Annotated in this window: 56 protein-coding genes (2 of these 56 running past the window's edge); 29 read left to right on the top strand and 27 right to left on the bottom strand. The window is 65.4% G+C overall.

Translation table 11 applies throughout. The features are described from left to right. A protein-coding gene (locus tag VGM20_07020; GenBank protein HEY4100611.1) for a pitrilysin family protein crosses the window boundary here: on the top strand, positions 1-675 show its 3' end. The gene continues 774 nt to the left of window position 1, outside the view; only the last 675 of its 1,449 coding nucleotides appear in the window; its start codon lies beyond the left edge, outside the window; the stop codon is at positions 673-675. A 53-nt stretch (positions 676-728) separates the two neighbouring features. Here VGM20_07020 and VGM20_07025 read toward each other — a convergent pair whose 3' ends face one another. After that, on the bottom strand, positions 729-1,358 hold the full coding sequence (locus VGM20_07025) for a TetR/AcrR family transcriptional regulator (protein ID HEY4100612.1): 630 nt from the start codon (positions 1,356-1,358) through the stop codon (positions 729-731). 68 nt (positions 1,359-1,426) lie between these two features. On the opposite strand from VGM20_07025, the gene VGM20_07030 reads away from it, so the two are divergent. Further along, positions 1,427-2,566 (top strand): saccharopine dehydrogenase C-terminal domain-containing protein, encoded by a 1,140-nt coding sequence (locus VGM20_07030; protein ID HEY4100613.1) that lies wholly within the window; start codon positions 1,427-1,429, stop codon positions 2,564-2,566. Between the two features lie 45 nt (positions 2,567-2,611). Here VGM20_07030 and VGM20_07035 read toward each other — a convergent pair whose 3' ends face one another. After that, positions 2,612-3,871 carry a hypothetical protein gene (locus tag VGM20_07035; GenBank protein HEY4100614.1) on the bottom strand — a complete coding sequence of 420 codons (1,260 nt, stop codon included), beginning with the start codon at positions 3,869-3,871 and terminating at the stop codon, positions 2,612-2,614. Next, positions 3,868-4,902: a N(4)-(beta-N-acetylglucosaminyl)-L-asparaginase gene (locus VGM20_07040; GenBank protein HEY4100615.1), complete on the bottom strand. Its 1,035-nt coding sequence runs from the start codon at positions 4,900-4,902 to the stop codon at positions 3,868-3,870. Before VGM20_07040 ends, VGM20_07035 begins: the two co-directional genes overlap by 4 nt. An 89-nt stretch (positions 4,903-4,991) precedes the next feature. On the opposite strand from VGM20_07040, the gene VGM20_07045 reads away from it, so the two are divergent. From VGM20_07045 to VGM20_07070, 6 genes are all read left to right on the top strand, one after another. Then, positions 4,992-6,056: a hypothetical protein gene (locus VGM20_07045; GenBank protein HEY4100616.1), complete on the top strand. Its 1,065-nt coding sequence runs from the start codon at positions 4,992-4,994 to the stop codon at positions 6,054-6,056. Further along, a complete protein-coding gene (locus tag VGM20_07050) occupies positions 6,053-6,682 on the top strand; it encodes an isochorismatase family protein (protein HEY4100617.1) in 630 nt (209 codons plus the stop codon). Before VGM20_07045 ends, VGM20_07050 begins: the two co-directional genes overlap by 4 nt. After that, on the top strand, positions 6,679-7,749 hold the full coding sequence (locus VGM20_07055) for an aminotransferase class V-fold PLP-dependent enzyme (GenBank protein HEY4100618.1): 1,071 nt from the start codon (positions 6,679-6,681) through the stop codon (positions 7,747-7,749). The genes VGM20_07050 and VGM20_07055 overlap by 4 nt, the downstream gene beginning before the upstream one ends. Positions 7,750-7,934: 185 nt before the next feature. Beyond that, positions 7,935-8,753, top strand: coding sequence for a hypothetical protein (locus VGM20_07060; GenBank protein ID HEY4100619.1), 819 nt, complete (start codon positions 7,935-7,937; stop codon positions 8,751-8,753). 103 nt (positions 8,754-8,856) lie between these two features. Further along, positions 8,857-11,319, top strand: a complete 2,463-nt coding sequence (gene leuS, locus VGM20_07065; GenBank protein ID HEY4100620.1) for a leucine--tRNA ligase — start codon at positions 8,857-8,859, stop codon at positions 11,317-11,319. A 2-nt stretch (positions 11,320-11,321) separates the two neighbouring features. Beyond that, positions 11,322-11,663: a tRNA-binding protein gene (locus VGM20_07070; GenBank protein ID HEY4100621.1), complete on the top strand. Its 342-nt coding sequence runs from the start codon at positions 11,322-11,324 to the stop codon at positions 11,661-11,663. Here VGM20_07070 and VGM20_07075 read toward each other — a convergent pair whose 3' ends face one another. After that, a complete protein-coding gene (locus tag VGM20_07075; GenBank protein HEY4100622.1) occupies positions 11,664-12,260 on the bottom strand; it encodes an SRPBCC family protein in 597 nt (198 codons plus the stop codon). A 101-nt stretch (positions 12,261-12,361) separates the two neighbouring features. Between VGM20_07075 and VGM20_07080 the strand changes: the two genes are divergently transcribed. The 4 genes from VGM20_07080 (at position 12,362) to VGM20_07095 (ending at position 15,335) form a co-directional block, all read left to right on the top strand. Then, positions 12,362-12,916 (top strand): sigma-70 family RNA polymerase sigma factor, encoded by a 555-nt coding sequence (locus VGM20_07080; protein ID HEY4100623.1) that lies wholly within the window; start codon positions 12,362-12,364, stop codon positions 12,914-12,916. Next, positions 12,913-13,524 (top strand): hypothetical protein, encoded by a 612-nt coding sequence (locus VGM20_07085; GenBank protein HEY4100624.1) that lies wholly within the window; start codon positions 12,913-12,915, stop codon positions 13,522-13,524. Before VGM20_07080 ends, VGM20_07085 begins: the two co-directional genes overlap by 4 nt. 29 nt (positions 13,525-13,553) lie before the next feature. Then, positions 13,554-14,855, top strand: a complete 1,302-nt coding sequence (locus VGM20_07090; GenBank protein HEY4100625.1) for a PDZ domain-containing protein — start codon at positions 13,554-13,556, stop codon at positions 14,853-14,855. Between the two features lie 72 nt (positions 14,856-14,927). Beyond that, positions 14,928-15,335: a DUF983 domain-containing protein gene (locus VGM20_07095; protein ID HEY4100626.1), complete on the top strand. Its 408-nt coding sequence runs from the start codon at positions 14,928-14,930 to the stop codon at positions 15,333-15,335. Between the two features lie 94 nt (positions 15,336-15,429). Here the strand turns inward: VGM20_07095 and VGM20_07100 are convergent, their stop codons facing one another. Then, positions 15,430-15,993: a phosphatase PAP2 family protein gene (locus VGM20_07100; protein HEY4100627.1), complete on the bottom strand. Its 564-nt coding sequence runs from the start codon at positions 15,991-15,993 to the stop codon at positions 15,430-15,432. 19 nt (positions 15,994-16,012) lie between these two features. Between VGM20_07100 and VGM20_07105 the strand changes: the two genes are divergently transcribed. Continuing rightward, positions 16,013-17,005: a DUF3187 family protein gene (locus tag VGM20_07105; GenBank protein ID HEY4100628.1), complete on the top strand. Its 993-nt coding sequence runs from the start codon at positions 16,013-16,015 to the stop codon at positions 17,003-17,005. Here the strand turns inward: VGM20_07105 and VGM20_07110 are convergent, their stop codons facing one another. The 5 genes from VGM20_07110 to VGM20_07130 all read right to left on the bottom strand — a co-directional run bounded on the left by VGM20_07110 (position 17,006) and on the right by VGM20_07130 (position 21,770). Next, positions 17,006-17,539, bottom strand: a complete 534-nt coding sequence (locus VGM20_07110; GenBank protein HEY4100629.1) for a hypothetical protein — start codon at positions 17,537-17,539, stop codon at positions 17,006-17,008. It abuts the gene before it with no gap. A gap of 47 nt (positions 17,540-17,586) precedes the next feature. Continuing rightward, the gene (locus tag VGM20_07115) at positions 17,587-17,838 is read right to left on the bottom strand and encodes an oxidative damage protection protein (GenBank protein HEY4100630.1); all 252 of its coding nucleotides are present in this window, start codon (positions 17,836-17,838) and stop codon (positions 17,587-17,589) included. Between the two features lie 20 nt (positions 17,839-17,858). Next, positions 17,859-18,149 (bottom strand): hypothetical protein, encoded by a 291-nt coding sequence (locus tag VGM20_07120; GenBank protein ID HEY4100631.1) that lies wholly within the window; start codon positions 18,147-18,149, stop codon positions 17,859-17,861. 66 nt (positions 18,150-18,215) lie between these two features. Next, a complete protein-coding gene (locus tag VGM20_07125; protein ID HEY4100632.1) occupies positions 18,216-20,483 on the bottom strand; it encodes a DUF5916 domain-containing protein in 2,268 nt (755 codons plus the stop codon). Positions 20,484-20,498: 15 nt separating this feature from the next. Further along, positions 20,499-21,770, bottom strand: coding sequence for a metallophosphoesterase (locus tag VGM20_07130; GenBank protein HEY4100633.1), 1,272 nt, complete (start codon positions 21,768-21,770; stop codon positions 20,499-20,501). Positions 21,771-21,932: 162 nt separating this feature from the next. Between VGM20_07130 and VGM20_07135 the strand changes: the two genes are divergently transcribed. The 3 genes from VGM20_07135 (at position 21,933) to VGM20_07145 (ending at position 25,465) form a co-directional block, all read left to right on the top strand. Continuing rightward, entirely contained in the window at positions 21,933-22,472 is a 540-nt protein-coding gene (locus tag VGM20_07135; GenBank protein HEY4100634.1) for a sigma-70 family RNA polymerase sigma factor, read from the top strand. A 3-nt stretch (positions 22,473-22,475) separates the two neighbouring features. Continuing rightward, the gene (locus VGM20_07140; GenBank protein ID HEY4100635.1) at positions 22,476-23,258 is read left to right on the top strand and encodes an anti-sigma factor; all 783 of its coding nucleotides are present in this window, start codon (positions 22,476-22,478) and stop codon (positions 23,256-23,258) included. A gap of 197 nt (positions 23,259-23,455) precedes the next feature. Next, positions 23,456-25,465: a hypothetical protein gene (locus VGM20_07145; protein ID HEY4100636.1), complete on the top strand. Its 2,010-nt coding sequence runs from the start codon at positions 23,456-23,458 to the stop codon at positions 25,463-25,465. A gap of 37 nt (positions 25,466-25,502) precedes the next feature. Here VGM20_07145 and VGM20_07150 read toward each other — a convergent pair whose 3' ends face one another. Then, positions 25,503-26,120 carry a UdgX family uracil-DNA binding protein gene (locus tag VGM20_07150; protein ID HEY4100637.1) on the bottom strand — a complete coding sequence of 206 codons (618 nt, stop codon included), beginning with the start codon at positions 26,118-26,120 and terminating at the stop codon, positions 25,503-25,505. An 81-nt stretch (positions 26,121-26,201) separates the two neighbouring features. On the opposite strand from VGM20_07150, the gene VGM20_07155 reads away from it, so the two are divergent. The 3 genes from VGM20_07155 to VGM20_07165 are packed head-to-tail and all read left to right on the top strand — an operon-like array spanning position 26,202 to position 27,466. After that, a complete protein-coding gene (locus tag VGM20_07155; protein HEY4100638.1) occupies positions 26,202-26,708 on the top strand; it encodes a hypothetical protein in 507 nt (168 codons plus the stop codon). Position 26,709: 1 nt separating this feature from the next. Then, positions 26,710-26,976: a hypothetical protein gene (locus tag VGM20_07160; GenBank protein ID HEY4100639.1), complete on the top strand. Its 267-nt coding sequence runs from the start codon at positions 26,710-26,712 to the stop codon at positions 26,974-26,976. A gap of 25 nt (positions 26,977-27,001) precedes the next feature. Beyond that, complete coding sequence (locus VGM20_07165) at positions 27,002-27,466, top strand: hypothetical protein (GenBank protein ID HEY4100640.1); 465 nt, start codon at positions 27,002-27,004, stop codon at positions 27,464-27,466. Positions 27,467-27,492: 26 nt separating this feature from the next. Here VGM20_07165 and VGM20_07170 read toward each other — a convergent pair whose 3' ends face one another. The 4 genes from VGM20_07170 to hutI form a co-directional block, all read right to left on the bottom strand. Beyond that, positions 27,493-28,740 carry a DUF6596 domain-containing protein gene (locus VGM20_07170; GenBank protein ID HEY4100641.1) on the bottom strand — a complete coding sequence of 416 codons (1,248 nt, stop codon included), beginning with the start codon at positions 28,738-28,740 and terminating at the stop codon, positions 27,493-27,495. 4 nt (positions 28,741-28,744) lie between these two features. Then, positions 28,745-29,110 carry a YciI family protein gene (locus tag VGM20_07175; GenBank protein HEY4100642.1) on the bottom strand — a complete coding sequence of 122 codons (366 nt, stop codon included), beginning with the start codon at positions 29,108-29,110 and terminating at the stop codon, positions 28,745-28,747. Between the two features lie 484 nt (positions 29,111-29,594). Next, entirely contained in the window at positions 29,595-31,133 is a 1,539-nt protein-coding gene (gene hutH / locus VGM20_07180; GenBank protein ID HEY4100643.1) for a histidine ammonia-lyase, read from the bottom strand. Next, positions 31,130-32,353, bottom strand: coding sequence for an imidazolonepropionase (gene hutI, locus VGM20_07185; GenBank protein ID HEY4100644.1), 1,224 nt, complete (start codon positions 32,351-32,353; stop codon positions 31,130-31,132). Before hutI ends, hutH begins: the two co-directional genes overlap by 4 nt. A 67-nt stretch (positions 32,354-32,420) precedes the next feature. On the opposite strand from hutI, the gene VGM20_07190 reads away from it, so the two are divergent. From VGM20_07190 to VGM20_07205, 4 genes are all read left to right on the top strand, one after another. Continuing rightward, a complete protein-coding gene (locus VGM20_07190; GenBank protein ID HEY4100645.1) occupies positions 32,421-33,365 on the top strand; it encodes a DUF6624 domain-containing protein in 945 nt (314 codons plus the stop codon). Between the two features lie 140 nt (positions 33,366-33,505). Then, positions 33,506-33,697, top strand: coding sequence for a hypothetical protein (locus VGM20_07195; GenBank protein ID HEY4100646.1), 192 nt, complete (start codon positions 33,506-33,508; stop codon positions 33,695-33,697). A gap of 359 nt (positions 33,698-34,056) precedes the next feature. After that, positions 34,057-34,800 (top strand): hypothetical protein, encoded by a 744-nt coding sequence (locus tag VGM20_07200; protein HEY4100647.1) that lies wholly within the window; start codon positions 34,057-34,059, stop codon positions 34,798-34,800. 8 nt (positions 34,801-34,808) lie between these two features. Then, complete coding sequence (locus tag VGM20_07205; protein HEY4100648.1) at positions 34,809-35,339, top strand: hypothetical protein; 531 nt, start codon at positions 34,809-34,811, stop codon at positions 35,337-35,339. Between the two features lie 157 nt (positions 35,340-35,496). On the opposite strand, the gene VGM20_07210 is transcribed toward VGM20_07205, so the two are convergent. After that, on the bottom strand, positions 35,497-36,663 hold the full coding sequence (locus tag VGM20_07210; GenBank protein ID HEY4100649.1) for a Fic family protein: 1,167 nt from the start codon (positions 36,661-36,663) through the stop codon (positions 35,497-35,499). 985 nt (positions 36,664-37,648) lie between these two features. On the opposite strand from VGM20_07210, the gene VGM20_07215 reads away from it, so the two are divergent. Next, positions 37,649-38,335, top strand: coding sequence for a hypothetical protein (locus tag VGM20_07215; GenBank protein HEY4100650.1), 687 nt, complete (start codon positions 37,649-37,651; stop codon positions 38,333-38,335). Positions 38,336-38,454: 119 nt separating this feature from the next. Further along, positions 38,455-38,790, top strand: a complete 336-nt coding sequence (locus VGM20_07220; protein HEY4100651.1) for a DMT family protein — start codon at positions 38,455-38,457, stop codon at positions 38,788-38,790. Between the two features lie 10 nt (positions 38,791-38,800). Here VGM20_07220 and VGM20_07225 read toward each other — a convergent pair whose 3' ends face one another. The 5 genes from VGM20_07225 to VGM20_07245 form a co-directional block, all read right to left on the bottom strand. Next, complete coding sequence (locus VGM20_07225) at positions 38,801-40,237, bottom strand: serine hydrolase domain-containing protein (GenBank protein ID HEY4100652.1); 1,437 nt, start codon at positions 40,235-40,237, stop codon at positions 38,801-38,803. A 90-nt stretch (positions 40,238-40,327) separates the two neighbouring features. Then, positions 40,328-43,000 (bottom strand): ABC transporter permease, encoded by a 2,673-nt coding sequence (locus tag VGM20_07230; GenBank protein HEY4100653.1) that lies wholly within the window; start codon positions 42,998-43,000, stop codon positions 40,328-40,330. Next, positions 42,997-43,326, bottom strand: a complete 330-nt coding sequence (locus tag VGM20_07235; protein ID HEY4100654.1) for a PadR family transcriptional regulator — start codon at positions 43,324-43,326, stop codon at positions 42,997-42,999. The genes VGM20_07230 and VGM20_07235 overlap by 4 nt, the downstream gene beginning before the upstream one ends. A 66-nt stretch (positions 43,327-43,392) precedes the next feature. Beyond that, positions 43,393-45,036: a urocanate hydratase gene (gene hutU, locus VGM20_07240; GenBank protein ID HEY4100655.1), complete on the bottom strand. Its 1,644-nt coding sequence runs from the start codon at positions 45,034-45,036 to the stop codon at positions 43,393-43,395. Positions 45,037-45,103: 67 nt separating this feature from the next. Then, a complete protein-coding gene (locus VGM20_07245; protein ID HEY4100656.1) occupies positions 45,104-45,511 on the bottom strand; it encodes a response regulator in 408 nt (135 codons plus the stop codon). Positions 45,512-45,704: 193 nt separating this feature from the next. Here VGM20_07245 and bla point away from each other — a divergent pair, with 193 nt between their 5' ends. Next, a complete protein-coding gene (gene bla / locus VGM20_07250; GenBank protein HEY4100657.1) occupies positions 45,705-46,625 on the top strand; it encodes a class A beta-lactamase in 921 nt (306 codons plus the stop codon). A 36-nt stretch (positions 46,626-46,661) separates the two neighbouring features. Here bla and VGM20_07255 read toward each other — a convergent pair whose 3' ends face one another. Genes VGM20_07255 through VGM20_07265 form a run of 3 tightly spaced genes read right to left on the bottom strand, consistent with a single transcriptional unit; the run spans position 46,662 to position 49,664 of the window. Then, on the bottom strand, positions 46,662-47,552 hold the full coding sequence (locus VGM20_07255; protein HEY4100658.1) for a DUF1259 domain-containing protein: 891 nt from the start codon (positions 47,550-47,552) through the stop codon (positions 46,662-46,664). A gap of 33 nt (positions 47,553-47,585) precedes the next feature. Continuing rightward, a complete protein-coding gene (locus VGM20_07260; protein ID HEY4100659.1) occupies positions 47,586-49,124 on the bottom strand; it encodes an FAD-dependent monooxygenase in 1,539 nt (512 codons plus the stop codon). Between the two features lie 18 nt (positions 49,125-49,142). Continuing rightward, positions 49,143-49,664, bottom strand: coding sequence for a DUF2911 domain-containing protein (locus tag VGM20_07265; protein HEY4100660.1), 522 nt, complete (start codon positions 49,662-49,664; stop codon positions 49,143-49,145). On the opposite strand from VGM20_07265, the gene ilvA reads away from it, so the two are divergent. From ilvA to VGM20_07280, 3 genes are read left to right on the top strand one after another with little or no spacing between them, the layout of a single operon-like run. After that, a complete protein-coding gene (ilvA, locus tag VGM20_07270; GenBank protein HEY4100661.1) occupies positions 49,663-50,730 on the top strand; it encodes a threonine ammonia-lyase in 1,068 nt (355 codons plus the stop codon). The two genes, VGM20_07265 and ilvA, sit on opposite strands and share 2 nt — an antisense overlap. 45 nt (positions 50,731-50,775) lie before the next feature. Continuing rightward, the gene (locus VGM20_07275; GenBank protein HEY4100662.1) at positions 50,776-51,255 is read left to right on the top strand and encodes a hypothetical protein; all 480 of its coding nucleotides are present in this window, start codon (positions 50,776-50,778) and stop codon (positions 51,253-51,255) included. Beyond that, positions 51,255-51,692: a MaoC family dehydratase gene (locus tag VGM20_07280; protein ID HEY4100663.1), complete on the top strand. Its 438-nt coding sequence runs from the start codon at positions 51,255-51,257 to the stop codon at positions 51,690-51,692. Before VGM20_07275 ends, VGM20_07280 begins: the two co-directional genes overlap by 1 nt. Here the strand turns inward: VGM20_07280 and ftcD are convergent. From ftcD to VGM20_07295, 3 genes are all read right to left on the bottom strand, one after another. After that, the gene (gene ftcD / locus VGM20_07285) at positions 51,671-53,338 is read right to left on the bottom strand and encodes a glutamate formimidoyltransferase (protein ID HEY4100664.1); all 1,668 of its coding nucleotides are present in this window, start codon (positions 53,336-53,338) and stop codon (positions 51,671-51,673) included. The two genes, VGM20_07280 and ftcD, sit on opposite strands and share 22 nt — an antisense overlap. Positions 53,339-53,496: 158 nt before the next feature. Continuing rightward, positions 53,497-55,680 (bottom strand): amylo-alpha-1,6-glucosidase, encoded by a 2,184-nt coding sequence (locus VGM20_07290; GenBank protein ID HEY4100665.1) that lies wholly within the window; start codon positions 55,678-55,680, stop codon positions 53,497-53,499. Continuing rightward, a protein-coding gene (locus VGM20_07295; GenBank protein HEY4100666.1) for a glycosyltransferase family 4 protein crosses the window boundary here: on the bottom strand, positions 55,670-56,412 show its 3' portion. Its footprint extends 301 nt past the window's final position; the window shows 743 of its 1,044 coding nt (coding positions 302-1,044); the start codon falls outside the window, past its right edge — the gene reads right to left on this strand; its stop codon occupies positions 55,670-55,672. Before VGM20_07295 ends, VGM20_07290 begins: the two co-directional genes overlap by 11 nt.

Here is a 56,412-nt window from a genome sequence, read left to right on the forward strand (position 1 = left end):
GCGATCTCGTATCCGGCGGCCCCGGAACCGAGCGCGACGACGATCTACTTCGTCGACATGGCGAACAAGCCGCAGTCGGAAATCGTGCTGACGCGTCCGCTCCCGCCGGAATACTCTCCCGACATGGCGAAGATGGACGTTACCGACGCGATCCTCGGTGGCCTCTTCCAGTCGCGGCTCAACCTCAACATCCGCGAAGTGCACGGATACTCGTACGGGTTCAACTCGTTCTCCGGCTGGCTCAAGGGCCCGGGGAGTGAGCGCGCGCAGGGCGCAGTCACGCGCGAGAAGACCGATTCGTCACTGATCGAGGCGATGAAGGAAGTGCGCGGGATGACCGGCCCGAAGCCGGCGACGGCGGATGAACTCACGGCGGCGAAGAACTCGCTGACCCTCTCGCTCCCGTCCGATATGCAGTCGATCGCCGGGATTTCGTTCATCGTGTCGCGGATCGTCGACAACAATCTCCCGCACGACTGGTGGTCGCAGTACATCACGCAGGTCAACGGCACGACCGCCGCCGATGTGGCGGCAATGTCGGCGAAGTACATGGACCCGAACCACCTGATCATTCTGGTGGTGGGCGATGGCGCCAAGATCGGCGCGTCGGTGCGCGCGACGGGCATCGCGCCGGTCGTCACGCTCGACAAGACCGGCAAGAAGCTCAACCAGTAGCCGCAGTGTGATGGAGACTCCGGTGCGCGATGCCCATCGCGCACCGGAGTCTTTTATCGTCCGGCGCCGTCCGTCGCCGGTGCGGTACCGGCGCCCACGGCGATCGGCCGCCACGCGATCGCTTCCCACGCCGCGTCGAGCGTGGCAATGGCGTGCGGGTGTGTTGCGGTCCATTCCCGCGACGCAACCTGCTCCACCGCGAACGAGACGAGCGTCAGCCAGACCGCGGTCCAGAGTTCCACCACGCCGGCGCGGACCGTTCCTTCCTGCTTCCCGCGGGCGATCAGGTGCTCCAGCCCCTGCCGCAGCTCGACGGACGATGCGCGCGACGCGTCATCGAGATCGGCAGCGGCTCGGGGGCCGAGGAGCATTCGCATCCGCGCGGGGTCATCCTGTGCCGCTGCGAGCCAGACGCGGCCGAGGGCCGTGAGGCGGTCGCCGACCGTCGGCGCGGTCGAATTCCCGGCGTCGCGCACCAGCGTCGCCCCCCACCGCTGCACCTCCTGGTAGGCGACGTTGAGCAGCGCTTCCTTGCTCGGGAAGTGGCGGTAGATCGTCCCCTCGGCCACACCTGCATGCCGGGCAATCATCGGCGTGGTGGTGGCGTGGAAGCCGGTGGTGGTAAAGAGGGCACGGGCCGCTTCGAGGAGCCGATCGCGCGTCGTCTGTGGTGCTTCGGCCATCCGCCCTCTCGCATCCGGGTCCGGTTATTTTCGTCCGGCCAACAGTTTTCTGCCACCAAAGGCAAGCCATGAAGATGCTGGTACTCGGCGCCGGACTGCAGGGTTCCGCCTGCGCCTTCGACCTCCTGCACGATCCCGACGTCACCCAGGTCACGCTGGCCGATATCCAGCCGGAACGCCGGGCACGCTTCCTCAACGCCGTCAGCGATCGACTTCGCCCGGTTCCGCTCGACGTGACAGATCATACCGCAGTCCGCGCGTTGATGGCGGATCATGTCGCCGTGATGAGCGCCCTGCCCTATTACTTCAACGGCCCGATGGCGAAACTTGCCGTCGAAGTCGGCTGTCATTTCGCCGACCTCGGCGGCAACACCGACATCGTGATGGAGCAGAAAAAACTCAACGACGAGGCGCACGCCAAGGGGCTGTCGATCATGCCCGACTGCGGCTTGGCACCGGGGATGGTGAACATCCTTGCCGCTGAAGGGATTCGGCGACTCGATCGCGCCGACCGCGTGCGGATCTTCGTCGGCGGATTGCCACAGCATCCCGAGCCGCCGCTCAATTACCAGATCGTCTATTCGCTCGAAGGAGCGCTCGACTACTACACCACGCCGTCATGGATCCTCCGCGACGGCAACGCGACGACCGTCGACGCATTGAGCGAAGTCGAGCATCTCGCGTTCTCCGAACCGATCGGGACGCTTGAGGCATTCCATACCGCGGGCGGCGTGTCGACGATGCCGTTCACCTTCGAGGGGAAGGTGCGCGAGATGGAATACAAGACGCTGCGCTACCCGGGACACGTTGCAATCATGCGGCCGATTCGCGAGCTCGGTCTCCTCGATCTTGAACCGGTCAAGGTGAAGGGCCATCCCGTCGTCCCGCGCGACGCTTTCATTGCCTCCGTCTCGCCCAAGCTCACCAAGCCGGAGGGCCGCGACCTGGTGGCACTGCGGGTGATCGTGTCGGGCGACAAGCATGGCAAGCCGCTCACCACGCAATTCGATCTCCTCGACTACTTCGACGAGGCGCACCATGTCTCGGCGATGATGCGCACCACCGGGTATTCGCTCTCAGTCACCGGGCTGGTGCAGGCGCGGCGGCAGGTGATTCGCTTCGGGGTGACGACGCCGGACGAAGGGATGCCGTTCGATCACTACATCGAGGGGCTCAAGCGGCGCGGGATCGTGATCCACGAATCCTGAGCATACGGCGCGGCGATGGGGGGCATGGACGGGATGACCGGCTCGCTACCAGCTCCACCCGCTCTGCAGGTAGAACCGTGTCGCATGCTGGGCGCGGCCAACGGTGGCGGTGAGGACGGCGCTCCGCAGCAGACGGAGCGCAATCCCGCCGCCCGCCCCGACCACCCAATCCTCGAGCGCGCCGCCACTGGTCCGAAGCGCCGCAACCTGACCCGGGATGCCGACCTGGGTGAGCGTCACGCCGAGCGGCGGAGTGCGGCTCCCGTCGACAAACCCGAGCACCGAAAGGCCGCCGCCGGGGAACGTGGCGATGCGCTGCCGGATTTCGGCGGTACCAAGGGTCACCTTTGAGCCCGTGAGATCGCCGGTGGGGAGCGCGCGATTCGATTCGAATCCGCCGCCGGCGACAATTTCATCTTCCCACGCAGGGATGGTGCGCCACGCATCGACGGGGACACCGTCTGACCCGCTCACCACCCGATATCCGCCGCGACCGGTGATCACCATCGATGACGTCGCTGGAATCCAGAACGCACCAAGCAGGTAGAAACCGTGGTAGCCGCCAGCCGCCGATCCTCCGAGCATTCCGCCCTGGAGGAGTGCACCGCGCTCAGTGTCGTATTCCCGGTCGCGGAGGTCGGCGACGACGCCAACCCGGATCCGCGAATCTGACGCGCTCCCCGCGGACGTGACCTCGTCTCCCTCATCAGGTGCGCTGACCCGGACGACTTCGCCGCGCGCAGCGATCGCAACCGGCCCCGCAATGCGGCGAGTGATCTCGACGCTTCCGAAAGACCGATGCGCCCGGACGAAGGTCGACATGCCGGTAAAGCCGGCGTCGGCACGCGAATAGGTCTCACGATCGGCCTGCGCGATCACCTGTGCGCGCCACCCGGTTGCCAGGTGCGGCATGTCGGCGCGGAGTCGGAGCAACCACATGTCGCGCGTCGAATATCCGCCTTCGATCGCCACTTGCCGGTCAACGGAGGTGCGCGCGTTCCACCGCGATTGCTGAAACCAGACGACTCGGCCCATCGCCATCACGCCGTCATTCGGCTCGGCGGTGACGTAGGGGAAATACGACAGCCGCCACGGATATGAAGCGGTGGAGTCGATTTCGGCCGTCGTTTGCTGCCCCGCAGCCGGACCAATGCCGGCACCGAATATCAGCGCAAGTAGCAAGACGATCGCTCGACTGCGCAGTCGTTCCCTCGACCCCACGGCCGCGTTGCGGCCGCTGCGCTCGGGACGACGGGCCGCCTCGCTCGGGATGACAAAGCCGATCCGGCGTCGCGAGCCGATCACGAATAGAGTACCGCGCACTGCTCGCTGCGAGGACCCTTCTCGTCACACACCGCGAACGGCGACGACGTCATCGCCGCCGCGCCGTATTCGCCCGCCTTGTTCACGGCGTAGTACTGCAGCTGGAACGTCGGCTTTCCCCCCGCGCCGATCCATTTCGCCGGGATCACCTGCATCACACGCTTGAGTGTCGCCAGGCATGCATCGGTGGGGTGCATCCCGCGCCGCATGTTGTCGACCGTCAGAGCGCCGCCGGTGGCGAGGATATTCGCCTCGCCGAGGCCGGTGGACCCTGCCGAACCGACATCGTTGTCGGTGTACTGGCCGGCGCCGACGATGGCAGAATCACCGACGCGTCCCGGCACCTTCCAGGCGACACCGCTCGTCGTCACGATCGACGACATGTCGCCCTTGGCGTCGACCAGCATCATCGGATTGGTCCCGGTGGTGTACATCAGGATCTTCTTGTTCGCCGGCACGTCGACGTAGTTGTCGTCGGCGTTGAGATTGGCGCGCCACCGCAGCCAGGCCTCGCGCGATTCCGGCGTGAGGAGGTCCTCCGCCTTGTACCCGTACGAGACGGCAAACTTCTGGGCGTCTTCTCCCACCAGCATGATGTGATTGGTGTACTGCATGATCAGCCGGACGATCTCGCTCGGCGTCTTGATCCCCTCCAGCGCACCGACGGCACCTGCCCGCCTGGTCGGACCGTGCATGCACGACGCGTCGAGCTGCACCACGCCCTCCGCGTTTGGGAGGCCGCCGTATCCCACCGACTGGTCGGCCGGGTCGAGTTCCTCGATCTTGACTCCTTCGACGCCGGCATCGAGGGTGTCCGCCCCCTTGGCCAGGAGGTCGAACGCCCGCTTCACGCCGCGCAGCCCATTGTTGCTGGAGACGACGCACGGACGCGCCGCGGCGCGCCGCAGGATCGTCGGCGCCGCGATCAGCTCGCGCGGAAGGAGCGCGCTCCCGGCGACGGCCGCCCCGGCGGCTCCGAGAAAGGAACGGCGTGATACGGCGGGTTCCGACATGATTGCTCCAAGTGGGAAAGAAGGAAAGTACGACGCCGTTTCCGGCGTGTCACCTTTGACCTTGCGCGATTCGCACCCAGATTTGCCCCATGCCCGAACCGCGCCGTCCCAGGCTCGACCCGTCGATCTTCCATCTTCCGGTCGAGCGGATGCGAGACGGATACTATTCCGACAAGTACTTCGTTCGAGCGCGCTCCGTCCTCGAGCGCGATCACTACAATCCCCGCGTCACGGTGCAGGTCTTCGGCAAGGCGAATGCGTTTCTCGGTGGCATCGACGAGGCGATCGCGATGCTCAAGCTCTGCAGCGCCGACTGGAAGTCACTCGAGGTCCGCGCCCTCTACGACGGCGACCCGATCACCCCGTTGGAAGTGGTCCTCGAGATCGAGGGCCCGTATGCCGATTTCACCCATCTCGAGACGCTGTACCTCGGCGTCCTCGCGCGCCGCACCCGCGTCGGGACCAACACCCGCCGCGTTGTCGACGCCGCCTTCCCCAAGCAGATCATGTTCTTCCCCGCACGTCACGACCACTGGCTGGTCCAGACCGGCGACGGCTACGCGGCGCACATCGCCGGCGCGATCGGTGTGTCGACCGATGCCCAGGCGTCGTGGTGGGGAAGTGAAGGGATCGGGACCGTACCGCACGGCCTGATCGCCGCGTACGGCGGTGACACCGTCCTCGCGTCGAAGAAATTTCTCGAGCACATGGAGAGCGATGTCCGCCTCGTGACGCTGGTCGATTTCGAGAACGATTGCGTCAAGACGTCGCTCGAACTCGCCGACGCGCTCGGCGACCGGCTCTACGGCGTCCGCATCGACACCAGCGAAATGCTGGTCGACAAGTCGGTGATTCCGCTGATGGGTCGCACCAAACCGACCGGCGTGACGCCGCAGCTGGTGGAAAATGTCCGCACCGCCCTCGACCAGGCGGGCCACCGCGCGGTGCGCATCGTCGTGTCGGGCGGGTTCACGGCGGAGAAGATTCGCGAGTTCGAGACGTTGCAGGTACCGGTCGATGCCTACGGCGTCGGCTCGTCACTCTTTCAGGGTCGGTTCGACTTCACCGCCGACGTGGTGAGGCACGAAGGGAAGCCGTGCGCCAAGGTGGGCCGCGCGTACCGTCCGTCGCCGCGGCTGGAGTACGTCCGGTGAGCGTCATCTGCTGGGATGTCGACACCCAGGTCGACTTCATGATGGCCGATGGAAAGCTCGCTGTCCCCGGTGCCGAAGCGATCATTCCCGCCCTCGATCGACTCACTTCATGGGCGCACGCGTCCGGAATCCAGATCGTCGCAACCGCCGACGACCACGACGTCGGCCACGCCGAGATCACGGATCACCCCGACTGGCAGTCGACCTTTCCGCCACACTGCATGCGCGGCACGCATGGTCAGACGAAAATTGCCGCCACCCGATTGCGCGATCCGCTGATCTTCCAGCCGGTGCCGCTCGATCAGGGCGAGGTCGAACGGGCGGTTCGCAGGCACACCGGCGATTTTCTCCTCAACAAGCCGGGGACCGACGTCTTCCGCTGGAATCCCAACGCGGCCACGGTGCTCGACACGCTGGCGCCCGATCGCATCGTGCTCTACGGCGTGGCGACCGACTTCTGCACCCGGGCCGCCGTCATGGGCGTCGCCCGGCTCCGACCCGAGGCCGAATTGCAGATCGTGACCGACGCAATTCGCGGGATCAACGAACCGGCGAGTCGCGCGCTCCTGGTGGAATGGAGTGCCGCGGGATACACCCTCACCACTTCCGATGCGGTGACAGCATGACGCTGTCGGGGCGCTACTTCATCCCCGGTCCCGTCGAAGTCGATCCCGAAGTAGCCGCGGCGATGCTCCGTCCGATGATGGGCCATCGCGGCCCCGCGGCACATGAGCTCGTGGCCCGGATCCAGCCGGGATTGCAGGCGCTCTTCGGCACCAGGCAGTCGGTGATGATGCTCACCGGCTCGGCGACCGCGATGCTCGAGGCGGCGATCCGTTCCGGTGTCCGCGATCGCGCGCTCTGCATCATCAGCGGCCTCTTCGGGCAACGAATGGCCCGCATTGCCGAACGGTGCGGCAGGGAAGTGGTCCGCCTGCACGTCCCTGAAGGTGGCGTGCTCGAACCCGAGCTCCTCGACCGCATGCTCGACGGTCCGCCGTTCGACACCGTCACCATGGTCCATTCGGAGACGTCGACCGGTGCGCTCGCGCCGGTCGAGGATCTGATCGCGCGATTCCGCAACGATCCCGGGGTCGTGACGATCGTCGATGCCGTGTCCTCGCTCGGCGGGATCGAGATTGCCACCGATCGCTGGGGCGCCGATTTCGTCTTCACAGGATCGCAGAAGGCGATGGGGCTTCCCCCGGGTCTCGCCTTTGGTGCGGCCAGCGAAAAGTTCATCGACCGGTGTCGCGGCATCGACGATCGCGGCTTCTATCTCGACGTGATCGATCTCCTCGCCGCGGCGCAGGAATCGCGCTTTCCGCAGACGCCGGCGCTGCCGATCGTCTATGCGCTCGACACGCAGCTGCAACGGATCGCAGCCGAAGGGCTCGCCGCGAGATTCGCGCGGCATCGGACCATGCGCGAGATGGTCGAGCGCTGGGTCGCACGCCACCAGCGCTGCGGTATCCTCGCGCCCCCCGGTCGCCGGGCCGATACGGTGACGGCGCTGGTGATGGCGCCGGGCCGCTCGGCCGAAGCGGTTGCCGCGACGTTGAAGCACCAGGGATGGGATGTGGCGCTCGGCATCGAGCCGGACAACGACCGATTCCTCCGCATCGGGCACATGGGAGACCTTCTCCCCGAGCAACTCGCGGCGCTCCTCGCGGCGCTCGAACCCCTCCTGTAGCACCCCCGGTCACGCCGCCGCTCCGCCGCACTCTGATTCCTGTCTCTCACTCTCGGTGTGCTCCCGGCCCGCCCGATCGTCAGGACAGCGTTCCGCTTCTTAACGCCGTCGCTGCTTCGCCGTCCTTTGACTGTGCCGGCGATGAAACACCGATCAGGTCACTACACCACTGCGAGGGAATCGATATGAGGTACACTCGTCTTCTTGTTGCCGGGCTGCTGGGACTCGCAGCCGCGTGCAGCAGCACGGACAACACCGCGCCAGGGACGTCGACCGACGACGCACAGATCAACGGCGACATTTCGGCCGCGGCCGCCGACGGATTCGCGGAAGACATCAACGTGATCAGCGGCATGGATGGTCAGGTCGGCTCGACCGCGTCGATCAACGGCGGCGCCGACATCATGGGACGGGGCGGATGGCGCCCGGGGCTCACCGGCTGCTCGTTCGTCGGTGGATCGTTCAACTGTCCGGCGACGCTCAAGAACGGTCTCAACGTGACGCGGACGATCACCTTCCTCGACGCGAACAGCCAGGACCAGACCGGGTACGATTCGCTCCTTACCGCCTCGATTCACGTCCTGGCCGAAGTGAGCGGCGATCGCACCAATGGTCCCTGGAGTGCCACGGTCGACCGGCACCGCGATTTCACCGTCACCGGCCTGCTCGGCAGCGAGACGAGTCGCACCGTCAACGGCACAGGCAACGAAACCGTGGAGCGGTCGCGCGACACCAAGAACGAGCGGGCGTATGACCTCACCTGCTCGAGCACCATTACCGACGTCGTCCTCCCGGTCCGCGACGATGGCGGCAATGGATGGCCCACCGCCGGCACGATAACCCGGACCTGCACCATCAACGTGACCGCCGGACCGAACGCCGGGAAGACAGTGACGCGCACCGTGACCATCACCTTCGGTGGATCGTCGGACGTCACGGCGACGATCGGTGGCGCGACATTCACCATCAACCTCGGCACCGGGACGTCGTCGCTGACCAGCTGACGCGGGCAGGTTGCGCTGCACGAACGAAGGGCCTCGCACCGGGGCCCTTCGTTCGCAGGCTGATCTCCTTCACTCTCATGCGGTCCCCAGCCATATTGGCCGCATGTCGGAGTACGATCCCCAGGCAGTGGAAGCGAAGTGGCAGGCGCGTTGGCGCGAGGAGCGCACCAACGAGCCTGATCTCGCCCAGGCCAGGCGACCCTTCTACAACCTGATGATGTTCCCCTACCCCTCGGCCGAGGGATTGCACGTGGGGAACATGTTCGCCTTTACCGGCGCCGACGTGTACGGCCGGTTCAAGCGGATGCAGGGATGGGATGTCTTCGAACCGATGGGATTCGACGCCTTCGGGATCCACTCGGAGAACTTCGCCCTCAAGATCGGCGTGCATCCCGCCGAACTGATTCCTCGCAACATCGCGACCTTCACGCGGCAGCTGACGCGAATGGGGGGGATGTTCGCCTGGGATCACGTGCTGTCGACGACGGATCCATCGTACTACCGCTGGACCCAGTGGCTCTTCCTGCAGCTCTTCAAGCGCGGGCTCGCCTACCGCAAGAAGGGCGCGGTCAACTGGTGCCCGTTCGACAAGACTGTCCTAGCCAATGAGCAGGTGATCGCCGGCGCGTGCGAACGCTGCGGAACGATGGTCGAGCAGCGCGTCCTCGAGCAGTGGTACTTCCGGATCACCGACTACGCAGAGCGGTTGCTCGCCAATCTCGACGATCCGGCGAAGATGGACTGGTCGAGTTCGACGGTCATGGCACAGAAGAACTGGATCGGCCGGAGCGAGGGAACTGAACTCACCTTCGACGTGATCCCGCAGTCGGCCGGCAACCGGATCACCGTCTACACCACTCGTGTCGACACGGTGTTCGGAGCGACGTTCATCGTGCTCGCCCCCGAGCATCCGCTGGTCGACGCGATCGCCACGCCCTCGCGGCGCGCGGAGGTTGACGCCTATCGCGCAGCCGTTGCCGCCCGGGACCTCGTCTCGCGCAAGGTGGGCGACAAGGACAAGACCGGTGTCTTCACCGGCGCGGTGGCCACGATCGACGGCATCGGTCGCGAACTTCCGGTCTGGATCGCCGACTACGTGCTGATGGAATACGGCACCGGTGCCATCATGGGCGTCCCCGGTCACGACGAACGCGATTTCGACTTCGCCCGCAAGTTCGATCTCCCCATCGTGCGGGTGATCGCCGGCGCCGCCGACGATCCCGCGGCCCCGCTCGACCAGGCATGGGTCTCCGATTCGACCGACGATCGCGTGGTGAATTCCGGTTCATTCACCGGATTGATGCCCGCCGCCGCACGCGAAGCGATCACCGCGATGCTCGAGGAGGCGGGAACGCCTGCGCATCTGATCGTGCGGCGCAAGACCCAGTACCGCCTCTACGACTGGTGCATCTCGCGGCAGCGGTACTGGGGTCCGCCGATTCCGATCATCTATTGCGAGACGTGCGGCGCGGTGCCGGTCCCGGAAGATCAGTTGCCGGTGATTCTCCCACCGCTCGAGGATTTCCGCCCGGACGATTCGGGGATCTCCCCGCTGGCGCGCAACGACGCGTGGTACCGCGTGCCGTGTCCCGCGTGCGGCGCACCGGCGCGGCGGGAGACCGATGTTTCCGACACCTTCCTCGATTCGTCGTGGTACTTCCTGCGGTATCCGAGTACCGGCGTCGACGACCGCGCCTTCGATCCGGAGATCACCCGCCGCTGGCTTCCGGTGACCAGCTACATCGGCGGCAATGAGCACGCGGTACTCCACCTGCTCTATTCCCGTTTCGTCACCATGGTGCTGCATGATGCCGGACTCCTCGATTTCGAGGAGCCGTTCCGCCGTTTCCGCGCGCACGGCCTGATCATCAAGGAAGGGTCGAAGATGTCGAAGTCGCGCGGGAACGTGGTCGTTCCCGACGACTACATCGCGCGCTGGGGCGCCGATACGCTGCGCACCTACCTCATGTTCCTCGGGCCGTATCAGGAGGGCGGAGATTTCCGTGACGCCAGCATCAGCGGCCCGCGGCGCTTCCTCGATCGCGTCTGGGACCTCGTCACGCAGGCGACCGATCCTGATTGCCGCGACGCCGAGATCCGGCACGATGTGATGGTCAAGTGGCACCAGACCAAGCAGCGGGTCGCGAGCGAGATCGAGGCGCTGCACTACAACACTGCGATCGCCGCGCTGATGGAACTGGTCAACACGCTCCGCGACCAGAACTGCTCCGAGCACACGGTGATCGTCGAACTCGTGCAGATGACGGCGCCGTTCGCACCGCATTTTGCCGAAGAGTGCTGGCAGCGACTCGGTCAGCACGGGTCGGTCTTTGATTCGTCGTGGCCGCCATTCGATCCGGCGCTCACCGTGACCGACGACGCGACGATCGTGGTGCAGGTCAACGGGAAGGTGCGCGGCAACATCGTCGTGGCGCGGGACGCTGGAGAAGATGCGGTGCGGGCGCTGGCGGAAGCCGACGAATCGGTGCAGCGCCATCTCGCCGGGAAGGTGGTGCGGAAGGTGGTCTACGTCGCGGGGCGGCTGATCAACTTCGTGGTCGCCTGACGATGGCTGACGTGATCGCCTTCGACGACTTCCTCAAGGTCGATGTCCGGGTGGGACGCGTCGTCGCGGCGCGACCGAACCCTGCCGCGATCAAGCCGGCGATCCATCTCGAGGTCGATTTCGGGGAAGAGATCGGCATCAAGCACTCGAGCGCGCAGCTCACCGTGCACTATACGCCGGAATCGCTCATCGGCCGACTGGTGATCGCAGTGGTGAATTTCGCGCCGAAACGGATTGCCGGCGTCAAGAGCGAAGTGCTGGTCCTCGGCGTCCCCGACGCGAACGGCGCCGTAGTCCTCCTCCATCCCGACCACGACGTGCCGCTCGGCGGCCGGCTCTTCTAGCTACATCGCCGGCATCGGCGATCCCTCGAGCCGCGCCTTCAATCGCTTCAATTCCGCTTCCGACATCAGCCGGAACGCTGCCACCATCAGCTTCGACCCGACATCAAGGGCCGCGCCCTGCACCTTGCTACCGGTATCGCCGCGGCCGGCGCGCATCGAGTCGATCGCCGGAGATGCGATGGTACTGATCACCTTCGTTGAATCGCCGGCCGCAACCAGCGAATCGCGACGCATCGCGAAGATCTGGCCGCTCGAATCACTCCGCATCTGCAGCACGAGCAGATGCGATGGATACACCTCGCCGACGGTCCAGGTGTAACGATTTCCGGCACTGGTCCCCCGGGCCGTGCGCTGCACCAGCAGCGAATCGCCCGGTGCGACGGTGCCGTGGTGCGACGCAGTGATCGTCACTCCGTTCCCCATCCAGATCGCCATCGAATCCGGGTCAGCCAGCGAAGCGAACACCCGTTCGGGAGACGCAGCGATCGTGACAGTGGCGGAGTCTCCACCAGATGTGAGTTTGTGGTATCCATACCAGCCGGCGCCGGCGACCAGCAGAATCAGGGCGACAGCTGCCCCGACGATCCATTTCCACATCGATGCCCCTCGGTTCGGATTCGCGGCGGAACGTAACCCCGGGCGGGGCGAAGAATGCAACTCGCGACGCCCCGGCCACGTCCGGCATCTATACTCTTGCCATGACCAAAGCCGTGACCATGGACGCCATGTCCCTACCGGAAGCCGATGCCCTGATCGCCCGAGCCAAGCTCGGCGATCCTGTGGCGCTGGAAGCGCTCTATCGAGCGCATTCGACGGCCGTGTACAATCTGGCCCGGCGCATCTGCCGGACCACCGAAGACGCGGAAGACATCCTCCAGGAGACCTTCTTCGAGGTATGTCGTAGTATCCGCAACTACCGAGGCGATGGTTCCATCTGGGGATGGATCCGGAGCGTGGCATCCAGCAAGGCGCTGATGCGGCTCCGGCGGAACAAGTATCGCGATACCGATGAACTCGACGACGACCTGACACCCGCCCGGAGCGCCTCGGCAGCGCTCCGGATGGACCTCGAGACCGCGCTGCAGCAGCTGTCGGACACGGCCCGCGCCGTGGTCTGGCTGCACGATGTCGAGGGATATACCCACGAAGAAATCGCCGGCCAGATGGGGAAGACCGCCTCGTTCTCGAAGTCGCAGCTGGCGCGGGCGCATGCCCGGCTCCGGGTGTGGCTGGGTGAGGAGGCAGCGGTATGACCACCGTACATCTCGACATGGAGCAGCTGCTGGCGCTGCGCGATGGCGACCGGAGCGAACCCGGCATCGCCTCGGCACAGCAGCACCTGGCACACTGCCCCATCTGTCAGCTTGAACTCGATCGGCTCCATCAGCGTACCGCTCGGTTGCGGGCGCTGCCGTCGCTCGCACCCGGCCAGAACGAATTCCCGGCCGTGCGCGAGCGGCTCGCCGTCGATCGCCGGCACCGCACCTGGCGTGCGACCGCGACCGTCGGGCTCGCAGCTGCCGCGGCGCTGCTCATCACGCTGATCGGCCGCGACCTGATCCGGCCGACGCGGCTCGACGCCGAGGAGCAGCTCAACAGTGAAATCAGCAAGTCGCAGCAGCTCGAACTCGAGTTGCACGACTGGAATCCGGACCAGCGCGTGATCGACGGCCGCACGGCGGTCGTGGTCGTGCAACTGGAGAATCGGATCGCCGCACTCGATGCCCAGCTCGCCGCCGCGGCGCAACTCGATCGCAACGCGCGGATGCACCGTGAACTCGAGCTCTGGCAGCAGCGTGTCGGCTTGATGAGCGCCCTGGTCGACGTGCACCTGACCAAGGCAAGCAACGTCGGAATGTGATCCATACCCCCTGGGAAGGAGTTGGCAGCATGCGTCATCTCATCGCACTCGGCCTCACCGTTGGCATCGTGGCTCCTGCCATGGCGCAGACCGAAGTGATCATCCGCCGGCCGGGGGAGAAGGATCAGGTGATCCACGTCGATTCCACGCGAAACGGGTCGTACTCGTTCAAGTGGGACTCGAACACCTTCAAGTGGGATCAGGCACCTGTGCGCGAGCAGGCGATGCTCCTCAATCGCCAGGCGGAAACGCTGCGGAATGAGCTCTCGAGCCGTCGGTTCGACTCGTTGATGTCGCAACTGTCCCACATGAAGATCGAGTCCCTCAACGTGCAACGTCTCGCCACGCGCTCGCGCCAGGCGCAGGACGAAATGAAGAGCGCGATGACCAACATGAATCGCGCGATGGAGCGGATCAACCGCCGCCAGCCGCATCTCGGCGTGGTGATCGAAACGGCGCCGCGCGGGACCGACAGTTACGGGGCCTACATCAGTGCAGTCACGCCGGGGAGTCCCGCGGAAAAGGCGGGGATCATGGCGGGTGACATCATCACGCGGATCGCCGGCCAGTCGGTACTGGGCAAGTCCGGGCGCAACGATGACGAAGAGTCGGCATCGCCGGGGCTCCGGCTCATCACGCTGATCTCCGCGCTCAAGCCCGGCAAGCAGGTCGACGTCGAGCTCCGCCGCGGCAGCTCGACGCGGACCGTGAAGGTCACGCCGCAGGAAGACGACGACGTGATCACGTTGAACATGATGCCGAAAATCGCCCAGGGATTCGGCGAAGGATTCGGGACTGGCGTCGGCGTCGGTGAAGTAAGCCCGCGGGTCCGGCTGCAGGCAACGCCGATGCCGCCGATGGCGATGTCCCAGGGCTTCGCGTTCGACAATGCGGTGCCGTCGGCATCGACGTTCTACATCTCGGGCACCAATTCGCTCTTCGGCAACCTCGAGCTGACGGCGATGAACGACAAGCTCGGCTCGTACTTCGGCACTGGCGAGGGAGTCCTGGTCGTGAATACCATGACCGCGCGCCGCCCATTCATGATCCAGAGCAGGGGCGCCGACTCGGCGTACCGGGTCGGGCGCGGATCCGCTACGGCTCGTGCGCGGGTCGACACCTTCGACACCGACGGCAACCGGATGGAGCAACCGAAGACGAGCACCCTCGGTCTCGAACCGGGCGACGTGATCGTTTCGGTCGACGGTCGCAAGGTGACGACCCCATCACAGCTGATGCGGATCGTGGCGACCTACGATCACGGCGATGAATTCAAGCTGCAGATCATGCGGCAGAAGCATGCCGAAACCCTTCCGGTCAAGATGCCCTGAGATTCGCCTCTCCCGGGCACGCCAACGGGGCGCTGACGAAAGTCGGCGCCCCGCTGTGCTTAGATTTGTCGCGTGACTCGCCGGCCGATGCTCTTCCTCCGTGCGCTGGTGCTGCGATGCCCGCATTGCGGCAGGGGCGGCATCTTCCGACACTGGTTTGCGATGAAGGAGCACTGTCCCGCCTGCGGTCTGTCGCTCGCCACGGGGAACCGCGTCGGCGCGTACATCCTCAACCTCTTTACCGCCGAATCGCTGCTGCTGGTGATCCTCGTGGTCGTCGTGGTGGAACGGTGGCCCAATCCGCCGTGGAATCTCCTGCAGTGGCTGGTGCCGATCTGTGCGCTCCTCGCGCCACTCGCGTTCTACCCGTTTTCCAAGCTCGTCTTCGTTGCGATCGACCTGGCGATGCATCCGGGTGCCGAGCCGGATCGACTGGTGCACGAGATCGGGAGTGAACCGGGCGCGTCTGGCAGGTCGTAGGCCACTGCCCCGCATCCGGCCGTCCAATGCAGGTCGGGCGCGAAGCGCCGGCCATCGGTCGTCGCGGAACTCGCGTGCGCCACAGGGGAACGATTTAGTCCCGCCACTTCCTCCAGATCAGCGCGACGAGGAAGTACGCGACCACTGCTCCCACCGTCACGTCGCTGAGGAAGTGCGCCTGCGCCTCGACACGCGTGATGGCGCACGCCGTCGCGAGCCCAACCCAAACCGGCCATGCACGCGGATAGAATCGGCACAGCAACCACGCGCCGCTGAATGCCACCAGCGCATGACTGCTCGGCAATCCGATGTCCGTGGTCTTGAACGGCTGGATGCTGAATGGGCGGAAGTAGTAGGCACCCTGATGCAGCCCCGGTCGCTCTCGGCGCAGCAAAATCTTGAGGATCTCGCAGAGCGCGCCCCCCGCGGTCGGAACCAGCGCCAGCAGCAGCGCTCGCCGCGTGTTCCGGGTCTCGAGCCAGAGCGCCAGCGCCATGAGCAGCCAGATCGGGAGGTAGCCGACGGTACGCAACATCCGGCCGAGGTCGCGGTCGTAGATTCCCGGGCTGACGAGATGACGGAACGCCCATCTGTCGCCGAGGTGGGCCAGGACGATCGCCACCACCGCCAGGATGGCAATTCGAACCGAAGAGCGCATCGCCCAATATATTCGAACGATGCGACCGACTTCGATGCGCCTTTTCGCCGCCGCCGCGGTTGCTCTCGGCGCATCCGCCGCGCCCGCTGCGCTCGCGGCGCAGGACATCCCGCCATACGTGCCGGCCAATCCGCTGCTGGCATCGCGAAGCGCGCTCTATCTCCAGCCGTTCATTGCACCGCACGGGGGATGGCAGGTCCGGATCCTCGGCGACTACTACAACGCAATCGAAGTCGCCGACGCACCGGTGGCCGGCGGAGGATTCCACAGCACGCTCTTCGACGCCGAGGTCCTGCAAGCTGACGTCTGGGCCACCAAGGAGATTTCGTCGCATGCATTCGTGATCGCGAATCTTCCGATTCGCGGCGGATACAATGGCTTTCTCGACGGGTTCCTCAACTGGTATCACCGGCTGATCGGCATCGCCGTCCCGGCGCGGAACCAGCAGCCGGACAATCAATTCCAGTGGCGGTTCACCCTCCCCGACACCGTCGTCTCACGCGATGCACCGGGAACGTTCATCGGCGACGCGCGGGTCGGTGGCGGGCTCCGGTTCGGCCGCGCCGAACTGATCGGCACGGTGACTGCGCCGACAGGGAACACCGACGGGTGGACGCGTCACACCATCGGAACGTCAGTCACGCTGGTCGCCGATGTCGTGCGCAACGATCGCATCACCCTCGACGCGGGCGCGACCGGGGGAATCACGCCGCGGAACGGACCGCCTTCGATTGCGCAATTCGAACGGACTGCATTTGCCGGAGGTTTTGCCGGCCTTCGTTGGCGTTTCGCCGGACGCCAGGCGGTCTTCGGCACCGCCTGGGTTCAGTCAGCCAATTGGCAGGGAACCGGGTGGGACGCCTGGGACAATGGCGAGGTCACCACCGACTTCGGCTTCCTCCTTCGCCCGTCGCGCCATGGTCCGGAGCTTCAACTTGGCATGACGCAGGACCTCATTCCACGCGGCCCTGCGATGGATGTCGGCTTCACGATCGGATTGCGTTGGCATTGATTACCTGACCGGAACATCGTTGTTGGCGCCGAGCGGCGTGTGCATCGCTTCCATGCGCAACACCGGATGGTGACGCCAGAGCCAGATGACCATCGCCGCACCTGCGAGCGCGTTCGCGGCCAGGACCCCGAGGAATGGAAACATCCCGCGCACCACTTCCGATCCGACCGACAGCACACCATAGAAGAAGAAGAGAAAGACGACCAGCAGTTGCACCACGGCGTATCGCACCAGCGCGCTCGTTTCCGACGCGCGAGTCAGCGCCGCCAGCAGGAGGCCGAACGCGATGAATGCGCCGAAATGGAAGACGGTATACGCGATCACCGCCGCCGTGTCCGGCGTATTCACCAGAATCGGCTGATGGAGAATGAACGCTTCACCGAGCACCGAGGGGGTCATGAACGGATGGCCGCGCGTCAGGTCGACGATGAAGTAGAAAACCGCCACGACCAGGGCGCCGAGCACCCCCGTGATGATACCCTCGCGCCGCAGTCTGGCGTCGTGGGGCGGTCTCGTCCCGAATGGTTCTGTCATCGATCCTCCCTGGATGGGGCTCACTCAGGGGACGAATGAAGCAACCGCTAGGGCACGCGGTCTGCCGCCCCCGCTCCGAAGAGGAACTGTTCCAGGTTACGGAGGAGGAATTCCCGCGCCTTGGGCTGGTGAGGGATCAATCCATAGTGGTTGATCAGCTGTTGCTGCTGCTTGAGCCAGTCGCCCCAGCAATCCTTGCAGATCGAATCGTAGATCCGCTGCCCCAGCTCGTTCCCGAACGGCTTGAACGCCTGCCGTTCGCCGTCACGACCGCAGCGGACGCAATGCACTGTCGCCATCGCTGCAAATTAGCGCGCCGCTATTCGCCCCGCTTGAGCGCCTTGATGCCGCTCGCCGTGCCCACGCCCGTGGCACCACCGACGATCAACGCGGTGCCGACGCCGACCAGCGGGAGAATCGCAACCACCGGAATGAGGATGACCGTCGCGACAAAGAACGCGATCCATGGCGCCAGCGGATGGCGAACGGCGTCGACATACCGCAGCCGGTTGCGGACATATTCGCGAGCCATCCCGAAGGCGAAGAGCGCCCCGCCAACGGTGACCACGAATCCGACCAGCGAAAAGAGCGATCTCAGGAAATGGAACATCGGGTACCTGCCGATAAAGGATGTGTTGCAGTACGAAACACGCGCTCAAAAGATTCACGCCAGTCACTATCGCCGGAAGAGATACGCCAATTTCACGAAGAAGCCGTCCTGCTGACGCGTCAGGTACCGGAAGGTGAAGGGCCTGTCCCCTTCGAGGGTCGAGCCGTATCCCAGGAAGAACTCCGTTCCCGGGTGCGGCTGGTAGGAGAGGAGCCAGTCGACCCGCAGGGAGTCGGATCGCGACGCGACAGCGGGTACCCCCGCGATCGCGACCGGCAAACCCGTGGCACCGTCCTGAAGCGCGGCCTGGCGCTGCGAGAGGTACTGCGCCACGACCCGCACGAAGAGCGCCCGCGTCGGCTGAACTTCGACCTTGAGCCGCGGAATGATCGTGCGCGCGAACTCGCTCCCATCGTTCGCACGTCGCAGCCGCGAATAGGTCAGCGTCGCGAACGCCCGGACCGAACTCGACGCCCGCACCGTCAGTGATGCGTTGACGTTGAACGCGGTGCCGCGCGCAGCTTCCGGAAAGATCGGTGTTGTCCCGCCAGACACATTGACCGACGCTTCGTAGTGCTGAAAGAGCGGCGTCGCCACCGTAATCCCGTCATTCCATGCCCCAAAGATCCCGCTCGGCACCACGAACGGCACCACGAGATCGCCGGATTGCACCGCGTATGACGCGTACGTCGACCGATCGAAGCGGGTGAAGGCATCGGCGCCGTTCGCGGTGAGATTCCAGCCGCCGCGGAGCCGGAGCGTCGCCGTGATGTCGCCGTCGCCCTCGATCGGCCGGCGATGGAGGAAGTCGTCGTAATTCCAGATCTGCTGCGTCCCGCCGAAGACCGAGAACTGCTCGATCGCGGCGCCGCGCGCACCATACCACGAGAAGCGGTTGTACGCGTGGGACATCACCACGCCGGTGCGCGGCACGAATCCGCTCTGCGCCGAGAAGTCCTGGTCAATGCCGGTGGCGAGATAGTTGAACCCCCACGCGCGGCCGGTGCGGTCGTACTCGAGATCCCAAAGCGGTGCCGACCGGGTGGCACCGTTCGAAGAATCGCGCGTCGACGATCCGGCCAGCTGCGCCTGGACGTAATACACTTTGCCGAAGAGAATCCGCGTGTCGGCTGACGCCACGCGATTGAACATGCCGTCCGCTTCGCGATCGGTGACCGTGACGCCGGCCACCGAATTCGACCCGATATCGTGCCGGATCCGCGTCATGTTGGCGAGCGCTTCGGGCGCGCCAGTCGGCTCATCGATCGCAGTCAGGTGTGCCACCGTCCACGGACCGAACTTGCCGGTGAGCTTCAGTCCACCGGCCGGATCGACGATCGTCCGCGTGTAGACAAGGTTGTTCGGCGACGCGAAGAGTTCGATCCCTTCGAGAAAGAACGGCCGGCGCTCGGGATAGAAGAGCGCAAAGCGCTGGTTGATCGTCACCAGCCCGGCGTCCGATTCCACCTGCGAGAAATCGGGGTTGACCGTGCCGTCCAGCGTGACGCTGGTGAAGCCGAGTCGCGCGTTTCCGCCGAGGCTTGGCTCGACGTTGCCGCGCTCGAATGAGCCGCCGGGAGTCCGGTTCCCTTCGAGCTGCGCCGTCATTTCAGGCTGCACTTCGGTGACGACGCCGCGATGAATCCCGTGAATCCCGGTGATGGTGCCGTCCTGCGCCAGGAACGACTCGCTGGCCCGCCGGACATCGGTCCAGGTGTCCTCGTAGCCGGTGCGCTGCGTGATCCGGTCGACGTTGATTCCCCACGTCTGCTCGTTGCCGCCGGCGTATCGCAACGACTTGAACGGAATCCGCATCTCGATCACGTACCCGAATGCGGTACGCTGGCCCTTGCTCTCGTAGATGAAGTCGGGATTGCGATCGAGCGTCCCGGGTGAATTCGACGACGTGGAGAAGCCCCCTTCGCTTCGCACGCCATCATCCTGCACGCCGAGCGGGTTGCTTCCGAAGACGTACGCGCGGCGCCGGTCGTTGAAGGTGTCGAGATAGATGGTGATCTCGTCATCGCTCGCGATATTGTCGCGTCCCGAGAGCGTGGCGTGCACCAGTGATGGTTCGCGGTCGTAGGCGCGAATGCCGAAATAGATGGCGGTCGGCGAGTACCAGACCAGAACGACGGTCGAGTCCTCGGCGGGGCGCGAGTCGACCGGGCGGTACTGCTTGAACTGGTCGAGACGCGCCGCCTGTTGCCAGACCGGTTCGTCGAGGACGCCGTCGATCGCGGGCTGGGCGTCGATCCGAGGAATGCGCACCGCTGGCGCCTGCGCGCCGAGCGACGCCGCGGTGAGGAAGAGCAGATATGTCGGGGATTTCACCCCGTAAAGATACGCTCAGCTGGCCACGATCGTCCCGGTCATCCGCGGGTGCAGCGAGCAGTAATAGTGGTACGTCCCCGGCGACCGGATCACCGTGCGGTAGCGCTGGTCGGTATCGAGGACTGTTGACGGATTGAACTTCTTCTCGACGTTGACGATCAGGTGCGGGACGTCATCCTGATTGATCCAGGTGACGGTATCTCCCGCCTTCACACGGAGCACCGGCGGTGTGAACGCGAAGTTGTCGATCCCGATCTCGCCCGCACCCAGCGCGATCGTCTTCCGCGCGCTGCGCTGGGCATTGGCCGCGTCGCGGGTGGCAAGATCGAACGCCGGCGCCTCCCCCGACAGCGTCCGATCGACGACCGCGAGATGCGTTCGTCCCGGGATGTAGGTGACGTTGGCGATGCCGAGGACGCTGGTGAGCCGGCCGGCGTCGACGGTCATCGGGCCGGGCCCGGGCGCGGTGCCGGGCGCCGGCTGCGGGAACGCCGTCGACATCGCGGTATGGAAGGCGACGTTTCCCTCGACCTTCTGCATGATCTGGTGGATGTGCCCGTTGAGCACCGTCACCGACCCGAATCGCTTGAGCAACGCCAGCGCCTCCGCGGAGTCGTCGGTCCCCCATCCCCATTCTGGATAGACATTCCAGAGGGGGATATGCGCGAACACCACGACCGGCGTACTCGCCGATACTCCCGCGAGGTCGCGCCGCAGCCAGGCGAGTTGTTCGTCGCCGAGGGCGCCGAGGCCGCCGGCCTTGAGATTGAGCACGTTGACCAGCCCCACGAAATGGACGCCGCTGTGGTCAAAGCTCTGCCAGCCGCCGCCGCGCGTGCCCCGGCCGTAGCGCTGCAGGTACGCTGCTCCATTATCTCCGGCGACATCGTGCTCGCCGGGCACATAGATGATCCGTTCGGTGCGCGCTCCCTTCAGCACTTCGCTCGCGGTGTCGAATTCGCTCGCCTTGGCGAGCTGGGTGATGTCGCCTGTGTGCAGGATGAAGGCGGGCTGCTGCGGCAGTGCGTTCAACCGGTCGACCGCCTGTCGCAGCGTCGCGGTGACGTCGCTGTTCGCCGCCTTGTTGAATCCGATATGGGAATCGCTGACCTGGGCGAAGAAGATGCTCCCGCGCTCCTCGGCGGTGAGATCGCCCAGGCGCGACACCGCGAAGGAGGTTGGCACACCGGCCTTCATCCCCCAGACCACTCCGGTCCCCGCCCACGCCATGCACTTGAGGAATCCGCGCCGGTCGATGCCGTCGCCGCCCTGTTCGTCGCTGCTCATCATCTCCCCCGGAGGTTGGCTGCTCTCCTTGCGGAGACTCGCGCCGGGGCCGTTCTATTCCGTCGCAGGAGGCGGGGAATAAACCGGCGCCACGGCGAGTCCCTATCTGAGGGGCAGGGCACCCGGGCGCTTCGATGACGAGGAGTGGTACTGCAACGGACAATGGCGGCAACCGTGATCGGGGCTGAAGCGGCGGGCGGTCGTCTCGAGGAATTCGAGGCGATGGTCCTCCCGTTCCTCGACGACGCCTACACCCTCGCGCGCCACCTCACTCGCCACGAGTTCGACGCGCAGGATGTGGTGCAGGAGGCATCGCTCCGCGCGTGGCGCCATTTCGACGGCTTCCGTGGCGGCAATCCGCGCGTCTGGCTCCTGACCATCGTCCGCCACACCGCATACACCTGGCTCTCGCGCGCGTCACATCGCGCCACCGAAGCGCTCGACGATGTCGGCGACGACGTGATCGCGGCCGCCGCCCAGGCCGACGACGCCCTCGCCGTGAGTGAACAGCGAGCCGTGGTGTCGCGCGCCCTGGCGCAACTTCCGCGAGAATCGCGTGAAATCGTCGTGCTCCGTGACATCGAGGATCTCTCGTATCAGGAGATCGCGCGTGTACTCGGCGTTCCGATCGGGACGGTGATGTCGCGCCTTGCGCGAGCGCGCCAGCGTCTGCGGACCATCCTCAGCGGATCGGAGCGATAGCCGATGCGATGCGACGACGTACTCCCTTTGCTCGACGGCTACATCGACGGTGAGCTGTCGATGCCAGAGTCGGAATCGGTTGCCTCGCATCTCGCCGTGTGTTCATCGTGCAGCACCGAGTACGCCGCGAGGCTCGAATCGGTGAGCGTGACCCGCGGCGCGTTGCAGAGGGATGTTGCGCCGGACATGCTTCGGTCACGGGTGCGCGCCTCGCTTCGCGAGGCCGCCGCACCGCGCGCCGCACCGGTTGTCGTCGAGTCGTCCCGGCGCCGATCGCTGGTCGCGAACCGCTGGTTCCCGATCAGCATCGCCGCGCTCTTCTGTCTGGTCGTCGGTGGCGGGTGGCTTGCCGCGCATCGACAGTCGAGCGAGGGCGCGATCGTCGAGGAAGCGCTGGAGAGTCACGTCCGATCGCTGATCGGCGAGCATCTCGTCGACGTGCCGTCGAGCGACCAGCACACCGTCAAGCCGTGGTTTGCCGGGAAGATCGATTTCTCGCCGCAGGTGCCGAAGCTCGACAGTCTCGGCTTTGTGCTTGTTGGTGGGCGTCTCGACTATCTGCACGGGCGACCGGTTGCCGCGATCGTCTACCAGCGCAGGCGTCACGTGATCAATCTCTACTCGTGGCCGGAGACGGATGCCGGTCCGGCAACGCCGGAGCAGATCGATCGCAACGGCTACCACTTGCTCCATTGGGGACGCGACAACACCGAGTACTGGGCGGTGTCGGATGTGGCGCCGGCAGATCTCAGGGCATTCGAGGTTGCGTTCGAACAGGCGCGGTGAAGTCGACCCGTCACGCCGTCCTCACCGAATTGTCATCCAGCAGTACCGCCTCCCGCCATGCAACGCCGCGACACTAGGCATCAATCAGGGTGTGCGCGGATCACTCGCCTTGTGAAAAGAGGTGCGAACCGCGCCGTCGCGCGATGACTCAATGATCTCGCCATCGCGTTGCATCTCCACCCGTCCGAGGAGGCGCAATGTCACTCCGCATCCCGCTGCAGCTCGGTTCACCCGCACTCGCGCTGCTCGTCCCGGCGTTCCTCGCCGCGCAGGCCCCATCCCCACACACCCTGCTCCCGGTGCGTGCCGTCACGCTCTTCTCGTCCGGGGTCGGCTACTTCGAACATGCGGGGACGGTGCACGGCGACGCCACCGCCGAGCTCAGATTCACCGCCGCCCAGATCAACGACGTCCTCAAGTCGCTCACGCTCGCCGATCTCGACGGCGGCCGCATCGCCGCGGTGACGTACCCGTCGGAGGACCCGGTCGCGAGAACGCTTCGTTCCTTCGACGTCGACATCACCGCGAACCCCGACATGATGACACTCCTCAACCAGTTGCGCGGAGCCAGCGTTACGGTCGACGTGCAGGGCGATCACGTCACCGGTACGATCCTGGGCGTCGAAAGTCGCAGGCGAGCGATGGGTGCCGGGAATCCTGTCGACGTGCCGACACTCAATCTCCTTACTGCCGCCACCATCCGGTCAGTCGAGCTTCCGTCAATCACGTCGCTCACCCTCGACGATCCGCAATTGCAGGGAGAGCTGTCCAAGGCGCTCGCCGCGCTGGCCCAGGCGCGCGACGCAGATCGGAAACCGATTGTCGTCAACTTCACCGGCAACGGTGAGCGGCGAGTGCGCGTCGGCTACGTCGCGGAAGCGCCGATCTGGAAGGCAAGCTATCGGCTGATTCTCGGCGACAAGCACTCGTCGCTGCAGGGATGGGCGATCGTCGAGAATCAGACCGAGAGCGACTGGAACGACGTCTCGCTCACACTGGTGAGTGGTCGCCCGATCTCGTTCATCATGGACCTCTACAAGCCGATCTACGTGCAACGACAGACCGTGGCGCTTGATCTGTATGAGGAGTTGATGCCGCAGCTCTACCGCGCCGGTTTGGCGAATGGGGTGATCGGCGGAACGGCCGGGCTGTCGCTGAGCCAGAAGTTCGACGCCGCCTCGTTCAGCGGGAAGGGGGTCGACGGCGGGATTGCCCAGGGCAGGGTCGGCCCATCCGTTCATACCGCTCGTACCGGGGCGCTCTTCCAGTACACCATTCCCGGCGTAACACTCGCCCGGCAGAAGTCGGCGATGCTCCCGTTGGTGACCGATACCATGAGCGTGCAACGGCTGTCGATCTACAACGCGGGCGTCCTGGAGGATCACCCGCTCAACGGTGTGCGGCTTCGCAACACCTCGGGGAAGGACCTGCTGCAGGGACCGATCACGGTCTTCGACGGCGGCAGCTACGCCGGCGATGCACGAATCGAAGACCTTCCGGCCGGTCAGAGCCGTCTCCTCTCCTACGGCGTCGATCTCGACATGCTGGTCCACCCCGATTCACGCCGCGGCATCGTTTCGTCGATCGTGACAGCGAAGATCGTCAAGGGGGTGCTGCTGGTGAGCCGCCGGCAGCTGCTGGAAATGCGATACACCATCGACAATCATGGCCTGAAAGAGAAGACGGTGCTGGTCGAAGTGCCGATCCTCGCTGGGTGGAAGCTCGCCGATGGGATGACCCCGGTGGAAACGACGGCGACGGAGTACCGATTTGAGCAGAGCGTCGCAGCGGGAACGGAGCTTGCGCTGCCGGTCACCCAGGAACAGCTGTATCAGGAGAGCATGCGCATCCTGGCAGCTGATACTGTTGCACTGCTCACCTATTCCCGCAACGGAGAGATTCCGGCGGACGTTCGTGCCGCGCTGGCCAGGGTCGCATCGATGAAGGCGGCACTCGCTGATGTCAAGGCAGAGATCGCAGCGCGCGATTCGGAGATCGAAGCGATCAGCACGGAGCAGGGACGGATCCGCGAGAACATGAAGACGGTCGACGGCAAGTCGCAGTACTACGAGCGGCTCCTCGCCAAGCTCAACGATCAGGAATCACGGATCGAAGCGTTGCAGCAGGAGCGCGCCGGACTGATTGCGAAGCGGGATGCACAACAGCGGGCGATGGAGGAATACCTGGAGGGATTGACCATCGGATGACGTGGTCGAAGATCGCCGACGCGCGTTCAGCGCCGCCTCACTGACGCAACAGTGCGGCGGCGATCCTGAGATCCTCGACGAACGCCGCATGTTCGCGCCGCCGATCTGCGTCGGTGCGCTGCCGCAGGATCGACGATGGATGGATCGTCGCCATCCCGTGCGGCGCGAGTGATGTCTCAAGCGGCTCGCCGCGATCGCGCGTCACGCGGACCTGATTGCCGAAGAGCGACCGTGCCGCCGTCGCTCCAAGTGCCACCACCACCTGCGGATGGACCAGGGCGATCTCGGCGGTGAGCCACGGACGGCAGGCATTCACTTCGCGCGCCGACGGCTTCTTGTGCAGTCGCTTCCCCTCCGCCGGCGCCCACTTGAAATGCTTCACCGCGTTGGTGACGAAGACCGTGGTACGGTCGATCCCCGCCTCTTCGAGCGCACGATCGAGCCGCTTTCCCGCGGGGCCGACAAACGGTTTCCCGGCGAGATCCTCGTCGTTACCGGGCTGCTCGCCGACGAGCAGGAGCGCCGCACCGGCTCGGCCAACCCCCGGGACGGCCTGCGTCGCACGGCGGTAGAGCGGACACCCCTCGCACGCCTGCATCGCCTTTCGGACGCTGGTCAGCGACGGGTGCTCCGGGAGAAACGGTTCGGCGCTCACGATCGGGGCGACGAGCGGCCTCCCCCTCGCTGCACATCGCAATTCTCGTATTTTGATGGACCACCCCGACTGCGAGCGCCGATGCGTCTCCGATTGATGGCCTCTGTTGTCCTCGCGGCAGCGCCGCTGCGGGCGCAGGCCCTCCACCCGGACTCACTCTTCTCCCGCCTCGCCGGCCACTGGGTCCTCCGCGGCACGATCGCCCGGCAGCCGACCACCCACGACGTCGACTTCACCTGGATGCTCGGCCGCGAATACCTCCAGATGCACGAGGTCTCCCGCGAGCGCGGCGCCGACGGGAAGCCGTCGTACGAAGCGGTCGTCCTCTTCGGCCGCAATCCAACGACCGGCGAATATGCCTGCCTCTGGATGGACAACACGGCGTCGAGCGCATTCGATCCGGCCGGCACCGGACACGGCTTCGTCGTCGGCGATTCGGTACCGTTCGTCTTCGATTACACGCCGGCCACCAAGTTCCACACTACGATGCAGTACCACGGCGCACGCGACGCCTGGGAATGGCACATGGACAACGACAGTCTTGGCGTGCGCCGGCCGTTCGCGCGGGTGACCCTGACGAGGAACTGATATGTCCAGATTCTGGCCGCGCCTCCGGGCGCTGATCACGCTCTCCGCGATCGTCGGCGTCGCGTGGGCACTGCTCATGATGGGATGGGTGGGCTTTTCGATGGTCCGCGGTCATTTGCCGGTGACATGGATGTGGACGTGGATCGTCAACACGGCGCCGCTCATCTTCTTCATCGGCTTGGGCTTCGGCACCGCGTTCATCGCGGCACTCGCAACGCTCCGGCCGAAGGATGGGCTCCGTTCGCCGGTAAGTCATCGCACGCAATAACCCACGTTCACGGAAGGGGACCCGTATGAGCCGCTGGTCACGTGTCCGTGCGTTTGCCGTCCTCTCGACGATCGTTGCCGTCGGATGGATTGCGGCGCTGGCGATTTTCGCCGTGCTCCAAGGCTTCTCGCGTGAATGGTCGCTCGCGCAGATCGGGCGAGCCTGGCTTCGCGGCCTCCCGTTCACGGTCGGCACCGGCGCCATCATGGGGCTCGGCTTTGTTGTTCTCCTTCGTGCGCTCCGGCCGCAGCAGGGATTCGGCGCACTCGGACTGGCGCGAGTTGCCGTTTTCGGATTTGCGGCATCACTCTTTTCATACATGCTGATCATCAAGCTGTTTCTCGCCCGCTACTTCTTGACTTCACTCCACACGGGATTGACGATCTTCGTCGGTGGCCTCGGCTCGGCCGTCGCCGTTGGGCTGGTGCTCACTGCGCGGCGGGGGAAGGAATTGCCACCGGGTGATCCAGGCGTACTGCTGAATCGATAGTGCTGTTCGATTCAACTCATCGGCGTTCAGCTCCGCAGCCGCTCGAGTTTTCGCTCCAGGAATCTTCGCTCGCCGTCGTTCCGTGCCAGTCGCAACGCCTCCTCGAAATACCGCGCTGCGGCCTCGGTGCGCCCGAGTCGCGACTCCAGCTCGCCGCGCGCCGCCGGAAAGAACGGATACGCCGCGAGTCGATCATCGCCGTCGAGTTCCTGCAACGCGGCAATTCCCGCCGGCGGTCCGTCGCGCTCCGCGAGGCTCACCGCGCGGTTGAGCGCCACCACCGGTGACGGCGCGATCACCATCAACTGATCATACAGCTCCACGATCGCCCGCCAGTCGGTCGCCGCGACCGATGCCGCGCCGACATGTACCGCCGCGATCGCCGCTTCGACGTGATACGATGACAGCGCTGTCCCGCTCGCCGATCGATCGAGCAGCGCCCGGCCCTGTGCAATGCGATCGCGATCCCATCGCTGCCGGTCCTGATCCCAGAGTGCGATGAGATCACCGGCCGCGTCGAGACGCGCCGGCAACCGCGCCGCATGCAACAGCATCAACGCGCCGAGCGCAAAGGTCGCCGGCACCGCGGTTGCCTCGTGCTCGCCGAGGAGCGTGACGAGCCGGATCGCTTCTTCGCACAGCTGCGCGCGAACGACACCGCGACTTGACGAGCCGTGGTATCCCTCATTGAACAGGAGGTAGAGCGTTCGATGTACCGCGGCGAGCCGCGGTGCGAGATCGCCGGCACGCAGATCGGTGAGCCGCGATGTCGAGGCGAGCACCTTCTTCCCGCGGGTGATCCTCTTTTCGATGGCGGATCGGCGTTCGAGAAAGGCGGCGGCGATCTCCGGCGCGCCGAAACCGCAGAGGATGTTGAGGACGAGTGCGATCTGCGCCGATTCCGGAAGGTCGGGGTGGCAACAGGCGAAAATCATTCGCAGCAGTTCGTCGCGAATCAGCGCCGGGGTGAACGCCTCGTCGACCAGCGCAGCCGCGGTCCATTCACTGTCGAGGAGCCGGGCAATCTCCGGTGCGAAGGTGCTCGCGGTGCGTTGCTGCCGGATCACGTCGAGCGCGCGGTTGCGAGCAGTGGTCATCAGCCACGCCGCGGGATTGGGCGGTACGCCCCGGCGCGGCCAGAGTTCGAGGGCGCGGCAGAAGGCGTCCTGGACCACGTCTTCTGCCAGCGCCAGGTTCTGCATTCCGAAGAGGCGGGTCAGCGCCGCCGTCATCCTCCCCGCTTCGTGCCGAAAGAGGTCTTCGTGCAGCTCCACTCGATCAGAAGTCCATCTTCATCACGGGACGGACCTCGACCGCGCCATTCGGTCCGTCGAGCGCCGGGCACCCCTTGGCGAGTTCCGCTGCTTCGGCGAGATCCTTCGCCTCGATGATCGAGTAGCCGCCAACGACGTCCTTGATCTCGACGAACGGCCCGTCGGTGATGATCCCCTTGCCGCTCCCGCCACGGACGACCTTGCCGCCCTTCTCCAGCGGTTGCCCCGCCGACTTGAGATGGCCGCCCTGCTCCAGTCCACGCATCCATTCCATCCAGCGGGTCATGTTGCGCTGCGCCGCTTCCGGCGACCCCATGGCGGCGTCGCGTTCCTGCGGCGTGTTGTGATAGAGGTAGATGAATTCAGCCACGGTGATGCTCCTTCAGCGTATCGAGTTGGGCAGCGGCACGGTGCCGGCGCCGCGAGGGATCGTCCGTCGTCCCTCGTCCTGTGCCACTACAACGTGCGAGGGAAGCGGTTCCGGACATCGCTACCGGGCGTACTTCGCCCCAATCACCCAATCGTTCCAGAAGGTAAGGACGAGATCATGGTGGGCTGCTCGGTACGCTGGATATTCCCTGGCAATGCCGCCGTCGACGCGGCGCAGCATCCTCCGTGAAGGCGCGCTCCCAACATATCTCCGCCGCACGCCAGGCATCGCGGGAGGGCGCGCAAGATGCCGGACAGAGGGAGGCGCGGGTGTCTGAGCAGCGCGCCTCTTGCCGAAAAGTGATCGTCGCCACTCGGCGCGCGCGAGTTCCGCGTCGACCGATGGCCGGCGCTTCGCGCCCGACCAGCATTGAGATCCCGCGACGACCGACTGGCCGGCGCTTCGCGCCCGACCAGCGTCGGGATTAGCGCAGCGCCCCGACCACTGCCTCGACCGCGTCACGCAGGCTCCGCGACACGATCAGGTCCCGCACCGCCGCAAGATCGCCGGTCATGATCCGGTCGCCCTCGAGCGGCGGCACTACGCTCCGCACCAGCCTGATCGCCGCACCAACGCCGGGCCCGGGCTCCAGCGGTTTGTGGAACTCGAGCGCCTCGGTGGCACTCAATACCTCGATTGCGGTGACCCAGCGCGCGTTCTCCAGGATCGACGCGCACTGGCGCGCCGCGATCGTCCCCATCGAGACGTGGTCTTCCTGGTTGGCGCTCGTCGGGATCGAATCGACGCTCGCCGGATGCGCCAGCACCTTGTTCTCGCTCACCAGCGACGCCGCCGTGTACTGCGAGATCATCAATCCGGAGTGCAGTCCCCCCTGCCGTGCCAGGAACGCCGGCAATCCCGACACCGCCGGGTCCATCATGTGTTCCACCCGCCGCTCGGCGATGTTGGCGAGTTCCGCGATCGCGATCTTGGCGTAGTCCATCACCACCGCGATCGGCTGGCCGTGGAAGTTGCCGGCCGAAATCACCGTATCGTCGGCGGCGAAGATCAGCGGATTGTCGGTCACCGCGTTGATCTCTCGCGTGACCACCTCGGCCGCATGCCGCAACGCGTCACGCGAGGCGCCGTGCACCTGCGGCACGCAGCGGAGCGAATATGCATCCTGGATCTTGTCGCAGTCGGCGTGCGACGCATGAATCGGAGAATTCGCCGAGACCGCCAGCACATTGGCGGCGACTTCGATCGCGCCGTGGTGAGGGCGAATCGCCGTCACTCGCGGATCGAACGGCGTACGCGATCCCTTGAGCGCTTCCAGCGACATCGCGGCGGCGATATCGGCGGCGCTGGCAAGCTCCAGCGCGTCACTCACGGTGAGCGCCGCGATCGCGGTCATCGCCTGCGTGCCGTTGATCAGCGCCAGCCCTTCCTTCGCCTCGAGCGTGATCGGCACGAGTCCCACTTCCTCGAGCGCCCCCCGGGCGGGGAGGAGCGCGTCGCCGAGCTCGACCTTCCCCTCGCCGATCAGTGCCAGTGCCATGTGCGCCAGCGGGGCGAGGTCTCCGCTCGCGCCGACCGAACCCTGCGACGGAATCACCGGATGGATGCCGTGATTGATCATCCCGATCAGCAGCTCGATCACGTCGATCCGCACGCCGCTGTATCCCATCGCCAGCGATTGCGCCCGCAGCAGGAGCATCGCGCGCACGACTTCCTGCGATAGCGGCTCGCCGACCCCCATCGCATGGGAGCGCACCAGGTTCCGCTGCAGTTGCTGCACATCAGCCGGTGGAATCCGCACGTTGGCGAGCTTCCCGAAGCCGGTCGTGACGCCATAGACGGTGCGGTTTTCGGCGACCAGCCGCTCGATGTAATCGCGGCTCTTCGCGACCCGCTCGCGCGCCTCGAACGCAAGCGCAACCGGCGCGCCGTCGTTGGCGACACGGACCACGTCCGCAAGGGTCAGTGGTGCCCCGATCATCACCGCGTCAATGTGGTCGCTCATCCCACCTCCGTTCCGCCGATAAAGATGCTCCGAAACGGCGACGCGCCAAGCGTGTACACGGCATCACGCCAGTCGGCGGAGTCGAGGATCAGCAGATCGCCCCGCTGCCCGGCGACGAGCCGGCCGCGATCGTCACGGCCCAGCGCTGCCGCGGCGTTGGCGGTGGCCGCAGTAAGCGCCTCGGCCGGCGTGAGGCCGTTGAGCCGCACCGCCAGCGCCATCGCGAGCTGGGTCGAGAAGAGCGGTGACGATCCCGGATTGAGGTCGCTCCCCACGGCAACGGCCGCTCCCGCTTCAATCAGTCGTCGTGCCGGGGCCGCGGGAAGTCCGAGATGCAGCGTGACGCCGGGGAGGATCGTCGCCACCGTGGCACTCGCACCGAGTGCCGCGATCTCGGCATCGCCCGACGCTTCGAGATGATCGGCCGACAGTGCACCGTGCGCGATCGCGAGCTGCACCCCGCCGATCGCGTGGAACTGGTCGGCGTGCGCCTTCACGCCGAGCCCGGCGGTGCGCGCCGCGTGGAAGATCAGCTCCGCTTCGGCAACGGTGAAGGATTCGCGTTCGATGAAGACATCCACCGCCGTCGCGAGTTGTCGCGCAGCGGTCGCCGGAATCAGTTCGTCGACCACGCTGCGCAGATAGTCGGCGCGATGACGCTCCTCACGCGGCGGGACGTGAATCAGCAGGGTGGCGGCGATCGTTGCATCGGCGCCGGCCGCCGCCGTGGCAATGATCTCGAGGAGCCGCAGTTCTTCCGCGACCGTGAAACCGTAGCCGCTCTTCACCTCGATCGTCGCAGCACCACTCGACTGCAGCGTAGCAATCCGGCGCGCCGTGGCGTCGGCCAGCGCGGCGTCACCGGTGGCGTTGGTCTTCTCGATCGTCGACCGGATCCCGCCGCCGCGCTTGAGGATCTCCTCGTACCCCACACCGGATGCGCGCGCCTCGAAATCGTCGAGGCGATCTCCGCCCCAGATCGCGTGGGTATGCGGATCGATCAGGGCAGGGATGACCGCGGTACCGAGCGCGTCGACCTCGTCCTCCCTGTCGCCGTCCCATCCGCTCCGCGGACCAGCCCACACGATCATGCCGTCCGCGATGGCAATCGCCGCGTCGGGCGTGACATCGAGCAACCCCATCGCGTTGCCGCGAGATGCACCGGTCCCGGCGGGGCTCACCAGCATTCCAATGTTGGTCACCAGGGTATCGGCGCGCATGGGGTGAATCTAGGGGTGTTTGCCAATGAGCAGTTCCGGTGCGATTCTGCATCATGCGGAGAGAACGATGATGCGGGCTCGCCCAGGTTTCGCACCTCTCGCCCAGGTCATGGCGCTGCTGGTGCTGCTGCTTCCACACGCCGGGGAAGCCCAGGGCTTCGCCGCGACCGTCATGCGCGCCGACACCGAAGACAGCAGCGGCCATCACGCGGCGGCCGCGACGCTCTATGAACAGGCGTACGCGATGTCCGGCTTTGATCCGTCGGGGCTGGCACTCGCGGCGGAGAGTTACGCCGCGGCCGGCAACACGGCGGCGGCATTTCGCGATCTCGGCCGTGCCATCGATCAGGGATTCCTGCACCTGCAGGTCTTCGGTGACACGGCGTTCAACCATGTCACTGGCGATCCGCAGTTCAAGGCGCTGAGGGCGCGGATGCAGCGGAAGATCGCCGCGCTCGATGCATCGCTCCGTACCGAGCTGATCGGTATCGCCGCGCGCGACCAGCAGAACCGCGCCACGCTCAATCAGGTGATGACGAAGTACGGCGCCAAGTCGCCGCAAGGGGATTCAGCGTTCCGCGCCCTCGACGCCGCAGACTTCCCGTTGCAGCAGCGCGTCAAGGCAATCATCGCCGAGAAGGGATGGCCGGGACGATCGCTCGTGGCGGACGATGGCGCGCACGCGGCGTGGCTGGTGGTGCAGCACATGAACGCGGCCGACCAGGCGGCACTCCTCCCCAAGTTGAAGGCCGCGGTCAAGGCGGGCGAGGCGCAGGCGGGCGACGGCGCGCTGCTCGAAGACCGCGTGCTGGTGGCGCAGCACCAGCCGCAACGCTACGGAACGCAGCTCAAGTACTCACCGAATGGCGGACCACCGACCCTCGATCCGATCGCCGATGAGGCGTGCGTCGATACGCGGCGGAGATCGGTGGGACTCGAACCGCTGGAGAGCTATCTCAAGGGGTTCGGCGTGGTGTGGCACGCGAAGGGGACGTGTAGAGCGCCTTCGTGATTTCGGCTCCTGCCAGACGGTCCCTAGGACACTAGGATATCTCCTGGTGGTCGACCCGTGCACCGGCCCGTACACTATCAAGTGTTCACCCGAACACAGATAGGTGCTCGCGCACTTTCACTCGAACACGGGAGAGTCGTATGACCCTCCGTACACGTATCATCCTTGTTCTCGGAATGATGGTTGGTGGAACGGTCGGCGCTGCCGTCCAAGCTCACGCCGACACCGGCACCGTCTGGTGTCAGGCTTCGACGAACGACAAGTGCTACAGCGATTGCAACGGCGGCCCCGGGACGGACTGTTTCATGGCGAATTGGAAGAACCAGGCGTGAGACCGCGACTCGGACGACATCGGCCGCGACGACCGGTGTCGTTCGGTGTTCCCTCCGCCGATGGCAAACCGCGCGTCCTTCACAGGCGAGCCTCAGCGCTGCGCGGCCTTTTATTCGCGTTGCTCTCGGCATGTTCCAGAAGCCCAGGGCACGACGATGTTAACACGATTGAAGTCATAGGGACGCGAGCGATTCCCGTCGCTGATGTTAGTTCGATATACTCGTTAGCTGTCACAGACGATCAGCGCCTAATCGTTCTTGACCAGCAAGGCCCGTGGTTCCTTATGCTGCTCGATGGTCGGACCGGACGCGCGATCGCAAGATTTGGTCGGGACGGCGAGGGGCCGGGCGAGCTTACAATGCCATACAACTTCAAGCTCACCGCTGGTGCGGACCCAAAGCTCTGGGTTCTTCAGCCGAATATCCATTTGCTTACCGGCTATGATCTCTCACGCGACCCGAAATTCGTCGGATCAATCCGATTCTCCGGCAAGACTGCAGCAACCGACGCGCTCTTGCTACGCAGCGGGTTATTGACAACTGGTCCGATTCGCGACTCGGCAATTGTCACAGCCGGAGATTCGAACCTGGCGCGACCCCGTCGTTGGGGGCACGCACCTTACCTGCCAGCCGACCTTCCGCCCGTGCTCGTGTTCGATGCCAATGACCTGGTCATGGCTGCGAACCGAACTCAAGATCGAGTCGCCGTTGCATTCAAGTACGCATCGGAGCTTGAGGTGCTAGACACGAATGGGGTGGTCATTAAGGAATGGAAGATCCCTGGGAGCGCGGTTCCAAGAGTGCGTCAACGCAACGCAAAGCCTGTCACATTCGATCGTGACCTGTCGCGCGTTGCTGTTACGAGTATTGCCGCGTCGGATAGCGAAGTTGTCGTTGCGAATTGTCTCTGTGACGGGAAAAAGGCATGGGAGGAGGCGGGGACTCGTCGGATTGAATTCTATCGCTGGGACGGAACGCCGATGGGGCATATTCCATTTGCCAAGCCGGTCGGCGCTGTGGCGATCTCCGGAGACGGTCATACCGTCTACGTTGCAACCAACCAACCGGAGCCACAGATCGTTGTTTTCACCGTGAAGTACTGAGGTTTTCCATGCCAAAGTGGTTTAAGGATGTTCTGCTAGTTGTAGCGGTCGCCGGCGCGGCATATGGGGTCGCTCGGTTGGTCGTGAAGCACAGCGCGCAAAATGGTGCGGTGGGGACATCTATCAGCAGTATTTCGGTTCAGCGCATGGGCGAAGATTCAGTCAGCAAGATTCAGTTTGGCAATAGCCCAGTGCTGCTCTATATTTTTGAAGAATCATGCCAATATTGCGAACAGCAAGTCTCCGGCTGGGAGCAATTAGCTAATCGTGCTGCGCCATACGCCCGTGTCCTGGCAATTTCAACTCGGCCGCTGATTCCGACATCCGATGCGAAGCTGCTACACACGGATGGCGTCGAGTATGTCGGCGCCGCCTCCTTCACTTCTCTTCAGAAGCAGTTTGGCATCGCGGGTGTTCCTGTGACGATCGTAATTTCTCGCAGCCATCGAATCCAGGAAGTGCGCAGCGGTTTGCAGCCTGAGCTATCGCTCGCCGAAATCCTCGATATTGCCAAGCGAGCCAACTCATCTCAGAAGTAGCCGATTCCATATGGCGCTCCCATGGAACTCGGTGGCTTCTCCTTACCATCAGACGTCAGCCTCCGCATCATCGAATCCGCTTCCTTCATCAGGCCGCTGTGCCGTCCCTCTCCTCCGCGGGGCATTCGGTCCCTCTCACCGTGGCCCGACACGACGACTACCCCACTACCGTCTTTTCGTTCAACACGGCCAGGTACTCCCGGTACGCATACACCCTGTTTCTCACTCGTCCAGTCACCTCGTCCACAATCCCCATCTCGCCAAGAAGCTCGAGCGCCGCACTCGCGCTCGGAAAGGACATCTCTGCCGCATCGGCTGCTCGCGAGATCGACAGCATCGGCGTCCGCTTCAGCGCCTCGAGGAGTTGCAGCGCCGACCGGCCCCGGCGTTTGATCGGGAGCAGCCGCGCGCAATCTCGTTGGAAAAGCGCGTTGAGCCGTTCGGCGACAATGACCCCTTCCGTTGCGGTCTCGGCGATCCCTTCGAGAAAGAATACCAGCCACGCTTCCCAGTCTCCCGTCGTCCGGACGTCGGTGAGCAGGCGGTAGTATTCGTCCCGATGTTCCTTGAGATACAGCGAGAGATACAGCATCGGCTCGCGCAAGACCCTCGCATGACATAGCTGCAGCGTGATCAGCAGTCGGCCAACGCGGCCGTTGCCATCGAGGAACGGATGAATGGTCTCGAACTGCACGTGCGCCAGTGCTGCTCGCACGAGTTGTGAGATCTCCTCCGATCGGCCGTGAATGAACTTCTCCAGCGTCCCGACTGCGTCGGCCACCTCGGTCGGCGGCGGTGGAACAAAAACCGCGTTCCCCGGACGGGTCCCGCCAATCCAGTTTTGGGTCCTCCGGAACTCTCCGGGATCACTGGTACTGCCGCGGCCGCTTCGCAACAGGATGCCATGCAACTCACGCAGCAGTCGGCCCGAGAGCGGGAATCCGTCCTGCATCCGGCTGATGCCGTGATTCATCGCGGCGACGTAATTGGCCGTTTCCACCACGTCGTCATTTCCCGGCGGCGCGCCGGTCTCATCCAGTTCGAAGAGAAGGAGGTCTGACAGCGACGATTGCGTTCCCTCGATCTGCGACGAGAGCACCGCTTCCTTCCTCACGTAGCTGTAGAGAAAGAGCGACCTGTCAGGAAGGAGGGCGACAACAGCGTCGAGGCGGCCGAGCGAAAGGAGCGCCGGTTCGAACGCTCGCTGGACCGCGCCGTCGAACACGAGCGGCGGGGCCGGTGGCAGTGGACGAGGGATGAACGCCTTCACCTCTTCGCCGCCAGCAGTCGATTTCTGGTATCGTCCCGTCACCCCGCGCTTCATCGACCCCTGCTATCTGAAAGTTGAAGAACCCTCACTCTTATTAAAATATACAGCGTATTTTTTAATAAGCTAGATTCTTATTAAGGGTTCGCGACCTCCTCAGGCAGCAATTTGCGCCGCTTTGTCAGTGCTCCGACGGGCTTCCTCCCATCATTGCCAAGCACCGACGGCTAATCCGATCCCTTCATCCGACCGCCGTTCTTCCCTCAATACCGCCACCCTCCCTCCTCACCCCGTCTGCCTCCTTCAACACGCCGTCGGTGCAACCCGAGAACGCGATCAGTTCCTCCCGCAGCGCGTTGGTGTCCCTCGCGCGGCCGTCCGTCTCTTCCGCAAGCCGTTGGCCTGACCCGACAAGCCATTCGTCTCCTCCGCAAGCCGTTGGCCTGACCCGACGAGCCATCCATCTCTTCCGCAAGCCGTTGGCCGGACCCGACGAGCCGTTTGCCTCACCCGCCGCCGAGTTGGTACACCCCGACACCGCTTTGACCCACCGCCGCAACCGATTCGGGTCGTCCGACCACCCGTTTGCCTCTTCCGCAACCCGTTGGCCTCACCCGACGAACCGTTTGCCTCTTCCGCAACCGATCCGTGTCACCGGCATTCGAATCTGCCTCGCGCGGCAACTTCACCAGCCATGACACGAGGAGTGGGTTGTCTTTATTCCCGACGTTTATTGTCCGAATTCCAGACAACATGTCCTGAATTAAGGACACTTCGTCGGCCGCCCATTTCGTGATTAAACAACACTTCACTACCACCAGAAATGGCGCTACTTCAATCGCCACAACGACTTCGCTGCTGGCCTCGCACCCCGAAATGATTCTGGCACGCCATTCGCCTCATCCCCTTGCACGGGCGGTGACGCTCACAATCACCCCCGTTTCCCATTCACAATCCCTGTTTGCGCGCCGCGACGCGCACCTTCTCACCCCTTGGATGGATGGGCCGAACCATGCTCGCAACTACCCGCAGGAAACTCTCGATGTCGGTGCGTTCCCTCGAATTCTCCCAGGCGCACCCCGACGACGATCCCAGCTATACCGGCGTCGTCACCCAGCTGGCGCAGATCGTCGACCGCGCCACCCTCCTGGAAAAGCAGGAGGTCCAGGGACACCTCGACGAACACGCCGCGATCGATCGGCGACATACGGTGAACGGCGCGATCGCCGACACGGTGCGTCACATCGCCCGCGTCTGTCGCGCCGCCGCGGTCATGACGCCCGAGCTGTCGGGCCAGATCCGGGCGATCGGTCGCAACCGGCCGGTCCGCGCCTTCGTTGCGGCAGCGCAGGTGGTCGTCGACGAGGCGACCGCCAACAAGGATCTCCTCCTCAAGTTCGGCCTCGGCGCCACGACGATCGACGACCTGACGAAGCTCCTCGCCCAATTCCAGAGCGAGACGTCGACGTCGCACGTCGGCCGGAACCAGCACTCCGGCGCACACACCGAACTGGATACGCTGATGAGTGAGGCGGTGCTCGCCGTCGGAATCCTCGACGGACTCAACCGCGCCCGATTCAAGCCGGGTTCGGAAGAACTCGGTGCCTGGAAGAGTGCCACGAACGTTGCCGGTCCCTTCAAGCGGAGCACACCAGTGGCGTCGCCTCCTGCGCCCACTCCGCCCGCGCCCGCGCCAGCACCTGATCTCGACGCGGCCCGCAAGAAGTAGGATCGCGGCGTTCATCGAAGAGCCGTCGGGGGAAACTCCGGCGGCTTTTCGCTTGTCCATCGGGGCCGGCATATTCTACCACGCCTCTTGCCCCATGACACTCACTCACGAGAACGTCGATGCGCACCGTCCTCCTCCTCTTCTGCTCCAACATCTTCATGACCTTCGCCTGGTACGGCCACCTGCGGAACCTTCAGCACAAACCGCTGATCGTCGCCATCCTGGTGAGCTGGGGGATCGCCTTTTTCGAATACTCACTGCAGGTCCCCGCCAACCGGATCGGCTACCAGACCTTCACCCTGGCGCAGCTCAAGATCATCCAGGAGATCATCACGATGATCGTCTTCGCCGGCTTCGCCTACTGGTACATGAACAAGCCGATCACCCTCAACTACCTCGGCGCGGCGCTCTGCATCGTCGGCGCGGCGTTCTTCATCTTCAGGCAGCCGGTGTGATCCCTGGTCGCTAGCTCACCGGTTCCACAAGGAACTGCTCGATCTTCCCGTCGGGCATCGTGAACGTCGACAGGTTGACCTTCTTCCCGCCCGCGAATTCCACCGCAAAGCCCCGGAACGTCATCCCGCCGCGCTGAAAGTTCGATGTCTGGGTCACCGACGAGATCGCGCCGAGGGGCGCGAGCGACACGCGATAGTCGGCGACGGCGCTCTTGTCGAAATAGAAATTGCAGTTCGCCGTGAAGAGTGAACGGTCGATCGTGCCGCGCTGGAATCCGGCGAGGACCTTCCGTGCCAGCGCCTCGGCTGCTGCGGCCCCTGCATTGCTTCCTGCCTCGCTCCCTGCCGCTGGTGCCACGATGCCGAGAATCGCGCGGCCGATCTGACCCGCGGCGGGACTCGCTTCCTGATTGGTGAGCACGGCCACCGCGATCTTCGTTTCGGGGATCACGTAGTTCGCCGCCACGAATCCGCCGACTTCTCCGCTATGCGACACGATCTTGCGGCCGTTCCAGGTGCCGATCGAGAATCCGAGCCCGTAATTGCTCGTCTTGCCGCTCTTCAGCTTTGTCGGCGCCTCCATCTCGGCGTACGACGCGGGCGACAGCAGCGACTGATCGAGCACCGACACGTCCCACTTGAGCAGGTCGGCGACCGGCATCGCGATCTCGCCGTCGGCGAAGTACCACCCCGGCGCCTCTTCGAGTGCCGGACGAAGCGGGCCGAGCGCGTGGCGGAAGTAGCCGACCGGCTCGAGGAGATTGTGCTGGGTGTCGAGGTCGATGGTGTTCGGCAGGCCGACCGGATCAAGGACGCGGCGCTTGAGGAACTGCCAGAACGGTTCGCCGGCGACCTTCTGCACGATCAAGCCGACGATGTTGTAGTTGGTGTTGCTGTACTGGTACTCGGTCCCGGGTTCGAAGTCGAGCGGCTTCGTTGCCCACTCATGGACGATCTTCTCCGCCGATGTCGCCCTGGTCCAGTCGGGAATGGTGTAGTCCTGCGGCGCATAATCCTCGTACCCCGACGTGTGCGACATCAGGTTGCGCAGCGTGACTTCGTTCGAACGCGTCAGTTCGGGGAGCCACTTCGACACCGGATCGTCGATCGAGAGCTTCCCCTCCTGCTGCAGCAGCATCACCGCGGCGACGGTGAACTGCTTCGAGATCGATCCGATCGCGTAATGCATTGATGCCCGGGCCGGCACCGGCGGCGAGAGCTTCGCCATCCCGAACGCCCTGGCATACGCGATCCGGCCGTTCATGACGATCCCGACCGATGCGCTCGGCACCTTGGTGTCGGCGATCACCTTCTGCACCGCGGCCGCCACCTTCGCGGCTACGTCGGGGGGAAGGGAATCGACCCCCTGCGCAAGGAGTGCGTGCGGTGCTGCGGCGATTGCCGCCGCTACGAGAACGTATCTGGCGCGACAAATCGAGGTCGGCATCTGGCCGGTCCTGGTGAGGGGACGGAAGATCAGGCTCCCCTATTAATAACGTTCCGTCCGTGCCACAGAAACCGGTCCCTCGCGCGGGCCTCAGTCCGCGCGAAGCACCCTCACCGGATCGACCCGCGCCGCGCGCCGCGCCGGGGGGACGGTGGCGATCGCCGCCGCAATCGCGAAGAGCGCAAATGCAGTGAGGTACGCGGCGGGGTCGACGGCGTGCACGCCGAAGAGATACGGCGTCAGGAAATGCCCCAGCCATGCCGCCGCCGGAACGCCGAGCGCGATCCCCCACCCGGCGCCAATCGCCGTTTCGCGGAGCATCAGCGCGGTGAGCGACCCAGCGCGCGCGCCGAGTGCCACGCGGATCCCGGCCTCGCGAGTGCGGCGTGCCACCGTCCGTGCGATCACGCCGAACATCCCGATCGACGCCAGCACCGCGCCGATGATGCCGAACAGCGAGCCGAGCAGCGTGCGGTACGATTCCTCGCCGTACGATTTCCCGATCAGCACCGGCGCCTGAGCGATCGACTCGGGGGCGACCGACGGATTCACCGACTTGAGCGCGCCGCGGACTGATCGGATCAGTGCATCGGCATCGCCGCGCCCGCGGACCACGAACGTCATCCAGTCGCCGGCGCGCTCGGCGTCAGGGACGTAGATCATCGGTTCGACGTCCTTCGACAGCCGGGCATACCGGATATCCCCGGCGACGCCGACAATCGTCCAGTCCTGCCCTTGCCAGTGGACCCGCTGGCCGATCGGCGACGTTCCCGGAAAGTCGCGAGCTGCCTCGGCGCGTGAGATGATCGCGACCGGCTCGGAGCCGAGCCGATCGTTCGCGTCGAAGGCGCGCCCCAGAGTGATCGGAATCGCCATGGCGTGGAAGTAGTCGTCGAGGACGACGCGCTGCTGCACCGGATGCGCCAGCGACGGATCGCGGCCAGGGAGATTGAGCGGCGAGCTGCTATACCCGTAGGTGAACGGTGCACCGGTGGCCCCGCTTGCGGCAGTCACGCCCGGAAGCGCACGCAGCGCCGCGAGGACCTGGCGGTGGTAGTCGACCACCTTGGCACTGTCGTCCCAGAAGTGCGGCGTCGGAGTCATCTCGGCGATGACGAGGCCGTTCGCGGTGAACCCGGGATCGACCGACGCGAGCCGCACCAGCGAACGCCCGAGAAGCGACGAGCCGATGAGCATGACCAGCGACAGCGCCACTTCGGCGGCGACCAGCGCGCGCTGGATGCCGATCTCGCCGCGAGCAGTCTGTCCCGCTCCGATCCGCACCGACGAATGGCGTCCCCACCTGAGCAGCGCGAAGCCGGGAAGAATCCCGAACGCGATCCCGGTCACCAGCCCCGCGACCGCGGTGAAGAGGAGTACCCTGCCATCCATGCGAATGTCGGCGAGTCCAGGAATGTTGGGCGGCGCAAGACGGACGAGCACCTTGGTGAGTCCCCATCCGAGTCCGGCACCAATCACCGCCGCCGCTCCCGCGATCACCAGGCTCTCGGTGAGCAGCTGTCGCGCGAGCCGCCCCGGTGTGGCGCCGAGTGCCGTGCGCGCGCCGATTTCCGGCTGCCGGCGAGTCGCTTCGCCGAACATCAGCGTCGCGACATTGACACACGCGATCAGCAGGAGCAACCCGACCGCGCCGCCGAGGATGATCATCGATGCGCGGATCGAGCCCGTCTGATCTTCCTGCCACGAAATCGCCCGCCCCGATGTGCCGCCTGCGGTGCCGTGCCACGACACCTTGTCGCTGGTGATGATCGAAGAGACTTCAGCGCTCGCCTGCTGCACCGTCACGCCATCCTTGAGCCGCCCGAGACCGACGTAACTGCGATTGTGCTGCGCCGGGATGTCGTCCTTTTCCTGGAATGCCGGGACCCAGACCGATGGCGCGGCCGTTGCCCGATCGAGCCGGATCCCCGGCGGGAGGACGCCGACGATGGTGTAATTCTTCTCGCCGAGCGTCACGCTGCGTCCGATGACCGCGCTGTCGCCATTGAACCGGCGCTGCCAGATATCGTACCCGATGTCCGCGACTGCAGGACCGTTGAGGACGTCCTCTCCCGGCCGGAGGACGCGGCCGAGATACGGGTGAATGCCGAGCATCGGGAAGAGCGAGGCCGTGACGCGCACTGCGACGATCTGCTCGTACGCCTTTCCGTCGCCGAGCATTCCGTCGGTACGACCCCACGCGGCGAGCTCGCTGAATGAATGCGCGCGCTGCCGTAAGGCCTGATACTCGCTGTTGCCGATCACCACGCGATTCCAGGTGATCGAGCTGGCAACTTCGTGATGCCACCCTTCCTCGACCGCCCAGATCGCGACCAGTCGATCGGGATGCGGAAACGGCAGCGGCCGCAGCATGATTCCGTCGGCGACGCTGTACATCGCGGTGGCTGCGCCGATCCCCAGAGCGAGCGGGAGAATTGCGAGGAGGGCGAACGCCGTCCGCCGCCGCAGGGTGCGCAACGCGAAGTGAATGTCCTGGAGGATGTTGGCGAAATAGCGATGACGACGCACGGCATGCTCCCGTTCGGTGGCGAGGACGTGACATTCAGCGGCGACCCGCGACAGATCGTCGAAGCGCGCGCGCGCCAGACGCTCGGCGTCCTCACGCTCGTAGCCTCGCGCGACGAGCTCGCGGATCCGCATGTCGAGATGGAATTGCAACTCGTCGGCGACCTCGTCGGCTGGTGTCGACTCGAAGATCGGCTCCGGCAGCGGACGATCACCCGGTTGGCGCGGGTCGCTCATCCCTCGACCTCCAGGAGGCGCGCAACCTCGCGGGCGAAGGCGACCCACTCCCGCTGTTCGGCCTGGAGGTGGCGTCGTCCCGCGGGGGTGAGCTGGTAGAACTTCGCGGGGCGATCGAGCTCGGAGATCCGGCGATCGCTGCGGACCCAGCCCCGCTTTTCCATCCGGTACAGCGCGGGATAGAGCGAGCCATCCTCGACCCGCAGGAGATCGCTCGACGTCTCTTCAATCCATCGCGCGATGGCATAGCCGTGGCGCGGCCCCCAGGTCAGCGTCTTGAGCACCAGAAGTTCGAGGGTCCCGCGAAGGTGGTCGCGCGAAGCCACGGAGCCTCCATACCTAGAGTTCGATATATGATAGACACATGAGGGGGGAAAAGCGTTGCAGAGGGCCTACTGAAGGCTTGGCATATCGACGCCGCGGTCGCGCGCCACGTCGATCGCCTTCTCGTACCCCGCGTCGGCGTGGCGGATCACTCCCATCGCCGGATCGTTGGTGAGACAGAGCGCCAACCGCCGGTCGGCGTCGCTCGACCCGTCGGCGACGGCGACGAGCCCGGCGTGCTGCGAGTATCCCATTCCCACGCCGCCGCCGTGATGAAACGACGTCCACCCAGCACCGCTCGCCGTCCCGACCGCGAAGTTGAGGAGCGCCCAGTCGCTCACGGCGTCGGATCCGTCCTTCATCGCTTCGGTTTCGCGATATGGCGACGCGACCGATCCGGCATCGAGATGATCTCGCCCGATGACGATCGGCGCCTTGAGTCGTCCGTCGCGCACCATCTCGTTGAAGAGGAGCCCGGCCTTGTCGCGCTGCCGGTATCCGAGCCAGCAGATCCGCGCCGGCAGTCCCTGGAACGCGATCCGTTCGCCGGCCCAGCCGAGCCACTGCTGCATCCGTCGATCGTCGGGGAAGAGCTCCAGCATGGCGCGGTCGGTCGCCGCGATGTCGGCTGGATCGCCCGAGAGGGCGACCCAGCGAAACGGCCCGCGCCCTTCACAGAACGAGTCGCGGATGAATGCGGGGACGAATCCCGGATAGTCGAAGGCGTTCTTCAGTCCGCCGAGCTGCGCCTGTGCCCGGAGATTGTTGCCGTAGTCGAACGCGACCGCTCCGCGTCGCTGCAATTCGAGGATCGCCTCGACGTGCCTCACCATCGCTTCGCGCACGCGTTTGAGGTATTCATCCGGCTGTTTCGCACGGAGTTCGTTGATGTCTTCGTCCGGCTTCGAGGGCGGGATGTAGCCCCACATCGGATCATGCGCCGATGTCTGGTCGGTGACGAGCTGCGGCGTGAAGTTGCGGTGAACCAGATCGGGGAGCAGGTCGGCGGCGTTGCCGTGCACGCCGATCGAGAGTGCCTTCTTGTCGCGTGCCGCGCGTTGCGCCTTGGCGATCGCGTCGTCGAGCGATGTGGCAACGACATCGAGATACCGCGTTTCGAGGCGGCGTTCGATCCGGTGAGGATCGATCTCGATGCAGATGCTCACGCCACCGGCCAGCGAGACGGCGAGCGGCTGCGCACCGCCCATGCCGCCGAGTCCCGCGGTGACCGTGATTGTCCCGGCGAGCGATCCGCCGAAATGTTTCTCCGCCGCCGCCGCGAACGTTTCGTACGTGCCCTGCAGGATCCCCTGCGTGCCGATGTAGATCCATGACCCGGCCGTCATCTGGCCGTACATCATCAGGCCGAGGCGATCGAGCCGATCGAACTCCTCCCACGTCGCCCATTTCGGCACGAGATTGGAATTGGCGAGGATGACGCGCGGTGCCATGTCGTGCGTGCGAAGGACGCCGACCGGCTTGCCGCTCTGGATCAGGAGGGTTTCGTCGTTCTCGAGACGATCGAGCGTCGCCACGATGGCGTGATAGGCGTCCCAGTTCCGCGCCGCCTTGCCGCGACCGCCATACACGATCAACTCGTCCGGCTTTTCTGCCACCGCCGGATCGAGGTTGTTCATCAGCATCCGCTTGGCGGCTTCCTGGATCCAGCCGCGGGCGGTCCGCGTGGCACCGTGCGGAGCATGTATCGGCATCGACAAGTCACGGAAGAACGTGGACACGAGCGCATTGGTTCAGCGCGGACTTGAAGATAAGGCGGGATCAGGCCGCGAACGGCACTCCTTCGAGTACTTCGCGGACCTTGCCGATCAACCGCGTCGTGCCGAACGGCTTGGCGAGAAAAGCCGACTCTCCGTCATCGAGGAGGCCGTGCCGCGAGATCGCCTCGGTCGGATAGCCGGAGAGATAGAGGACGCGCGTCTCCGGCGAGTTGCGGGCAAACTCGCGCGCCAGCTCCGGGCCGCTCATCCCGGGCATCACTACGTCGGTGAGCAACAAGTCGATCGGCGCGTCGGTCAGGAGGGCGAGGCGGAGCGCCTCGTCGCCGTGCGATGCGGTGTACACGGTATAGCCGCGCGCCTCGAGGACGCGCCCTGTCACGTGCCGTACGTTCGGATCGTCCTCGACGACAAGAATCGTCGCCGGCTCACCCGCCAGCTTGCTGGTCATCACGGTACCGCTCCCCCTGTTTGGACCGCGCCGATCTGATCGTTCGGCTTGGTGACCCGACAACGGGCAAGAACGGTGCCCAAGGTCAGCCAGCCGGAAAGGCTGAATTTATAAGCACTTAGCAAAAACCAACGTCAAGAAACTGGTCAGTTTCTCTCTGAGTATTCTTCTGCCGTCGAAAATGGAGGTGGGAATGGCAGTGCGTTGGAGGCAGCGGATCGGGACGCTGGGAATTGTCATTGCCGCCGGCGCCATGGCGGCGGCCCGGATCGAGGGGCAGGTCCCTCATCGGCTGGCGAGAAGTGGCTCCGCGATCGGAAAGATTGCCGCCGCGATCGACGGCCGGGTCGGAGCCGCAGGGCTGGTGGTCGAGACCGGCGACCGGGTCGATTTTCGCGGCAACGAACGGTTTCCGATGCAGAGCGTCTACAAGGTCCCGATCGCGATGGCGGTGCTCCAGCAGATCGACGCCGGCAGGGTGACGCTGAGCCAGTCGATGCATCTGCGGCGCGGCGATCTCGTGCCGGAGGTGCATTCACCGATTCGCGATGCCAATCCCTCGGGCGGCGATTTCACCGTCCGCGAACTCCTGCGCGGCGCGATCGTCGAGAGCGATGGAACGGCGTCGGACATGTTGCTCACCATGACGACTCCGGAGAACGTGACGCACCTGCTGCGGACCGCCGGCATCGACAGCGTGGTGGTCGCAACCACGGAGCGCGCGATGACTCGCGGCCCGACGGTGCAGGATCGCAACTGGTCGACCCCTCGCGCCGCGGTGCAACTCCTTCGCGAACTCCAGCGCGGTCGTACCATCTCGGCGCCGAGTCGTGCGCTGCTGCTTGGCTGGATGGAAGAGACCACGATCGGTGCCGACCGGATCAAGGGTCGATTGCCGAAGGGAACGATCGTGGCGCACAAGACCGGGTTGGATCAGACGCGGAACGGCATGGTCCGCGCGACCAACGACATCGGCCTGGTGACCCTTCCCAACGGGCAGCACCTGGCGATCGCCGTGTTCATCCGCGATTCGCGCGCTCCCGAAAGCCGCCGTGCCGACGCGATTGCGCGCATTGCACGCGCGATGTGGGACGCGGCGACCGCCAGGAGATAACTCCGGCGCCGCGGCGGCGGAGTGCGCGATCGAGAGCTACTTCTCCGCCGCGCTCAATGCGTTGCGAATTCCCTGCAACAGCGCCGGGAGCGGAGCGTCCCCCCAGAAGTGGAGGAAGTAGATCTCCGGTGACGCGCCGATGAGATGCGTGTGCAGTGCCGTCGCCGTGATCCCCGCCGCCGTGAGCGCACGGATCACCGGTTGCACCTGCCCCGCCGTCATGGCGAAGTCGCCGGTCGCCACAGCGCGCGCCGGTGTCACCTGCTGGATTGCGATCGACGTCCCGTATGCGAGCGCCGGCACGAGTGCGTTTCCGCCCACTGTGACCGGTGGGGCGACGAGCATCGCCGACAGAGACGCAACGGCGCCCGACGCGCGACTGTGCAGTCCGAGGACGCGAAAGACTTGCGCCGTATCGATGGTAACCACGGCGGAGTTCGCGGGCGGGTGTGCACCAGGGTGCGGTGCCTCCGTCACGCGCATCACGCTGTTCACGCGCGTCGCGAGATCGACGGCACTTCCGCTGCCGTGAAAGTGGATGTAGGCGAGGCGCGGTGTCTCGCCGTTGAGATGATCGTGGATCGCGGCGACATCGAGATGCCCGGCAACGATCGCGTGGAGCACCTTCGGCAATTCCGATTCCGTGGCGATGATGTCACCCATCGCCTCCGCCCTGGCCGGCGTCCCGGCGAATCCCGCCCAGCTACCCAGGGCCAGCGCCGGCGCGATCTTCACGTCGCCGACCATCACGTTGAGGTCGGTGCGGGGAAGGGTGTATCGGGTGTATCCCCCGCCGTCGGCCGGGGGAGCGCCGAGGATCGCCGCGACAGTGTCGCGCACGGGGTCGAACGGTGATTGTGCCTCGACGTACATCGGCAGCACGCCAGCGATTGCGATGCTGATCGTGACTGCTGTGCGAATTCGCATCTTCAGCTCCTCGTTGTTGGTTTCCGTTTCGTGTCATGTCGTCCTCGGTTCGCCGTGTCCCAATCCGCGGGCTGCGAGAAATGATCGCAGCATGGATCCCGTCGCCCCGGCGAGCGCGACGTAGCCGTCGGGGCGGATCAGGTACCCCGCGTCGCGCTGGAGCCCGGCGGCCTGCATCGACGGGTCCCAGGCGAATCGATGGATCGGAATGCCGTGTTCGTCACAGACGACGCGGAGCGAGGTCGGGACGTCACCGTAGACGTGCATCTGCCAGTCGAGCGACGCGAGCGGCGCAAAATTGTCCTGGCCTTGACCGAGCTTGATCCACGGGAGCCGATCTCCACCGCGGACGCTGCCGGCACGCCCTGCGTTCCAATGGACATGCCGGTAGGTGATCTCGGTCTGCGACACGGTGCGGTAGAGGAATCGCTGCACCCGTTTGCGCCGGAGCAGCCAGGGGAAGAGTCGCGGTACCACGCGGCTCCGCATCGTCCGTGCGATGAAGCCATCGCGGGTGACGAAGGTGAAGGCGCGATCGGTCGATTGCACCAGCTGTCGCGCGAACCCGATTCGCTCCGGTTCGTAGCTGTCGAGCAGGGTTGCATTGGCTCGGCGCTGGATCACGTCGGCGAGTTTCCAGGCGAGATTGACCGCATCACCGATCCCGGTGTTCATACCCTGTCCGCCGACCGGCGAGTGGATGTGCGCGGCATCGCCGGCGAGAAAGACGCGGCCGCGACGGAAGGTATCGGCGACTCGGTGATGCACGTGATAGGTCGAGAACCACTTCACGCCGTGCACGGAGATTCCCATCCCGCCGATGACCCGCTGCGAGACGTCTTCCCACGTGAGCGTGCTGCCGGGCGCCGCCGGGTTTGCGACGACCGTGCCGACCAGGCGAACGGTACCCGTGTCGCGAAGCGGGAAGACCAGGAGGAAGTCGGCGTCGTCGATCACGACATGCAGTTCGTTGTTGGCGACGGCGCCGGTCGCCTCGACATCGGCGACGTAGAACATCCGCTGGTACGTCCCGCCGGGGAAGCCGGCGCCGATTCCCTGGCGCACCACCGACGACGCGCCGTCGCAGCCAACGAGATACCGTGAGATGCAGCTCGAGGTGACGTCGCCGGAGCGGACGGTCGTTTCGACCCGCTCGCTCAGGTCGCGGAACGAGATGACCTCGACGCCTCGTTCGACGTGAACGCCGACGGCCTCGAGTTGCTCGATCATCAGCCGTTCGTGGAGCTCCTGCGGCAGCACCAGCATGTACGGAAAACGGGTGATCCCCTCGCCGGCGAGGGAAAGCGGTGCACGGGCAAGGTGCCGTCCATGCGCCCAGAGATTGACGCCGGGGACCTCGACGCCGCGCGCAATGGCAACGTCGGCAAAGCCGAGCTGCTGGTAGAACTCGAGGGTACGGGCCTGGACCGCGAGGGCGCGCGAGGTCGTTCCGGGCGCCGCCGCCTTGTCGACAATCCGCAGCCGCACCCCTCGCCGGGCGAGCCAGAGGGCGAGGACCAGGCCGGTGGGACCCGCACCTGCGATGAGGACATCGACGTCGCCGGACGCCATCAGGATTTGCCGATCGGTTCAGGGATTCGCCCGCAACCTGAGTGGTACGACGGTCGTTCCCCAGTGGAGTTGCACCACGGCGGAGTCGGCGTCGACCATCGGGAATTCCCACTGCAGCGTTTCGACGTGATCACCCCGGACCGGCAGCGCCTTCACGCGCAGCACATCCTTGCCGCTCGGATACCGGAGATGAAAGGCAACTGCCGTCCGGTTGAAAATGATCGTCCACGCGGTGGAATCCGGGATTGTCCAGATGCTGTAGCTCCCCGCGGCGAGGCGGGAACCATTGATGTCGAGCGGTGCGGAGAGCGTAATTCGCGCCGCGCTGTCGGCGCTGGGCGTCCAGATCTGACCCCAGGGCACCAGTGAGCCGAACAGTGCCCGACCTCGCGCCACCGGACGACGGTAGACGATCTCGACCCGGGTCCCGGCAATGAGCTGCGATACCGTGCCGAGCTGGCTCTTGGGAGTCGCCTGCGCACAAGCGCTCGCGCCGGGGACGGCGACGAGGAGCGCGAGGGTAAGGGAAATGAATCGCATGGCGGATAATACAGCGCCGGCGCGGTTGGTGGTCGGCGGGATCATCGGCGTCGCGCTAACTTCTCCCGGTCACCGTTTCACCAACGCACCGACTGCGAGCCATTTCGTGTTCACATTGACCGTCGGCGATTTCCAGCAGGTGCGCGACCGGATCGCGCCGCACATCAAGCGCACGCCGCTGCTCACGTCACGCCAGTTGAGCGAGCTCACCGGTTACGACGTGCGTCTCAAGGCCGAACTCTTCCAGCGCGGCGGCTCCTACAAGATCCGCGGACCGCTCAACAAGCTGTCGCAGATGTCGGATGAAGAGCGGCGCCGCGGCGTGGTCTGCTCATCGGCGGGGAATCACGCGCAGGGCGTCGCCCTCGCGGCGAAGATCCACGGAGTGCGCGCCGTGGTCTGCATGGCGACGAACGCCACGCCGTCGAAGATCGCGGCGACAAAGGGATACGGCGCCGAGGTGGTCCTGCACGGCAGCATCTGGGATGAAGCGAACGAGAAGGCGAAAGAACTGGTCCGCGACGAGGGGCTGACCTACATCCATCCGTTCGACGACGAGCAGCTGATCGCGGGACAGGGGACGCTCGGACTCGAGATCGTGCAGGATTGGCCGGAGGTTGACGCGATCGTGGTGCCGATCGGCGGTGGCGGGCTGATCAGCGGCACCTCGATGGCCGCCAAGAGCCACAACCCCGCGATCCGCGTGATCGGGGTTGAATCGTCCGATGGCCCGGCGATGAAGACCAGCGTCGAACGAGGCGAGCTGACGACGATCGAGTGCAACACCATCATCGACGGCCTGCGGGTACGGCGCACCGGTGTCATCAACTTCGGTGTGGTGCAGCGCTTCGTCGACGAGATCGTGGCGCTTCCCGATCGCGAGATTTTCGAGGCGATGATCTGGGTGATGGAGCGGTGCAAGCTGGTCGTCGAAGGCGCGGCTGCGGCACCGGTCGGAGCGCTGCTTCACGACCTGGTGAAGCTTCCCAGGGGATCGAAGGTTGCGGTGGTCCTGAGCGGCGGCAACGTGAGCCTCGACCAGCTTCGCGGGCTGCGCTGGAACTGAGCCGCACGGGCTCGGCGCTTTTCATCGACGAAACGGACACGACGCATGGCACAGCAGTCACCATACCGCACACTTCCGGGAACTCAGCGGCTGTCGCTGGTGGCGCATGACATTGCCACCAGCACCGACGCCCGCGACGGATACATCCGCGCCATCGTGTCGCGCGGCGGCGGCTTCCGTCCCGAGAAGTTGCGGAAGTGGCCGCCGGAGCAGCTGGCGCGCGAGGTGGTGCGGCACAATCTGGAGACACCGCACGACGAGCTCCGGCTGCTGGTGATCCTGTACGTCGATGTGGAACCGGCACTGCAGATCGAATTTCTCGATGCCACCGGCGTGCGGCGCGAGGGGGCGTCGATCCCGGAAGATGTCGAACCGCCGTTCGCGGCGGCCGACGTGATCCGGACCGCGGCGAGCGCGCTGGTGGCGCAGCACGGCGACGAAGCGCGTCGGTATCTCCGGACGATTTCGATCTACAACGACGCGGCATGGCCCGGCCTGGCCGACCTGCTGCCGACGCTCGCGTGATGTCGCCGGCCGACGGGAATTCGGCGTTGCTGGTGGTGGGCCAGAAGGCGCGTCGTTCGCAGACCTTCACCGCCCTGGACGTGGAGCGGTACGCGGTCCTGAGCGGCGATCGCAATCCGCTCCACTTCGATTCGGCGTTTGTCGCGGGGACATCGTTTGGCAAGCTCGTGGTGCAGGGCGGTCTCACCACCGGCGTGCTGCACGCCCTCGTCGCCACCGATCTGCCGGGACCTGGAACGGTCTTCCTGAGCCAGAACTGGAAATTCACCGCGCCGGTCTTCATCGGCGACACGGTGACCGCCGAGGCCGAGGTCGTGAGCGTGCACGCGTCGAAACCGGTGACGCAACTGGCGATCCGCGTCTGGCGGGACGACGGAACCACGGTACTCGAGGGCGAAGCGTGGTGTTACCGCTTTCAGCCCGCACCGCCTCCCTGAAGCTTGCTGTTCACGATCGCGAGAATTGTCGTCTCGCGTTGCTGTGCTTCCTGTTCGATTCGCGCACCCTGAGCCACAATCCCGTCCGCGAACGCCCGGTCGGCGAGTTGTGCGGCGTTGATCCGGACGTTGAGGTAGGCGCCCATCACCGCACTGCGGGCGCACAGCGCGCCGACACCGGCGTCCGACACCGAACTCTCCTGACCCTTCTTCGCCATCGCCTCGATCACTGACATCGATGCGAGGGCGGTTTCCATGACGCGCAGCGGCACTTCGGTGGCGTACCGCGTCGCCGCCTGGATGGCCTCCCGGCGCGCCGCCTTTTCGTTTTCGGTCCCCTTGGGCATCCCCATCGCGGTCATCACGCGAGTAAAAGCCCGGGTGTCCTCGTCGACCAGGTGAAGGAGTTCGCGGGTATGGCGCTGCCCGGCATCGGCGACGTCGCTGAACTCCTTCCAGCGCTCGTCCCAGCCGCGCTTGTGGCTGGAGAGATTCGCCACCATCGTGCCGAGTGCCGCGCCGAGTGCCCCGATGGCGGCGGCCACCGATCCGCCGCCGGGCGCGGCGCTCTCGCTGGCGGTTTCGGCGGTGAAGTCGGCGAGCGTCATCGATACCAGCCGCGTATCGGCGGGGTCACGCAGCAGATATTCGATCACCCGTTCCTCCGGATTGAATGGCGCGAGTTCGTCGAGGCCGAGGGACCGGATCGCAATCCGGACCAGCTCGGCTTCGGAGACCCCGCTCGACCGCTGCTGCTTGTGCAGGAAGTAGCGGCCGGCATCGACCAGCGATTGCAGTGGCACCAGGCCGACCAGTTCGGATCCGGTCACCCGCACGCCGCGCGCGTTGGCGGCGCGGCAGACTTCGTCGAACGCGACATGCAGCGGCGTGACGGAGATGTTGGTGAGGTTGATCGAGACCTGGGCCACGCCGTATTCCGCGATGTACCACCCGATCGCCTTCACTGCTTTCAGTGTGCCGGGGAGGACGACGTCCTTGCCGCCGGCATCCTTGACCGTGCGCCCCGCTTCACGCACGTCGAATGCGATGGCGTTGGCGCGCCGTGTCGACGTCGTGTTGAGGTTGACGTTGTACGCCACGAGGAAGTCGCGCGCGCCGATCACGGTTGCACCGCTCTGCGCGTTGAACGTCGCCGGCCCGAAATCGGGTTTCCATGCGGGATCGGCGAGCTTGCGTTCGAGCCCCTCGTATTCGCCCGCGCGGATCACCGAGAGATTGTTGCGGGCGCGATCGGGTTGTGCCGCTTCGTAGAGGTACACCGGAATCGAGAGCTCGCGCCCGACGCGCTCGGCGAGCTGCCTGGCGTATGCCACGGTCTCGTCCATCGTGATGCCGGAGATCGGGACCAGCGGGCAGACGTCGGTGGCACCCATGCGTGGATGCTCGCCCGTGTGGTGCCGCATGTCGATCACGCTTGCGGCGATCTTGATCCCCCGGAACGCCGCTTCGATGACCGCGTCGGGATCGCCGACAAAGGTGACCACGGTCCGGTTGGTGGCGGCGCCGGGGTCCACGTTGAGGAGGCGGACGCCGGAAACTGCGGCGATCGCGTCGGTGATCTGGCGGATGACCGCACTGTCGCGGCCTTCGGAGAAGTTGGGGACACATTCGATGAGACGGGGCATGGCGGAAATATGGTGGCGGGCGGGGTCCGTTGCTTCGCTCGGGGTGACGGCGCGCTTTGCGACGATTGGGTGACCACTGAGTTGAGCGACCCCTCGCGGCGCTCGGGGTGACGGCGCGCCGGGTGGCGGAGATGGGTATTACGCCGCGAGGCGCGCTGTCACTTGATTACCAGGACCTTCACGTCTCCGTCGCGCCGCGCAATCGTCACGCCGACGTCGTCATGGTCGCGATAGAGCTCGAGGTCGAGCGCCGCGTCGCCGACGGTGAGGTTCCGGATCGTGACCCGGTCGAGCCAGCTTGGTAGTTCCGGATAGCGAAACTGCACCTCCCGCTTTGGTGCATTGATGCTGAGCCCCATGCAGCTCTGCAGCAGCAGGAAGACCGACGCCGCGGCCCAGCTCTGCGGCGCACAGGCCACCGGATACGCCGTCGGCCCTTCGTCCTGCCGTCGTGGAAAGCCGCAGAAGAGTTCGGGCATCCGGTGAATGTCGACGAGCATGCTGGCATCGAAGAGCCCGGTGAGGATCCGCATCGCGCCGCTCTTGACGCCGTAGCGTGCCAGGCCGAGACCGATCAGCGCGTTGTCGTGCGGCCAGATCGACCCGTTGTGATACGACATCGGATTGAACCGCGCTTCCGAGGTGGCGACGGTTCGCACGCCCCAGCCCGAGAACGACGTGGCATCGAGCAGGGTGTCGGCGGTGCGCAGGGCGTGCTCGCGACTGGGGACGCCGCAAAAGAGGAGATGGCCGGCGTTCGACGCCCTGACGGCACATTGCTGCTTCTTGCCGTCGAGCGCGAGGGCATAGGTCCCGATTGCCTCGCACCAGAACGCCTCCTCGATCCGTTGCTGCAGCGTGGCTCCGTGCTGGCTCAATTCGGCAGCGCGATCGGCGTGACCGAGCGCCTGTGCCAGGTCGCTCGCGGCGCGAAGCGCGGCGCACGCGTAGCCCTGGATCTCGCAGAGGGCGATCGGCGGCTCGGCAAGCCGGCCGTCGTGGTGGAAGACGGAATCGTGCGAATCCTTCCACCCCTGATTGTCGAGTCCGTTCTTCGATTGGCGATTGTATTCAAGAAATCCATCGCCATCGGCGTCGCCGTATTTCCACATCCATTCAAGCGCGCGCTCGACGTGCGGCCAGAGGTGGTCGGCGGTCTCGCGGTCGCCGGTCCGCTCGTAGTACGCGCCGGCGAGCATCACGAAGAGCGGGGTGGTATCGGCGGCGCCGTAGTACCGTCCGAACGGGACTTCCTTGAGCACCGCCATTTCGCTGCGTCGCGTTTCGTGGAGGATCTTCCCCGGCTCGGCGTCCTCGGCCTTGATCACCTCGGTGGCCTGCGTGGCGGCGAGATAGCGCAGCACCCCCCGGGCGACTTCCGGATTGATCCACAAGTATTCGAGGGCGGTGATGATCCCGTCACGACCGAACGGCGTGCTGAACCACGGGACGCCGGCGTACGGGTACGGCCCCTGGGCTGTCTGCGTGATCATCATGTGGACATCGGCCGCAGACCGGTTGAGCCAGCTGTCGAATTGCTCGTTCGAGGTCGACACCGCCGATTCGATGCTGCGGCGGCGGGTCAACGCATCGAACGCCGCGGCAAGGGCGTCGTCGTACTGCAGCGGCCGCGCACCGGAACTTCCGACATCGAAGATCCAGGTGATGAAGATCGTCTCGGCGGCCTGGGCCTCGAGCGAGATGTCGAACCGCATCTCTCCTGCGTCCGATACCTGCGGTGATGGGTCGGTAGCGACCCGCGTGGTGCGCTTGACGTCGTCGAGCCCGGCGTACACAATGCGCGGTTCCGAGCCGCTCATGGCGTAGGTCCGCACACCGCGAGCGCTGCGTGGCGATCCGCGCACCTCGAAGATGTCGGCAAAGTCGGCGTCGTAGCGGATCGACACCGACGCCTCGATCGGCGACAGCGAGTGATTGGCGAGCCGCAGCCGTTCGTAGCAGCATCCTTCCCAGAGGAAGATCGACCGGAACAGGTGCAATGAGCCGCGCGCCACGAGCACTCGCTGATCGTCGAAGATGTCGGGATTGGTCAAGTCCACCGACAGCAGCGCGTTGTCCTGGCGGACGGTCGAACTGAGCAGCAGCGGCAGTTCATCATTGAGGAGCAATTCGAGGTGCGACAGCATCCGCGTGCCGTCGCAGTAGATCCCCTGCTCACGATTACCGACCTGCTTGATGTCGCCGTGCCGGTCGAAGACGGCGAAGGTATCGCCGTACTTGAGGACGCGGGTGCGATCGTCGGCGCGTTCCTCGGTGGCGAGGATGTAGTACTGATTCTCTCCGCCGTTCGCCGGCATCGCGAGGCGCCGCTTACGCGGCATGACGTTCCGGTCCTCTCGCCAGCCGGGCATACAGCGCGAGGTAGTCACGCGCCATCCGGTCCGCGGTGAATCGCTGGTCGAACGTCTGCCGGCACCCGGCGCGGTCGACCTCGCCGATCCGCCCGAGGGCAGCGACCGCCTGGTCGACGTTGTCCACCACGAAGCCCGTGACCCCGTCGGTCATCACCTCCGAGACCGAGCCGCGCCGGAAGGCGATGACCGGCGTACCGCATGCCATCGATTCGATCATCACCAGGCCGAACGGCTCCGGCCAGTCGACCGGAAAGACCGTCGCCAGGGCGTTGCCGAGAAAGTCGTTCTTGGCGCGATCATCGATTTCACCGATCAGTTCGATCAACGGTCCGCCCAGGAGCGGCTCGATCTCGCGGGTGAAGTACTCGGCGTCGGCGCGATCGATTTTCGCCGCGATCCGGAGCGGAATGCCGGTCTGCTGCGCAATGGCGATCGCCCGATCCACGCCCTTCTCCGGCGACACTCTCCCCACGAACGCGAGATATGATCCGGGCTCGGGATGAAAGGTATAGAGGTCGCGCGGGATGCCGTGGTACACCGTTCCCTGCCAATTGAGCCACGGGAGTGGCGTCCGCTGGGCGTTGGAGATCGACACCACGGGTACCGTGGGAAATTCCCGGTACAGCGTCACCAAGTCGGGGATATCGAGCCGTCCGTGCAATGTGGTGAGCGCCGCTGCGTTGAGGCGGCGGGAAATCG

The sequence above is a fragment of the Gemmatimonadales bacterium genome, from assembly GCA_036500345.1.
Lineage (GTDB): Bacteria > Gemmatimonadota > Gemmatimonadetes > Gemmatimonadales > GWC2-71-9 > Palsa-1233.

Coding starts and splice junctions, on each gene's coding strand:
- VGM20_07025 (HEY4100612.1), bottom strand. CDS start 1,358: ATGGCCGAAGCACCACAGACGACGCGCGATCGGCTCCTCGAAGCGGCC.
- VGM20_07030 (HEY4100613.1), top strand. CDS start 1,427: ATGAAGATGCTGGTACTCGGCGCCGGACTGCAGGGTTCCGCCTGCGCC.
- VGM20_07040 (HEY4100615.1), bottom strand. CDS start 4,902: ATGTCGGAACCCGCCGTATCACGCCGTTCCTTTCTCGGAGCCGCCGGG.
- VGM20_07045 (HEY4100616.1), top strand. CDS start 4,992: ATGCCCGAACCGCGCCGTCCCAGGCTCGACCCGTCGATCTTCCATCTT.
- VGM20_07055 (HEY4100618.1), top strand. CDS start 6,679: ATGACGCTGTCGGGGCGCTACTTCATCCCCGGTCCCGTCGAAGTCGAT.
- VGM20_07060 (HEY4100619.1), top strand. CDS start 7,935: ATGAGGTACACTCGTCTTCTTGTTGCCGGGCTGCTGGGACTCGCAGCC.
- leuS (HEY4100620.1), top strand. CDS start 8,857: ATGTCGGAGTACGATCCCCAGGCAGTGGAAGCGAAGTGGCAGGCGCGT.
- VGM20_07070 (HEY4100621.1), top strand. CDS start 11,322: ATGGCTGACGTGATCGCCTTCGACGACTTCCTCAAGGTCGATGTCCGG.
- VGM20_07075 (HEY4100622.1), bottom strand. CDS start 12,260: ATGTGGAAATGGATCGTCGGGGCAGCTGTCGCCCTGATTCTGCTGGTC.
- VGM20_07080 (HEY4100623.1), top strand. CDS start 12,362: ATGACCAAAGCCGTGACCATGGACGCCATGTCCCTACCGGAAGCCGAT.
- VGM20_07085 (HEY4100624.1), top strand. CDS start 12,913: ATGACCACCGTACATCTCGACATGGAGCAGCTGCTGGCGCTGCGCGAT.
- VGM20_07090 (HEY4100625.1), top strand. CDS start 13,554: ATGCGTCATCTCATCGCACTCGGCCTCACCGTTGGCATCGTGGCTCCT.
- VGM20_07100 (HEY4100627.1), bottom strand. CDS start 15,993: ATGCGCTCTTCGGTTCGAATTGCCATCCTGGCGGTGGTGGCGATCGTC.
- VGM20_07105 (HEY4100628.1), top strand. CDS start 16,013: ATGCGACCGACTTCGATGCGCCTTTTCGCCGCCGCCGCGGTTGCTCTC.
- VGM20_07110 (HEY4100629.1), bottom strand. CDS start 17,539: ATGACAGAACCATTCGGGACGAGACCGCCCCACGACGCCAGACTGCGG.
- VGM20_07115 (HEY4100630.1), bottom strand. CDS start 17,838: ATGGCGACAGTGCATTGCGTCCGCTGCGGTCGTGACGGCGAACGGCAG.
- VGM20_07120 (HEY4100631.1), bottom strand. CDS start 18,149: ATGTTCCATTTCCTGAGATCGCTCTTTTCGCTGGTCGGATTCGTGGTC.
- VGM20_07130 (HEY4100633.1), bottom strand. CDS start 21,770: ATGAGCAGCGACGAACAGGGCGGCGACGGCATCGACCGGCGCGGATTC.
- VGM20_07135 (HEY4100634.1), top strand. CDS start 21,933: ATGGCGGCAACCGTGATCGGGGCTGAAGCGGCGGGCGGTCGTCTCGAG.
- VGM20_07140 (HEY4100635.1), top strand. CDS start 22,476: ATGCGATGCGACGACGTACTCCCTTTGCTCGACGGCTACATCGACGGT.
- VGM20_07145 (HEY4100636.1), top strand. CDS start 23,456: ATGTCACTCCGCATCCCGCTGCAGCTCGGTTCACCCGCACTCGCGCTG.
- VGM20_07155 (HEY4100638.1), top strand. CDS start 26,202: ATGCGTCTCCGATTGATGGCCTCTGTTGTCCTCGCGGCAGCGCCGCTG.
- VGM20_07160 (HEY4100639.1), top strand. CDS start 26,710: ATGTCCAGATTCTGGCCGCGCCTCCGGGCGCTGATCACGCTCTCCGCG.
- VGM20_07165 (HEY4100640.1), top strand. CDS start 27,002: ATGAGCCGCTGGTCACGTGTCCGTGCGTTTGCCGTCCTCTCGACGATC.
- hutH (HEY4100643.1), bottom strand. CDS start 31,133: ATGAGCGACCACATTGACGCGGTGATGATCGGGGCACCACTGACCCTT.
- hutI (HEY4100644.1), bottom strand. CDS start 32,353: ATGCGCGCCGATACCCTGGTGACCAACATTGGAATGCTGGTGAGCCCC.
- VGM20_07190 (HEY4100645.1), top strand. CDS start 32,421: ATGATGCGGGCTCGCCCAGGTTTCGCACCTCTCGCCCAGGTCATGGCG.
- VGM20_07195 (HEY4100646.1), top strand. CDS start 33,506: ATGACCCTCCGTACACGTATCATCCTTGTTCTCGGAATGATGGTTGGT.
- VGM20_07200 (HEY4100647.1), top strand. CDS start 34,057: ATGCCATACAACTTCAAGCTCACCGCTGGTGCGGACCCAAAGCTCTGG.
- VGM20_07205 (HEY4100648.1), top strand. CDS start 34,809: ATGCCAAAGTGGTTTAAGGATGTTCTGCTAGTTGTAGCGGTCGCCGGC.
- VGM20_07210 (HEY4100649.1), bottom strand. CDS start 36,663: ATGAAGCGCGGGGTGACGGGACGATACCAGAAATCGACTGCTGGCGGC.
- VGM20_07215 (HEY4100650.1), top strand. CDS start 37,649: ATGTCGGTGCGTTCCCTCGAATTCTCCCAGGCGCACCCCGACGACGAT.
- VGM20_07220 (HEY4100651.1), top strand. CDS start 38,455: ATGCGCACCGTCCTCCTCCTCTTCTGCTCCAACATCTTCATGACCTTC.
- VGM20_07225 (HEY4100652.1), bottom strand. CDS start 40,237: ATGCCGACCTCGATTTGTCGCGCCAGATACGTTCTCGTAGCGGCGGCA.
- VGM20_07230 (HEY4100653.1), bottom strand. CDS start 43,000: ATGAGCGACCCGCGCCAACCGGGTGATCGTCCGCTGCCGGAGCCGATC.
- hutU (HEY4100655.1), bottom strand. CDS start 45,036: ATGCCGATACATGCTCCGCACGGTGCCACGCGGACCGCCCGCGGCTGG.
- VGM20_07245 (HEY4100656.1), bottom strand. CDS start 45,511: ATGACCAGCAAGCTGGCGGGTGAGCCGGCGACGATTCTTGTCGTCGAG.
- bla (HEY4100657.1), top strand. CDS start 45,705: ATGGCAGTGCGTTGGAGGCAGCGGATCGGGACGCTGGGAATTGTCATT.
- VGM20_07255 (HEY4100658.1), bottom strand. CDS start 47,552: ATGCGAATTCGCACAGCAGTCACGATCAGCATCGCAATCGCTGGCGTG.
- VGM20_07260 (HEY4100659.1), bottom strand. CDS start 49,124: ATGGCGTCCGGCGACGTCGATGTCCTCATCGCAGGTGCGGGTCCCACC.
- ilvA (HEY4100661.1), top strand. CDS start 49,663: ATGGCGGATAATACAGCGCCGGCGCGGTTGGTGGTCGGCGGGATCATC.
- VGM20_07265 (HEY4100660.1), bottom strand. CDS start 49,664: ATGCGATTCATTTCCCTTACCCTCGCGCTCCTCGTCGCCGTCCCCGGC.
- VGM20_07275 (HEY4100662.1), top strand. CDS start 50,776: ATGGCACAGCAGTCACCATACCGCACACTTCCGGGAACTCAGCGGCTG.
- VGM20_07280 (HEY4100663.1), top strand. CDS start 51,255: ATGTCGCCGGCCGACGGGAATTCGGCGTTGCTGGTGGTGGGCCAGAAG.
- ftcD (HEY4100664.1), bottom strand. CDS start 53,338: ATGCCCCGTCTCATCGAATGTGTCCCCAACTTCTCCGAAGGCCGCGAC.
- VGM20_07290 (HEY4100665.1), bottom strand. CDS start 55,680: ATGCCGCGTAAGCGGCGCCTCGCGATGCCGGCGAACGGCGGAGAGAAT.